Origin of the sequence: Herbaspirillum aquaticum (assembly GCF_002213425.1) — a bacterium.
Taxonomy (GTDB): domain Bacteria; phylum Pseudomonadota; class Gammaproteobacteria; order Burkholderiales; family Burkholderiaceae_D; genus Herbaspirillum; species Herbaspirillum aquaticum.
The window spans coordinates 1-54,913 of sequence record NZ_NJGV01000023.1; the positions used below are offsets into that span (position 1 = coordinate 1).

Below are 54,913 nucleotides of genomic sequence, written 5' to 3' on the forward strand. Positions count from 1 at the left end.
GCCGACGGTAGCTGCATCCGAATGCGGCCGGAATATGCCAATCATGTCTGGAGCTGGGACTTCGTCATGGAGAGAACGCATGATGGACGTGTTCTGAAAATCCTGGTGCTCATCGATGAGTTCACCCGTCGCTGCCTCGCGCTGCACGTGGCCAGGCAAATTCGCAGTAATGACGTTATCGATATCCTGGCTGAGGCCATGGTGGCCTACGGTGTCCCAGCATATCTACGCTCTGACAATGGGCCGGAAATGGTCGCCAAGAACCTTCGGCGCTGGCTTGCTTCGGTCGGTTCAAAAACGCTGTACATTGAACCAGGAAGCCCCTGGGAGAACGGATACTGCGAATCCTTCAACGGCAAATTCCGGGATGAACTGCTCAATGGAGAAATCTTCTACACCCTCCGAGAAGCTCAGGTCATCATTGAGCGATGGCGTCATCAGTACAATACCGTTCGGCCGCACAGCTCACTGAAATACCGGCCGCCGGCACCGCAGGCTACACTGCCGGCAACAACCCCAGCACCAATGCGGCTTGCCGCTTAGACTAACTTTAAGTCTGGACCAGTTGTTTCAGGCCGGTCAATCAACCCTGTGGCAAGTAAAATCGGGAAGAACACAGTCCACATGTGTGAGCGGTGTAATTCCCTTCTCTCACGGTGTCGGGAAATATCGAGCCTACTTTCCAAAACCGAAAATCGACCGTAGGAACTTTTCTACCTCAGAAATGAAAAACGCCAACCCGAAGGTTGGCGTTTCTAATCTTGGTGGCCCGGGGCGGAATCGAACCACCGACACAAGGATTTTCAATCCTCTGCTCTACCAACTGAGCTACCAGGCCAAGACGGACAAGTATAGACACTTTAAAAAATTATGCAAGTCCTTTTTGAAAAATAGTTTTCGCCACCCCGTTTATAATCGCCAGCATGACTACCCAAGCACACACCCATACTTCTTCGCCGGCCGCGGCTGGCACTGACATCTGCATCGTCGGCGACGGCGCGGTCGGCAAGACGGCGGCGCTGGGGCTGGCCCAGGCGGGCTTCAAGGTGACCCTGCTGGCCCCTCCGCCTGCCTCCGCCACGCCCGATCCCGCCAGCTGGGACGTGCGCGTCTATGCCCTCAACCACACCGCGCATCGCCTGCTGTCGTCGGTGCGCGTCTGGGATGCCATGGATGCCGGCCGCATCGCGCCGGTGGACAACATGACCGTACAAGGCGATGGCCTGCCCGAGAAAGCCCGCCCCGGCCTGCTTTCCTTCGACGCCTACGCCGCCCGCACCGATGCCCTGGCCTGGATCGTCGAGGACCGCAACCTCGACCAGGCGCTCGACGCCGCCCTGCGCTTCGCCCCCAACGTGCGCGTGCTGCACGGCCGCGCCACCGCGCTGGCGGTGGCCGGTGAAACTGCCACCTTGACGCTGGAATCCGGCCAGTCGCTGTCGGCCGCGCTGGTGGTCGGTGCCGACGGGGCCAATTCCTGGGTGCGCGGCCAGTGCGATATCGGCCTCGATTACCGCGCCTACGGCCAGAACGCCATCGTCACCAATTTCTCCTGCGAGCTGCCCCATCGTGGGGTGGCCTACCAGTGGTTCAGCCCGACCGAAGGGGTGATCGCCCTGCTGCCGCTGCCGGCCAACCGCGTCTCGCTGGTCTGGTCCGCGCCCCAGGCGCTGGCCGATCAATTGCTGCAACTGCCGTTGTCGGCCCTGGCCGAGCGCCTGGCCCAGTGGGCCAAGCCCGTGCTGGGTACGCTCACGCCGCTGCAGCCCGAAGTGGCCAAGGTTTTCCCGCTGCGCCTGATCAAGCCGCACGCCATGATCGCCCCGCGCGTGGCCCTGATCGGCGACGCCGCCCACGTGGTGCACCCCATGGCCGGCCACGGCATGAACCTGGGCTTCGGCGATGTGGCCGCGTTGATCGACATCCTGGTCAAGCGTGAGCCGCAGTACGACTGCGGCGACGAGCGCGTGCTGCGCCGCTATGCCCGCGCCCGCAAGGAAGAAGTGCTGCTGATGCAGATCGCAACAGACGGCCTGCATCGCCTCTTCTCCACCGAGGCCGAGCCGGTGCGCCTGGTGCGCAACCTCGGCATGAGCCTGGTCAACCACCTGCCCATCCTGAAACGCCGCCTCATTGCCCATGCGCTGGGGCAGTAAGGGACGGTGATTTCAGGTAAGGTAGGGCCTCTGGCGAAGCGCGGCCGCTTTCAGGGGCGTCTTCGCCAGCACGACACCTTTCCCCGACATTGTTGAAAGACATGTGCGAACCCAGTCCCGGCGCGGCTTTGCGGCCGACGTTCCGAAGATTGGGCGCGCGTTTGATTTGAATCAGGACGAGTATGAAAAAATTTTTGACCGCAGGTGCGAGCTCCTTGCGCCATCTGAGCATGGCAGCCGTGCTGCTGGCTTCCACCGTCGTGGGCGTGAGCGCCCATGCGCAAGCCGAGGCCGCCGACAGCACCGAGGCCACCATCAAGAAGCTCATCGAGCCGCGCCTGGGCAAGGATGCCAAGGTCGATTCCGTCACCAAGACGCCGTATGCCGGCCTCTATGAAATCCAGATCGATGGCGACGTCATCTACACCGATGCCAAGGCCCAGTATCTCTTCATCGGCCGCGTGGTCGATTCGCAGACCTATCGCGACTACACCAAGGAAAAGATCGATTCGCTGAACCAGACGCCGTTCTCGGCCCTGCCGCTGGACAAGGCCATCAAGACCGTCAAGGGCAACGGCAAGCGCGTGATCGCCATCTTCGAGGATCCCAACTGCATCTACTGCAAGCGCCTGCACAAGTCCCTGCAGGACGTGGACAACATCACCTACTACACCTTCCAGTACAACATCCTCTCGCCGGATTCCATCGTGAAGTCGCGCAACATCTGGTGCGCGCCCAATCCGAGCAAGGCATGGAACGAGTGGATGGTGAGCGGCAAGGAAGCACCGGCTGCTGCCGCCTCCTGCAACGCCCCGCATGAAGAGGTGCTGGCACTGGGCAAGAAGCTCAAGGTCACCGGCACCCCGACCATCTTCTTTGCCGATGGCTCGCGCATTCCTGGCGCGGTCGACGCCAAGGGACTGGAACAGAAGCTGTCTTCGCTGAAGTAAGCGGATCAAGAAAAAGGGCGCTCGCATGTCGAGCGCCCTTCGTTCATCTGCCTCCGTTTTTCCCCTGCAGGGGATTACTTCCCGGTATGCAATTCCATCATGGCCTGTTCGAACTTGCCCTGCACCAGCAGGGGGATGACGTTCAGGCTCTTGTCCAGCGCCTCGTTGATCAGCGCCTGTTCTTCCTTGCGCGGCCGATGCAGCACGAAGTCGGCCACCGGCTGTTGCAGCCCCAGCGTGCGCGGATGGCCGATGCCCAGGCGCAGGCGCCAGTAATCCTGGGTGCCCAGGGCAGCGGTGATGTCCTTCAAGCCGTTGTGCCCGCCCGAGGAACCGCCTTTCTTGATCTTGGCTGCGCCCGGCGGCAGGTCCAGTTCGTCATGCACCACCAGCACTTCATCCGGATTGATCTTGTAGAAGCGCGCCAGTGCGCCGACCGACTGGCCGGAGCGGTTCATGTAGGTCTGCGGTTCCAGCAGCCAGACTTCGTTGCCGGTGATGCTGGTCTTGCCCGCCAGGGCGTTGAAACGCTGCTCGCGCGCCAGGCGCACCGGACCGGCGAGATTGTCGACCAGCCAGAAGCCGGCGTTGTGGCGGGTTTGTTCGTATTCCGGGCCGGGATTGCCGAGACCGACGATGAGACGGATGGACATGATGCTAAAGGACGAGAACGCGCTATGCGAAAGCGTCGATTATCCCGGCTTTGCGGCTGCGCGTCCAATCCGCGCGCAGCCATGCAGGGGCCGATGAGGCCCGTGCCAAGGCACTTTGGCCTGTCATCGCACAATGTCAAGATTGGCTTGGCTGCCTGAATTGCGTATCATCCAACGCTTGTTTTTCTTCACTGCATAAACGCTTAACCGCTTATTTGCTCAACTGTTGACTGGGTTTCACCATGCTGCCTTCTATCGAACAACGACTCGCCCTCGAACTCGCCGCCAAGCCGGTTCAGGTCGCTGCCGCCATCGCCTTGCTGGACGAAGGTGCCACCGTTCCCTTCATCGCCCGCTACCGCAAGGAAGTCACCGGCGGCCTGGACGATGTCCAACTGCGTCTGCTGGAAGAACGCCTGCGTTACCTGCGCGAGCTGGAAAGCCGCCGCGCCGCGATCATCGCCTCCATCGAAGAGCAGGGCAAGATGACGCCCGTGCTGCTGGACGCCATCACCCACGCGGAAGACAAGACCCGCCTGGAAGACCTCTACCTGCCCTACAAGCCCAAGCGCCGCACCAAGGCCCAGATCGCCGCCGAAGCCGGCCTGACCGAGCTGGCCGATGCGCTCCTGAATGACCCGACCCTGAACCCGGAAGAAGAAGCGGCCAAGTTCATCAAGCCCGCCTTCACCACCGACAATGGCGACAACCCCGGTGTGCCCGATACCAAGGCCGCCCTGGATGGCGCGCGCCAGATCCTCATGGAACGTTTCTCGGAAGATGCCGAGCTGCTGCAAAGCCTGCGCGAATACCTCACCGAGCACGGCGTGGTCGAATCCAAGGTGATCGAGGGCAAGCAGGATGCCGGTGAAAAATTCGCCGACTATTTCGATTACTCCGAGACCTATTCCACCATCCCCTCGCACCGCGCCCTGGCGCTGTTCCGTGGCCGCCGCGAAGAGATGCTGAACGTCATCCTGCGCCTGGATACCGAGGAAGAGAAGCCGAAGTGGGATGCCCCGCACAATCCCTGCGAAGGTCGCATTGCTTCACGTTTCGGTGTGTCCAACAAGGGCCGTCCGGCCGACAAGTGGCTCTCCGACACGGTGCGCTGGGCCTGGCGCGTAAAAGTCTTCATGCACCTCGAAACCGAGCTGATGACCAACCTGCGCGAGAAGGCCGAGGCCGAAGCCATCAACGTCTTCGCCCGCAACCTGAAGGACCTGCTGCTGGCCGCACCGGCCGGCCCGCGTGCCACCATGGGCCTGGACCCGGGCCTGCGTACCGGCGTGAAGGTCGCCATCGTCGACGCCACCGGCAAGGTCGTGGCCACCGACACCATCTATCCGCACCAGCCGCGCAACGACTGGAATGGTTCGCTGCATACCCTGTCGCAACTGGCCGAGAAGCACAATGTCTCGCTGATCTCGATCGGCAACGGTACCGCCTCGCGTGAAACCGACAAGCTGGCCCAGGACCTCATCAAACTGCGTCCGGAACTCAAGCTCACCAAGATCGTGGTGTCCGAAGCGGGCGCATCGGTGTATTCGGCCTCCGAATTCGCCTCCAAGGAATTGCCCGACCTGGACGTGTCGCTGCGTGGCGCGGTCTCGATTGCGCGCCGCTTGCAGGATCCGCTGGCCGAGCTGGTCAAGATCGATCCCAAGTCCATCGGCGTGGGCCAGTACCAGCACGACGTGAGCCAGTCGCAACTGGCGCGCTCGCTGGATGCCGTGGTTGAGGACTGCGTCAACGCGGTGGGCGTCGATGTGAACACCGCTTCCGCACCGCTGCTGGCGCGCGTCTCCGGGCTCAACGCCAGCGTGGCGCAGAGCATCGTGTCCTATCGGGATATGAAGGGTATGTTCAATTCCCGCGCCGCGCTGCGCGAGGTGCCGCGCCTGGGTGACAAGACCTTCGAACAGGCGGCGGGTTTCCTGCGCGTGATGAATGGCGAGAACCCGCTGGATGCCTCGGCAGTGCACCCGGAATCCTATCCGCTGGTGGAAAAGATCCTGGCCGACATCAAGAAGGATGTGAAGAGCGTATTGGGCCAGACCTCGCTGCTGAAGGGCCTGTCGCCGGCCAAGTATGCCGATGAGAAGTTCGGTGTGCCCACCGTCACCGACATCCTGAAGGAACTCGACAAGCCGGGCCGCGACCCGCGTCCGGAATTCACCACGGCGACCTTCAAGGAAGGCGTGGAAGAGATCAAGGACCTGCGCGTGGACATGATCCTGGAAGGCGTGGTCACCAACGTGGCGGCCTTCGGTGCCTTCGTCGACATCGGCGTACACCAGGATGGCCTGGTCCACATCTCGGCGCTGTCCAACAGCTACGTGAAGGATCCGCACACCGTGGTCAAGGCGGGCCAGGTGGTCAAGGTCAAGGTGCTGGAAGTGGACGAGAAGCGCAAGCGCATCGCCCTGACCATGCGCCTGAACGACACCGCGCCAGCCCCCGGTGCGCGCAACGAACAGCGTGGTGACCGCACCGATTCGCGCCGCCTGTCGCAACACCAGAACCAGCGCGGCCGTGAGCAGGCACCGGCCAACAATGCGATGGCGGCGGCGTTTGCGAAGTTGCGTGGGTGATGTGATCGATTGATGAGCATGTGATCGGCACCCGCATTGAGGATGCCCATACCCATACCCCAGTACGTACTGATAGTTGCGGAAGATGGCTGCTCCTGACGGGAGCAGCCATTTTTTTTGCGGCTGTTCACCCTGTGCACTTCAGCGTGATCATCTTCTCCAATTATTTTTAGTTTTAGAAGGTAAAGCGTCGCGTTTGCAAGGGCTCATTCCCTCTCTCATTACTATGGCTGCCCGCCTGTGCGCAGTCTGTCGATGAGATGACACAGCATTGCATCCTCTCATCCAGACCCTGCTTTTCAATATTTCAAGGAGCGTGATTTGGAATCAAGGTTTGTATATCAACTCGATCATCCCCGTCTGCTGAAGGCCTTGCTTGCCTTCACCGCCTTCGGTAGTTTCAATACCATCTTGCGACTGATCATGAGGCCGTTCGGTCCGCCGATCGGTTTCGATGTTCTGGTGCTCCTTGTGATCGCCGCCATACCGTGGATTCATTACCTCAATCCCAGTCGCATCGGCGCCATGGTGATGAAGATACTGTGCGTGATCCAAGCCGTGGCTAGCGCGATCCAGCTCTTCCTCATCTTCGAGTCGGAATTCCAATTTTCCAGTGGCCCTGGAAAATGGCTGTTCTTTTTCGGGGCCCAGATTTTTTCCCTGGTCTTTCACTGTCTGTTGTTCAGGGCCGTCAACGTCCACGCGGAGAACAGCGACTTTGACGAAACTGCTGAAAGGCTCGACAGCCTCTCCAAAGACAGATGAAAAAACGGCCGCCCGTTGGCGGCCGTCAGCAGTGATGAGATCCAGCTTGGTGCCGGATCTCATCACGCGCTGGTACTGATCCGCGTCTGGCTCACCGACACTGAAATGCTGACAGTCGTCTCGCTGGCCACCAGCGTACCGCCCTGGCCATCCGCATTGCCTTCGCTGCCCGCTCCATCCTCGCCTTCCTGCTTGCCACCCTTGACCTTGTTGATGAAGTCACCCAGCGCCTTCTGTACCAGGTCATAGGTCTTGTCGATGTTGCTGGCAATATCGCCCTGCAGCACGTTGAGACTTTCCAGGATGCCGCGTGCTTCCTTGAAGCCCTGGTCGACGCCCTTGAAGATGAGGTTCATGTAATCGTCGATGTTGCCGGCGTCGTCCTTGTCCGGATTGTTCTTCTTGTAGAGATCGAACATGTTGGTGATGAAGGAGACAATGCGGCCGGCCGTCGCTTCGGGCGAATTGTCCTGGGTCGATGCGGTCTGGATGGCGTTGTCGCCGAGCTGCGGACGCAGGATGTCATTGATGTTCTCGATGGCGGTCTTGTAGACCAGCGACAGCGGATCATTCTGCGTCTGCAGCGACACTTCCAGCGAGGACTGCACGATGGACAGGTTGAACTGGGCCTTGGCACCGCTCACGGTGAGCAGGTTGGCTTGTTTGGCCTGGGCGATCTTGTCGCCGCTGCTCTCGCCAGTGGTGGCGGGCAGCTTGTCATTGTCTGACGCTGCTGCAGAGGTCGACGAAGTGGAAGAAGGGGTGACAGGCAGCAAGGAATTGTTGTCCACGCCGGTGGTATTGCCGATAGCCATGACGGTCTCCTGAAAAAGAAAGGGGATCCGGGCATCAAGGGGAGACGGATCCAGGGAAGCGGAACTGCGCACCATGCGCACTCACTCCATTGCTGCATAACGGCCCGTTCGACGCGGACTTGATATTGACAGGAATTTACACCTGTCAGTTTCTGGGATGCTTCGTTGACAGGCCTGCATTGCACCCGCGCAATCTTTCGGAAATCCTTGCTGGAAGCGGGTTTGCGGCGATACCGTGCGTACCGCCGAAGGGCCTGCCAGAGGGGCAGGCGATGAAGAAAAAATGTAACGAAATGTGCGCAAGGCGCTGGCAGCTGGATTTCAATTGCAGCGGGGTAATGAAATCGCACTGGCAGCGCGACAATGAGCGTGCAAGGATGAGCTCCTTGAAAACGCAGCGTCTCGACACGCCGCGTTCAGTGCGGGTCTTGCACCCGCACGACCTGCCTCATTACTCCATCACTCCATCACTCCATCACTCCATCACTCCATCACGAACAATCGCCGATGCTCGCGAATGGCATAGCGATCCGTCATGCCGGCGATGTAATCAGCAACCTTGCGCGCCTGCTTGTCGAGGCGCTGTGTTTCGTCGGTGATGCCCTTGACCTGATAGTCCGGCGGCAGCAGGCTGGGTTGGCCGATGAAAGCCTGGAACATCTCGGCGATGATGCGTCGCGCCTTGGCCGTCATGCGGTTGACCTGGTAATGGCGGTAGAGCTTCTCGCGCAGGAATTTCTTCAGCTCGGCCGCTTCGGCCGCCATGGCGTCGGAGAAGGCGATGAGCTGCGGTGCATTGCGCACATCCTCGATGTCGCGAGGGGCGATCTCGGCGATGCGGCTGCGCGAGGTCTGGTTCAGGTCGACGATGAGCGCATTGATCATCCGGCGCACGGTCTCATGGATGACGCGGCGGCCAGTGATGCCGGGATAGGCCTGTTCGACTTCGCGCAGGTGGCGTGCGAAGAAATCGACTTCGCTCATCAGCTCCATGGTCAGTAGTCCGGAGCGCAGGCCATCGTCGATGTCGTGGTTGTTGTAGGCGATCTCATCGGCCAGGTTGGCCAGTTGCGCTTCCAGCGAAGGCTGCTTCTTTTCCAGGAAGCGCACGCCGATCTCGCCCAGCTGGCGGGCATTGTGCAGGGAGCAGTGCTTGAGGATGCCTTCGCGTGTCTCGAAGGTGAGGTTCAGGCCGTCGAAGGCAGCGTAGTGCTGCTCCAGCTCGTCGACCACGCGCAGGCTCTGCAGGTTGTGCTCGAAGCCGCCGTGATGCTTCATGCAGTGGTTCAGCTCATCCTGTCCGGCATGGCCGAAGGGCGTGTGGCCGAGGTCGTGGGCCAGCGAGATGGCTTCCACCAGGTCTTCGTTCAGTTGCAGGTTGCGCGCGCACGAGCGGGCGATCTGTGCGACTTCGATGCTGTGGGTCAGGCGGGTGCGGAACAGGTCGCCTTCATGATTGACGAAAACCTGCGTCTTGTATTCGAGCCGGCGAAAGGCGGTGGAGTGGACGATGCGGTCACGGTCGCGCTGGAATTGGCTGCGCGAGCCGGGTGGCGTTTCACTGAAGCGCCGGCCTCGCGAACTTGCCGAGTGGGCGGCATAGGGGGCGAGATGGTCGGGCGCTTCAGTGTGCATGTCATTCTCCGGTGCAGGCCGCCAGGGTTTGCAAGAGCAGCTCCTGCGGCGCGTTGGTAATCAGGGGGCTGCCCAGCGGCTTGATCAGGATGAACTTGATCGCACCGCCTTCGTTCTTCTTGTCCACTTCCATCAGGTCCAGCCAGCGTTCGGTGCCCAGGTTCGGGGCCACCGTCGGCAGGCCGGCAGCGGCGGTCACGGCGCGGATGCGGTCGCGCGTGGCGGCATCGATGTAGCCCAGGCGCTGCGACAGGTCGGCCGCCATCACCATGCCGCAACCGACCGCCTCGCCATGCAGCCATTGGCCGTAGCCCAGGCCGTTCTCGATGGCATGGCCGAAGGTATGGCCGAAGTTGAGGATGGCGCGCAGGCCGCCTTCGCGTTCGTCCTGGCGCACCACCTCGGCCTTGATCTCGCAGGAGCGCTGGATCGCATAGGCCAGGGCGGCGTCATCCTTGGAGACCAGGCGCGCCATATTGGTTTCGATCCAGTCGAAGAAGGGCGCATCGATGATGGCGCCATGCTTGATGACTTCGGCAATGCCGGCTGCCAGTTCGCGCGGGGGCAGGGTGTGCAGGGTGGCGGTATCGGCGATGACGGCCTGCGGCTGGTAGAAGGCGCCGATCATGTTCTTGCCCAGCGGATGGTTGATGCCGGTCTTGCCGCCGACCGAGGAATCCACCTGCGACAACAAGGTCGTGGGCACTTGCACAAAGGGTACGCCGCGCATGTAGGAGGCCGCCGCGAAGCCGGTCAGGTCGCCGATCACGCCGCCACCCAGGGCGATGAGGGTGGTCTTGCGGTCGCACTTGTCGGCCAGCAGGCGATCGAAGATCTTCATCAGGCTGGCCCAGTTCTTCTCTTCCTCGCCATCGGGCAGCACGATCTCGGTGACCTGCTTGCCGGCCGCGCGCAGCGCTTGGGCCACCTTGTCCAGGTAGAGCGGACCGACCTTGTCGTTGGTGACGATGGCCACCCGCTTGCCCTTGACGTATTGCGGCAGCAGGGTGGCGTCATCCAGCAGGCCGCGGCCGATGTGGATGGGATAGCTGCGTTCGCCCAGGTCGACGTTGAGGGTGAGGGAGGCGATCGTGGTAGCGGCGGGAGCGGTGTTCGGGTTCATGCTGCGAAGTGTCGGTTCGGCGCTGGCGGCGCCATGGAAGATCTGGGTGGAATGACTGCGGGAAAGCGTGGTGCTGCCATCGGCGCCCTGGGTCAGGACGGCGCTGCTGGTCTCGAATACGACGGTTTCGTCAGCTTCCGGCTCGGGCCGCCAGGCCCCTTCCTTGGGTGAGAGTTCCAGGTGGCTGATGATGGTCTGCACCAGGAATTGCACATTGGGCCGGTTGGTCTCGACCACGAAATCGGCGACTTCGCGATACAGCGGATCACGCTGGCGCGAAAGCTCTTCGAGCTTGCGGCGCGGGTCGGCGGTCTGCAGCAGCGGGCGGTTCTTGTCGCGCCCGGTGCGCTGCAGGATCTGGTTGATGCTGGCGCGCAGGTAGACGACAGTGCCGCCCTTTTTGAGATTCTCGCGATTCTCGGCACGCAGGACGGCGCCGCCGCCGGTGGCCAGCACGATGTCGGGCTGGGCCGCCAGCTCGCGGATGACTTCGGCTTCGCGGCGACGGAAGTTCTCCTCGCCCTCGATCTCGAAGATGACCGGGATGGTGGCGCCGGTCCGCGCTTCGATCTCGTGGTCCGAATCGACGAAACGCTTGTTCAGCTTTTTGGCCAGGGCCCGGCCTATGGTGGTCTTGCCGGCTCCCATCAGGCCGACAAGGAAGATGCTTCCCGTCATATCTAAGAATTCTGCGCTTTGCGCTACTGGCCAATGTCATGGCGCCGCACGTCTGCCGGCACGGTCGCCTGCCGCCCGGTGGACGGCTGTGTTGCCCGCTGCTGGCGGGCTTGCGCCCGGCGCCACGGGCCTGGAACAGCGATTTTACCGTTCTTTGCCCCGCCACCGGGGAAAATTCCCGTAGCCAGGGCCCCGCGGCTCAATACGGGCGCGGCGCGGCGGCGATGCGCGGGGTCAGGAAGATCAGCAGTTCGGTCTTGTCCCGCACCTTGCTCTGGCTGCGAAACAGCGCCCCCAGCACCGGGATGTCGCCCAGCAGCGGCACCCGCGTCTCATGGTCATTGTCGGTCTGGGTGTAGATGCCGCCGATGACCACCGTGCCGCCATCCTCGACCTGGACCTTGGTCTTGATGTGCTTGGTATTGATGGCCAGTCCGCCCGGCGTGACGCTGCCCCGGCTGTCCTTGTTGACGTCCACCTCCAGGATCACGTTGCCGTCGGGGGTGATCTGGGGCGTGACTTCCAGCTTCAGGTTGGCTTTCTTGAAGGCGGTGGCGGTGCTGCCGTTGCCGGCGGCTTGCTGGTAGGGAATTTTTTCCCCCTGCTCGATCAGCGCGACCTGCTGGTCGGCCGTGATCAGGCGCGGGCTGGAGACGATTTTGCCGCGCCCGTCGGCTTCCAGTGCCGACAATTCGATGTTGAGGAAGCGCTGGGCCGCCGCGTTGAAGAGGGTGAAGGCGAAGCTGCCGGGCGCGGCGCCGCCGAGGCTCTCGCTACGCAGGTTGAGGGCCGGTTCGCGCAAATAGAGGTCGGGCGTGGCCGGCGTCTGGCCGCTTTGCTCGCCGATGGCGGCATAGCCGTTGCCGATGGCCGCGCCGCGCTTGGTGGCGGCCAGGCCGAGCTTGACGCCGAGATTGCGCGAAAAGCTGTCATCGGCCTCGACGATGCGGGCTTCGATCAAGACCTGGCGCGAGGCCACATCGATGCGTTCGATCAGCTTGCGCACATTGGCCAGCACGGCCAGCGTGTCGGTGACCAGCAACTGGTTGGTGTGGCTGTCGATCATGGCGCTGCCCCGGCGCGAGAGCAGGGCATTGCGGCGGTTGGCCTGGGTGCTGCCGTCCTCGCCGATGCCCAGCGCCTTGCGCAGGGTGTCGGCGCGCTGGTAATTGAGCTGGAAACTCTCGGCATGCAAGGGTTCGAGGTCGGCGATCATGGCCTTCTGCTCCAGTTCCAGGCGCTCGCGCGCCAGCATCTCGTCGCGCGGCGCGATCCACAGGACCTCGCCATGGCGGCGCATTTCCAGGCCCCTGGCTTGCAGGATCAGGTCCAGCACCTGGTCCCAGGGCAGGTCCTTCAGGCGCAGGCTCAACTGGCCGGTGACCGTATCGCTGGCCACGATGTTGACGCCGCTGTGTTCGGCCAGCACTTGCAGGGCGGTGCGCACCTCGATGTTCTGGAAGTTCAGGGAAAGCCGATGGCCTCCGTAAGTCTTGCCCTCCTGCAAGCCCGCCCCGGCGCCGCCGCCGGAGCTGACCGGCAGCACATCGATCACCAGTCGGCGCCGGCTCTGGTAGGCGTGGTAGCGCCACTGGCCCTGCATTTCCAGCACCAGGCGTGCGCCCTCCTGGTGGGGAAGTGCACTGTACTGCGTGACCGGCGTGCCCAGCTGGCCGGTCTGCACCTGCCGCCGCAGGGGCAGCGGTACGGTGGCGCCGGAGATGTCAGCGATAAGGCGGCCGCCCAGCTGGCGTACCTGCACGGTCTGTTCGCTGCTGCCCAGTTCCACGGACAGGCGCGCCTCGCCCAGTGCCCCTCGTTGCAGGCTGATGCCTTGCAAGGCCGCCGGGTCGGGCGCCGGTTGCAGGACCAGTTCCACCAGTAGGCGGTCTTCCTCGGCGCGCAGCGCATGGATGGCGGCCTGCTTGAGTGCCACCTGCAGCCGCAGCCGCTCGTCATCGGACGCAAGCTGGATGCGCTTGACCAGCCCGCTGCCGGCCAGGCTGCGCGAGACCGCCTCCGATGCCGCAGTCATGGGCAGGTCCAGGATCAGCTGGGGGGGATCCACCAGCTGGAAGGTTTGCACCTGGGCCGCATCCATTGGTGCTTCCAGCCGCAGTTCCAGCGTGGCACCGTCGGTGCGGGGATGCAGGTGGATAGCCAACAGGCGGTTTTCGGCCAACGCAGGGTGGCTCACCAGCAGCGTGAGCAGGAGCAGGATCATCTTCATGGCGTTACTCCGGGGCGGATCAGGCGGCGACGGGCGGTCCTGGCGTTCCTGGCGGTCGAGCGCGCCGAGGGCAGGGGCGGGGCAGTGACGGCCAAGGCGCTGGACGCCGGCAGGCTGGCCAGGGAAATGGTCTGGCGCTGCCCGTCTTCCCGGCCGATGTCGATGGCCTCCTCGCGCACCGCCAGAACGCGTCCCAGGCTGCCGGGCAGCGCATCCCCGCTCTGCAGCTGCCGGATGCTGCCCTCCACGTCGATGATGGCGATCCAGTGCTCGTCGCGGCGCAGGGTGCCCAGCAAGCGCAGGCCGGGCGCGGGCGACAAGACTGCCACGGCGGGGGTGGCAGCCTGCGCAGGAGGGCCTTCGTCCTCATCGCCCTCGCGCTCGTGCTCACGTTCACGTTCACGAGCGCGGGAGCCTGCCTGTCGTGAAGGCTCTGCCGTGGCGGCCTCCCTGAGCTGGAAGGGATCGGGCAAGTCGGCGTTGTCGCCGTCTGGCGTTTCATCGGCGGCGGCATCGGCAGGGCCGGGCGCTGCACCCGTTCGAGCGGCTGCCGAGGATCGCCCCGCCTGCTCCATCCAGGCGCGGGTGGCCGTCACTTCATCGGGATGGTCGACGGCGCGCAGGGTGCCGTAGCCCGCGAGCGCCAGCAGCAGCGGCAGCAAGGCCAGCCAGGACAGATTCATGGGACGAACTCCTTTTTCTCCCCTGCAGCGAGGGAGGCGGCCACTGGAGCGCTCACGGTGGCATTCATCTGCAGCACGGCCTGTCCTCCTGCTTCGGCCACGCTGATATCGAGCCGCTCGAAGAGCACCGGCAGCGGCAGGCTGCTGACCAGTTCCACGAAACGCATCAGGCCGGCATGGCTGCCACGCAGCACGATGGCCGCAGTCAGCTTGCCGCTGCCGGGCTTGAAGGATTCCAATGTCAATCCACACTCGCTGGCGCGCCGGGCCAGCTTGGCTTGCAGCAGATCAGGCTGCGACTGCTCGGCCGGCCACAGTTGCGCCTGCTGGGCCGCCAGTTGCATCGCCAGCGCTGTTTCACGGGATTGCAGGGCGGGCTGTTGCGAGCGTTGCGTCAATGCCGCCTGGTATTGCACACGCAGGTCCTGCTGGCGCTGGCGTGCGGCCTGCCGTTGATCCTCCAGTTCGCTCACGGCCAGCAGCAGGCCGCTGCCGGCGCACAGGAGCGTGACCAGCAGCGCCAGTGACAGGCGCGCCAACAGGGGCCAGTGGGCAGGATGCGTGCGCCATTGGCGGGCCGGGCTCACGGTGCAGCTTCCTGCGAGGCGGGCAGGGGGGCGGCCAAGGGAATCGCGAGGATGAAGGCATAGCCTCCCTCTTCGGCGTGCAGGTCATGCAGGGCTGTGCCTTCCAGGCCGCTCGCGACGAGGGCGGCGGCGAAGTCGCGGACCTCCTGTGCGCTGGGTGCTTGTCCCCGCAATTCGCCGCGATCGCCTTGCAGCAGGATGCGTTGCAAGCGGACCTGGCTGCGGCTGGCCTGCGCCGCCTGGGCTGCGGCCCGCAGCAACCGCGCCGCCTGCTGGCGTCGCAGGCCCAGTTGCCGGTGGTCCTTGAGCTGCTTTTCCAGTGCGGTGATCCGGGTGCGCAGGGTGGCAGTTTGTTTGGCCTGGGGTGACAGCGTCTGCAGTTCTGCCGTCAGCAGCGCATTGGCCTGCTGCAAGGACGCCGTGTGCAAGGAAATGCGCAAGCCGGGCAGGGCTGCCAGCGTGCCGCCCAATAGCAGGGCCGCTGCGAGCATGCGATAGAAGTTTTGTTCATGTGCACGCCGCCGCTGGGCTGGCGAGCGCGAGAAGTCGATGCCGCATCTCATGCCAGTCCCTCCCAGGCCAGCGCCAGCGCGAGATGGTAGTCCGGCGGCATCTGCGCCGCGAAATGCGGCGAGAGCATCAAGGAAGCCGGCGGCATGGCCACGCGGGCCTCCAGTGCGGCGTATTTGGTAAAGGCGCGTGCAATGGCCAACAGCGCAGGATGGTCGCCGCTCAGCAGCAGCCTGCGCGGTAGCGGCTTGAGGACCGGCGCGGCCTGGGAGAGCAAGGCCAGGTGCGCACTGCGCAGGGCGACCGGCGGCATGGCATGGCTGGGACCGTCGCCATGCAGCAGCCACTGGCCACTGCGGTCCAGCCGCAGCACGGCGCTCTGGTCGCTGCGCTGGCCGTCGCGCAGCCAGGCCGCGAGGCACAAGTCTTCCGGCGCCAGCGTGGCCAGCGGGCGGCCCAGTGCTGCCGCCAGCGACAGGCGGTCCTCAATGGCCAGCCGCGAGGCCGCCACGGCCAGCACTTGCCGGTCCGGCGGCGAGCCCGGCTGCGGGCCCAGTTCAAGGTAGTCCAGCGCATGGTCGTCGGTGCTGATGCCATGCGCAGCCATTTCGGCGTGCACCTGGCGCTGCCGCTGCACCGGATGGGCTGCGGCCGGCAGCACCAGGCGCCGGCCGGTCAGGCAAGGGACCGGCACGGCCAGTGCCAGCGCTGCCCCCTGGCAGCCGGGCTCGTCCAGCAGCGAGCGGCAGATCAGCGTGAGCGCATCGATATCGGTGATCTGACCGTCCTGGCAGATGATCCCGCCCGTGAGACGCTGGGTCAGCCGCAGCAGCTGGGTGCGCCGGCCGATACGGCGCAACAGCGCCAGGCGCACGCGGTCGGGCGCGATGTCGAGGCCGGCGCACAGGTGCGGGTTCGTGCGGCCAAAAAAAGGGAGGAAGCCTGCCATATGCCGTTCTCATGCAAAGGGAAGCTTCGGATTCTCCAGTGGGCGTGGCGGGGCGGGAATAGCGGAAACTTGAGGAATGCCTGTCAATTTGCAGCAATTGGCGCGAAATGCCGCACTTCGCTGCACGCTCCCCGGAACCGGCCTCCTGCCCTTTGGTCTATTTGCAACACCCGGCCGCGCGGCGGCTCAGGGCGAGCCGCTATAATGCGGGCTTGTTTCTTCCACTCCGGCTCTGGCCTGCAGCTTCGGCCTGCTTTAACGCTTAATTCGAATGTCTTCATCTTCCAACGGCGGCGATCAACGCAAACCGGCATCGGCGGATGCCCCCGCAGAAAAGGCGCCCCGCAAGCGCATGCACTGGTCGCTGCGCATCCTCCTGGGTTTGTTCGGTACCGTGCTGGGCCTGGTGGTGATGGTGCTCCTGGGCGTGACCTTCATCGTCGCCCTGACCTATCCCAAGCTGCCCGACCTAGATACGCTGACCGACTATCGTCCCAAGATCCCGCTGCGCATCTTCTCCGCCGATGGCGTGCTGATCGGTGAATTCGGTGAGGAACGCCGCAACCTGGTCCACTTCAAGGACATCCCGGACATCATGAAGAAGGCCGTCCTGGCCATCGAGGATGACCGCTTCTACGAACACGGCGGTGTCGATTACCAGGGGATTGCCCGCGCGACCTTCTCCAACCTCTCCGGCGGCGGCGGCGGTGCCTCCACCATCACGCAGCAGGTGGCGCGCAACTTCTTCCTGACCAGCAACGAGCCGACCTTCCTGCAGAAGGCCACACGCAAGTTCTTCTACGAGATCCCGCTGGCCTGGAAGATCGAGAACAACCTGACCAAGGACCAGATCCTTGAGGTCTACATGAACCAGATCTATCTGGGCCAGCGTGCCTACGGCTTCGCCTCGGCCGCCCAGATCTATTTCGGCAAGCAGCTGAAGGACCTCACCATCGCCGAAGCGGCCATGCTGGCCGGCCTGCCCAAGGCACCCTCGGCCTACAACCCGGTGGTCAATCCCAAGCGCGCGCATGCGCGCCAGCAGTACATCCTCTTGCGCATGCGCCAGCTGGGCTACATCACCGATGCCCAGTACCAGGAAGCCAAGGATGAGGAATTGCGCGTCAAGGGCGACAGCTCGGCCTTCGGCATGCACGCCGAATACGTGGCTGAAATGGCGCGCCAGCTGGTCTATGCGCAGTACAAGGACGAGACCTACACGCGCGGCCTGAACGTCTTCACCACCATCACCAAGGCCGACCAGGACGCCGCCTACATCGCCCTGCGCCGCGGCATCATCGACTATGAGCGCCGCCACGGCTATCGCGGTCCGGAAGGCTACATGGAGCTGCCCGAGAAGGCCACCAAGGACGCCGTCGAAGATGCAGTCGAAGTGGAGCTGGCGGATCACCCCGACAGTGACGACATGGTTGCGGCCGTGGTGCTGGAGGCCAAGCCCAAGGAAATCACCGCCATGCTTTCCACCGGCGAAGAGATCAGCATCTCCGGCGCCGGCCTGGGCTTTGGCGCCAACCTGCTCTCGGACAAGGCACCGCCGCAGAAGAAGATTCGCCGTGGCGCCATCATCCGCGTCTTCCAGGATGGCAACAGCTGGATCATCACCCAGATGCCGGAAGTGGAATCGGCCTTCGTCTCGGTGAACTCGCGCGATGGCGCAATCCGCTCGCTGGTGGGCGGCTTCGACTTCAACCGCAACAAGTTCAACCACGTCACGCAGGCGTGGCGCCAGCCGGGTTCGTCGTTCAAGCCCTTCATCTATTCGTCGTCGCTGGAAAAGGGCTTGTCGCCGGCCACCATCATCAATGATGCGCCGCTGACCTTCACCCAGACCGGTGGCCAGGTGTGGCAGCCGAAGAACTATGGCGGCAAGTTCGAAGGCCCCATCTCGATGCGCCGCGCCTTGCAGAAGTCGATCAACCTGGTCTCCATCCGTATCCTGGAGCGCGTGGGCGTGAAGTATGCGCAGGAATACATCACCCGCTTCGGTTTCGATGCCGACAAGAACCCGCCCTACCTGACCCTGGCACTGGGTGCGGGCAACGTCACGCCGCTGCAGATGGTGGGCGCATATTCGGTATTCGCCAACGGCGGCTACAAGATCAATCCCTACCTGATCACCAAGGTCACCGACAGCAACGGCGAAGTCCTCTCGCAGGCCAAACCGGCCACCGCCGACGATGAATCGAACCGCGTCATCGACGCCCGCAATGCCTTCATCATGGACAGCATGCTGCGCGACGTTGTGCGCCATGGCACCGCGGTCAAGGCCTTGTCGTTGAAGCGTACCGACCTGGCCGGCAAGACCGGTACCACCAACGATTCCATGGATGCCTGGTTCGCCGGCTATCAACCGGGCCTGACTGCAATTGCCTGGATCGGCTACGACCAGCCCAAGAGCCTGGGTGACCGCGAAACCGGTGGCGGCCTGGCCCTGCCGGTGTGGATCAGCTACATGTCCAAGGCCCTCAAGGATGTGCCCAATGTGGACCGCAAGGTGCCGGATGGCGTGATCGAGTCGGGTGGCGAGTATTACTATGCCGAGTTCCCGCCCAGCGCCATGGTGCGTGACCTGGGCATGGGCGATCGCGGTGGACTGACACCGGAAGAAGAAAAGGCCAAGACGCAGATGAAGAACGAGTTGTTCTGATACCCTGGGTTTTTGATTTCCGGTGAACGGATAAAAAATATAAACGATTTATATCATTTAAATTTTTTCCGTTGGTCATTGCTCCAAATGAAAACCGCCTGTCGCAAGACAGGCGGTTTTTTCATGGGCATCGACATTGCGCCGTCAGGATCAATCCTTGCCCGACACCACATGGCTGATGCTGCGCATGGCCAGCAGGGTCAGTACTTCATCCTGCTCGGTGCCATAGTCGCTGAGTTTGACGATCACCGTGCGCGTGGCCGGGTTGACGTAGATGTATTGGCCGAACACGCCGATGGCCGAGAAGTCGCGGTCATTGGCATTGCCCGGCGGGATCCACCAGCCATCGCGATAGTCCAGTGCATTGCCGGTGTTGACCGGCTGGCGCGGCTCGGCGGCCCAGGTGGGGCTGACGATCTGTTGCCCGCCCATGCGTCCACCCTGCAGGTAAAGCAAGCCGAGGCGGGCGAAGTCACGGGCCGTGGTATTGAGGCAGCAGAAAGCCTTTTCCACACCATGCTGCCGGCTATCCACGCTCCAGCTGGCCTCCTGCTCCATGCCCAGCGGCTCCCACAGCACCTGCTGGGCGAAGTCGGACAGGCGCATGCCGGTCGCGCGCGCCAGCACCCGCGACAGGATCAGCGTATCGACGCTGCGATATTCGAAGCGCGACCCCGGCGTGAAGCGCAGGCCGCTGCGGCGGGCGATGAAGCGCTGCAGGTCGGTGCTGACGAACATGCGCACCACCGGCGAAGCGAGCGAGCCGCCGTAGTTTTCATCGACATCGATGCCCGAGCGCATGTCCAGCAGCTGGCCGACGGTGATGTTGGCGTAAGCCGGCGAAATTTCATCGGGCTTCAGATAGCGGCCGATGGGATCGTTGAGCGAGTTGATCTTGCCCTGTTTCAGCGCCACACCGGTCAGCGCCGAAACGAAGGATTTGGCCACCGAGAATGACGTGAAGCGCGAATTGGCATCGTAGCCATCGATGTAGCGCTCATAGACCACGTTGCCATCCTGGATCACCACGAAGGCGTGCGTCGCCGTACCCTTGATGAAATCGAGCAGCGGCAGCGGCTTGCCGTCCTTCCAGGGCACATCGATGTTGAGCGGGCGCAGTACCGTGGGCAGCGGCTGGGGATGCGAGGATGGCGCAATCGGATGGTCCTCGAACACCTTGTAGCTCTGGCTGCGCGGGGTCAGGTCGAATTGCAGGTCGACCAGCGCAGGCAGGCTGGGCAGGTCGGCGATGCGGCGGCCGATCTCGGCGCCGGCCAGCAGCACCAGCAAGGCGGCTGCGCTGCGGGCGAGCAGGGTGGTGGTGCGGGCGTGGGGCATGAGGCTCGTTCTTGGAATGGTGAGCCTATTGTGCCCGATTACCCGGCGCTTTTGCTTGCCGCGTACTGTTCATAGCCACGGGCGCGCAGTTCGCAGGCCGGGCACTTGCCGCAGCCGTGGCCCCAGTCGTGCAGCTGGCCGCGCTCGCCCAGGTAGCAGGTGTGGGTATCGGCGCGGATCAGGTCCACCAGCGCGGTGCCACCCAGCGATTCGGCCAGGGACCAGGTCTGGGCCTTGTCGATCCACATCAGCGGGGTTTCCACCTTCAGCTGCGTGGCCATGCCCAGGTTGAGCGCCACTTGCAGGGCTTTCATGGTGTCGTCACGGCAATCGGGATAGCCAGAAAAATCGGTCTCGCACATGCCACCGACCAGCACGTTCAAGCCGCGGCGATAAGCCAGCGTGGCGGCCACGGTCATGAACAGCAGGTTGCGGCCGGGCACGAAGGTATTGGGCAGGCCGTTGTCCTGCATGGCGATGGCGACATCGCGCGTCAATGCCGTGTCGGAAATTTTGCCGATCAGCGACAGGTCGATCATGTGGTCCTCGCCCAGGCGGGACTGCCATTCGGGCGAGAAGGCCTTGATCTTTTCCAGCAGGGCCGGACGCACTTCCAGTTCGATGGCATGGCGCTGGCCGTAGTCGAAGCCGATGGTCTCCACCCGTTGATAGCGCGACAGCGCCCAGGCCAGGCAGGTGGTGGAATCCTGGCCGCCGGAGAAGAGCACCAGGGCGCTCTGGGTGTTCAGGGTGGGGGCGATGGCGGGGATAGCGGACATGGTCGGGCTCAACAAGTAATCGGAATCGGGGAATCAGGCGGGGGAACGGTGCAGAAACGGGCGCGGGGCCAGGCGGCATCGCTGCCGGCCTGGCCCCGCGCCTGCAATAGCGGCAAGCTTAGTTGGTTTTCTTGACCGAATCCAGCACCTGCTCGATATAGTCGCCATTGGGATCGGTGAACTTCAGGCGCACCGGATACCACTCCATCTTGGGCGCCAGCCAGATGTCGAGTTTCTGGGCCTGGTCGTCCGGGGGCGGATTGCGGAACAGGTGCAGGGCTTCAGTCTCGCCCTGGGCGGTCTTGATCTTTTCGCGGCCAACCACCTTGAAGGTCCATTGCTCGGCATCACGCGGACCGGCCACGAAGAAATTCCACTCCGAACCCGGCTTCATCTTGGCGGCATTGGCGCGGGCAATCGCCACGAACTGCCAGGTGATGCCGGTACGGTCCTGCTCGCCGCCCTGCAGCGGGAAGCTTTCGGCCGATTCGGTGAAGGTGATCTTGTTCTGTTCGCGATTGAAGGTGGTGGTGGTCGGCTCGCGGCGCAGGCGCTTTTCGACGAAACGCGATGGTGCCAGGCCGTAGGCGTCGATGCTGCCTTCACTGCTGGTTTCCAGGATCTTGCCCAGCAGCATGGCGCGGGTTTCGGTGTTGACGCTGTAGGCGGTCTTGCTCTGCGTCCATTTCACCAGGCCTTCACCCTTCAAGTCGAGACCGCTTTGCTTGGCGCTGATGGCGTAATGCAGCTCGGCCGAAGGCGGCAGGTTGAAGGGGCGCTTGTCCACCGGGTGCGGACCGTCGGCGGCCCATGCCGGGGCGGCGGCCAGCAGGGCGGCCAGGGGCAGTGCGGCAAGGGTGGTTTTGAGGCGATATGAAAGTAAGGTCATGGCGAGCTCTTCGTGTTGGTCTCTGTGGGGCTTGGCGATGAGGCAAGGCCGAGCCATATGAAGCAATACGACCAGAATGCCGGCGCACGGTTCTGCCGTCTTGGCGCGTAATTGTGCGCAATTGTTTCCGATTTTGACAGGGCTTGCAGGATCTGGTCTCACTGAGCGGCCGGTTTGAGGCCCGACAAGTCCAGCTGGGTGTAGTCACCGTTGGGCCGCAGGTCGGTATAGCGCACTCGCACCGGATACCACTCATGCTGCGGGGCCAGCCAGATATCGACGCGGTCGTCATAGGAGCCGGGCTTGGGCTGGCGCACCACGTGCCAGGTCTGTACGGTGCCGATGGGCAGCGTCAGGCTTTCCTGGCCCAGCACCTGCACGCGCCAGATTTCGCCATCGCGCACGCCGGCCACGAACAGGTCGATCACCGCGCCTGGCTGGAGCTGCCCGGGATCGCCACGGCCGATGGCGGCCAGTTGCCAGATCAGGCTGGCGCGGTCCTGCTCGCCGCCCCGGCGCGGGTAGCTGGTGGTGGAGGCGGAAAAGCTGACGACATTGCGTTCACGGTTGAAATGGGTATTGGTGGCCGACTTGAAACCCTTTTGCTCCGTGTAGAGCTCGGGCGACACGCCCCAGGCATCGAGCTCGCCCACGCTGGTGAAATTGAGGAGCGTGAAGAACAGCGCCTTGGCCTTGCCTTCCACCTTGTAGCGCTGGCCTTCGTTGGTCCAGGCGATGCTGCCACGGCCGTAGGCCGGCTGCTGGTCCTTGGTACCGGTGACGTCGTATTCCAGCAGCACGCTGGGCGGGGCACTGGTCTGGTATTGCTTGCCGGTGGCGTCCCCTGGCGCATCGCCGCTGCCGGTCGCGGTGCTTGCCGTGCCGCTGCCCTGTCCGTTACCGGGCGAGGCCGGGCCTGCAGCTTCAGCAGCGGCGGGCGCAGCGACCGCTTGCGGCGCTTCCGGGACGGGCGTGGTGATGCGTTCGACGGTCTCGCGGATAGGCTCGTCAGGTGGTTCGACGGACGGTTCAGGGCTACGCCGGGGCTGCGGGGCGGCACGAGGTCTGGCGGTTGCCGGTGTGGCCGCCTTGGGTTGCACCGGCAGCGCTACCGGCTGCTCCGGTGGCGGCACCGGGCGCAGTTCCACCGTGATGGCCTGGTCCTGCGTCTGGGCCGGCACCACGATCTGGCGTCGGCCCCAGTCCACCAGCGCGGCGTGCAGGGCCAGGCTCGATGCAATCAGGATCAGCAGGCGCGGCCAGCGCCGGGTGGGACGGGAAACTTCGCTCATGCCCGCCAGTGTATCGGATCAAGCAAGGAGCGTCGTGGGGGCGCAGCGCAAAGGAGGGCCATTTCAAACAACGTACAATGCGGGTTTTGCCGTTGTCCCTTGCAGAATCGATGAACCTGTCCCTGTCTTCCCGCCTGCCCCTGCGCGTGTTCCCGGCCGTCCTGCTGGCACTGGCCGCCGCTTCCGCCGCTGTTTCCAGTGTTGCTGCGCCCTTGCCGCCGGTACGCATCGGCATGATCGATGGCCTCTCCGGTCCCTTCGCCAATGCCGGTGAAGCGGTGGTGCGCAACATCAGTTACGCCATCGAGCGCGTCAATGCGCGCGGCGGCGTGAGCCTGCCCGATGGCAAGCACCTGCTGCAGCTCTCCACCTTCGACAACAAGCTGGGGGTGGAGGACTCGCTGGTGCAGTTCCGCCAGCTGACGGACGAGCGCATCCCCTTCCTGATCGAGGGCAACAGTTCGGCCGTGGCCGCCGCGCTCATCGATGCGGTCAACAAGCACAACCAGCGCGAGCCGGACCGGCGCGTGCTGTTCCTGAATTATTCGGCGGTCGATCCCACGCTGACCAACGAGAAATGCAGCTTCTGGCATTTCCGTTTCGATGCCAGCGCCGACATGCGCATGCAGGCCCTGACCGAAGCCATCAAGGCCGATCCGGCCACCAAGAAGGTCTACCTGATCGGCCAGGACTACAGCTTCGGCCGCCAGGTCGCCAAGGCCGCGCGCGAGCAGATCACGGCCAAGCGTCCCGATATCGCCATCGTCGGCGACGAGCTGCATCCCATCGGCAAGATCAAGGACTTCGCCCCCTACATCGCCAAGATGCGCAGTGCCGGGGCCGACGCCGTCATCACCGGCAACTGGGGCAATGACCTCACGCTGCTGGTGAAGGCAGCCCGCGATGCCGGCTTCAAGGCCAAGTTCTACACCTTCTATGCCAACAGCCTGGGTGCGCCGGCGGCCATTGGGGACGCGGGCGTGGGCGTGGTGCGTGCGGTGGCTGAATGGCATCCCAATGCGGGTGGCAATCCGGGTTCGCCCAGCGACGCCTACTACCAGGATTTCCGCAAGCGCTACCCGCAGCCCAAGGATGATTACCTCTACCTGCGCATGCAGGTGATGATCGACATGCTGGTCAAGGCCATCGAGAAAGCCAGGAGCACCGATCCCAAGGCGGTTGCATATGCATTGGAAGGCGCGCATTATCAGAACGCCTTCCACGAGGCGACCTTGCGGGCCGAGGATCACCAGCTGATCCAGCCGCTCTACCTGATGCAGATGCAGCGCGCCGACAGCGGCGGCATCCGCTTCGACAATGAGGGCAGCGGCTTCGGATTCCGTACCGAGCGCTTCATCCCGGCCGAGCAGACCGCACTGCCGAGCACGTGCCGGATGCAGCGCCCGCCACGCTGAGCACGACACCACAACAAGAGGAGCGATCAATGTTGAACCATGAGCAGATGCCGGGCGCAGGCTCGGTAGCCGATACCATCGAATTCATGAAGAAGATGTGGAGCAGCATGGGCGCCCCCGCCATGGCCACGCCTTCGCTGTCGGTGGAGGACATCAACAAGAAGATCAGCGACCTGAAGACCGTGGCCTCCTGGCTGGAGCTGAACCTGAACATGCTCAAGGCCACCATCCAGACCCTGGAAGTGCAGAGCGCAACCCTCTCCACCCTGCAGGCCATGAGTGAGATCATGGCTTCGCGCGGCACGCCGCAGGCTGAGGCCCCGGCCGATGATGAGGGCAGTGCGGCGCCGGCTTTCCCCTTCGGTTTCCCGATGTGGCCGGGGGCAGGGGGCAAGCCTGAGGAAGCCGCTGAAGAAAAAGCCGAAGCCGTGGACGAAGGGGCGGACGCTCCTGATGTTGCAGAGGAGCAATCCGGCGCACCTCACGCAGATGCCGAACCGGCTGCAGGCGCCGAGGGCGGCACGCCCCCGGCGCCGGATTTCCAGTCTGCCATCGCCAATCCCAATGCCTGGTGGAATGTGTTGCAGGAGCAATTCAAGCACGCCGTCGGCAACGCCCTGGCTGGCGGCCTGGCCGAGCAGGAGCCGCTGTTGAAGCCCGCCAAGCCGCCCAAGCCCGCACCGGCCCCCAAGCGTAGCGAAAATAAGACAGTTGCCCCCAAGCCCAAGGCAGGCGCCAAAGCCAAGCCCGCTGGCGTTTCCAAGCCGGCCAAGGGAGCCAAGGCGGCCCCGAAGAAGCCACCGGTCAAGAAAGCGCCCAAGCGTGCGGAAAATACGAGCGCGCCGGCCCGCACCGCTGTTGTACAATCCCGGCAAAACAAGAAGCCAGCCTCCCGCAAGCCAAATTCCCCCTGATCCTCGCCATGGCAGAGCCTGGCCCCGGGCGCAGCTGCGCCGGGCCTCTGTCATATTGCTGAAACCTGACCGTTTTAGTATGGATCGGGAAAATCTTGTTAAAATCAAACACTTAACGCATATAGGCACATACTGAGATGCTGTACCCAGAATTGTTCAAATCGCTAGAGCAGGTCCGTTGGAATATGGATAAGGATATTCCCTGGGACAAGTTCGACGCTTCCTTGCTCACCGACGAACAGGCGCAGACCATCCGCATGAACGCCATCACGGAATGGTCCGCGCTGCCGGCCACCGAGATGTTCCTGCGCGACAATCGCGGGGACAGCGATTTCTCGGCATTCATGTCGGTATGGTTCTTCGAGGAACAGAAGCACTCGCTGGTGCTGATGGAATACCTGCGCCGCTTCCGCCCGGACCTGTGCCCGACCGAAGAAGAACTGCACAACGTGCGCTTCGAGTTCGATCCCGCCCCGCCGCTGGAAACCCTGATGCTGCACTTCTGCGGCGAGATCCGCCTGAACCACTGGTACCGCTGTGCCGCCGACTGGCACACCGAGCCGGTCATCAAGCAGATCTACAAGATCATCAGCCAGGACGAAGCCCGCCACGGCGGCGCCTACCTGCGCTACATGAAGAAGGCCCTGAACGAAGTGGGCGACAAGGCCCGTGCCGCCTTCGCCAAGATTGGCGTGTTGATGGCCTCGGCGCGCCGCACCGAAAAGCCGCTGCATCCGACCAACCTGCACGTGAACCAGGCGCTGTTCCCCAATGACACCGTCCAGAGCCGCCTGCCGGATCCGGAATGGCTGGAACGCTGGCTGGACAACCAGATCAAGTTCGACGGCGAGTGGGAGAAGAAGGTCGTGGACCGCATCCTGCACAACATGTCGCTGCTGTTCGAACGTACCTTCAGCAACGTCCAGGAGCTGAACCGCTACCGCAAGGAAGTGACCCAGCGGATCATGCCGGCCGGCGCGGCCGCAGCCTGATCGGGAAAAATCCTTCACGGGCAGTACAATGGCAAAGCCGCAACCTCGGGTTGCGGCTTTTTTCATCCTGCAACGATTCTCCTCAAGATGGCCGACTTCGAATCCAAACTCTGCACCCGCGACGAACTCCAGCAGCGCGTAGCGCAATTGCCCAAGCCGGTGGTGATGACCAATGGCGTCTTCGACATCCTGCATCGCGGCCACGTGACCTACCTGGCGCAGGCCCGCGCCCAGGGCGCTTCGCTGGTGGTGGCGGCCAATACCGATGCGTCGGTCAAGCGCCTGGGCAAGGGCGATGACCGTCCCATCAACACCTGCGAAGACCGCATGGCGGTGCTGGCGGCGCTGGAATCGGTGTCGCTGGTGGTCCCCTTCGATGAAGACACGGCGCTGGAAGCCGTGCAGCAGGCGCGACCGGAGATTTACGTCAAGGGCGGCGACTACGACATGCACGCCATCCCCGAAGGGCAGGCCGTGGCGGCCTATGGCGGCCAGGTGCTGGCCATCGCCTTCGAGCATGACCGCTCCACCACCAAGCTGCTGGCCAAGGTGCGCAAGCTGGCCGGCTGATCGCGGTACGCTGCAAACGACAAGGCCGGCAGGAGCATCGCTCGCTGCCGGCCTTGCCGTTTCAGGCTACGCGGTGGGTCAGTGGTGCATGTGACCCTTCATGTCCTTCATGTCATCCTTGCCCGCCGCTGCCGCATTGCGGTCTTCGACGTTGAAGGTCACCTCGACCTTGCCGGCCTTCTCGAAGGTCAGCGTGGCCGGGACCTTTTCGCCCGCCTGCAGCGGCTTGGACAGGCCCATCAACATGAGGTGGTAGCCATTGCCCGGCTGCATGGTGATCTTCTGGCCGGGTTTGACTTCCAGGCCGCCATCGAGCTCGCGCATCTTCATGACGTTGCCTTCCATGGCCATGGTGTGGATTTCACCCGACTTGGCCACCGGCGAGGACACGCTCACCAGGCGATCCGGCGCGCTGCCCTTGTTCTCGATGCTCAGGTAGGCGCCGGCGGCCGGTTGGCCCGGGACCGTCGCGCGGGCGTAGGGATGGCCGATCTCGAGCTGGCCCAGCTTGTATTCATGGGCCTGCGACAGCGGGGCGGCAGCCAGCAGGGCGGAGGTGATGGCCAGGGTGGCCAGCTTTTGGACGAAATGCTTCATATCAGTGATTCCTGGTTGTCTTGTTCATGTCTGGAATGCGGGCGCGCGGCCTGCAGGGGTGGGCGCAAAGGCCCGGGGGACGGCGGGTTCAGGCCGGCGGGGCGCGGGCCCGGGGCGAACCCGGTGCCAGGCTGAGCGAACGCAGGCGTGGTGCAGTGCCGGCCAGCGGATAGCTGATGCCGGGCAGGACCGTGGTATCGAAGGAGGAATCCGCTGCCGGCGAGGCCGCCTGGCTGCCGCAACAGAGCGGGCAATGGCTGGCCGCCAGGTGCGCCGGTGCATTGCCGGAAGCGCCACCGCCGACGCTGCAGATGGCCATGGCCGGGCTGTCCCGCAGGGTGCGCGCGGCGGCCTGCTGCCACCAGGGCGCCGCCACCATCGCCAGCAGCAGCGCCAGGCTGGTCCACACCTGCAGGCGCAGCCAGGGGCGGCGCAAGGCAAGTCGTGGGGGGAAGGGGCGCAGGCGGGAAGACATGGGGCCTGATTATAGCGCCCGTCCCCCTTTTTGCCCGGCCCGCTGCTTGATCCCGATCCGGGGATCCCCGGCAATGCGAGCCGCCCGCCCCGCCTGCCAGTGCGGGCGGCGGCGGGCCTTCATGCAAATTGATTGTTGACAGGCGCTAGGCTAGACTTAGCGTCTTTTCGGGTTTTTGGGTTTTCGTTCACATTTTTCCAAGGGAGACTGCATGTCCTACACCAACAAGCTGACACTGCGCGCGATGGTCGCCGCCCTGTCCCTGGCTGCCGTCTGCGCAGCCCCGGCCATGGCTGCCGACAAGTCGGTTGCCGTGACCGCCATCGTCGAACACCCGGCCCTGGACGCCGTGCGTGACGGCGTGAAGGACGAGCTCAAGGAAGAAGGCTTCGAAGCCGGCAAGAACCTGAAGTGGGAATACCAGAGCGCCCAGGGCAACACCGGCACCGCCGCCCAGATCGCCCGCAAGTTCGTCGGTGACAAGCCCGACGTCATCGTGGCCATCGCCACCCCCTCGGCACAAGCCCTGGTGTCGGCGACCAAGAGCATCCCGGTGGTCTATTCCGGCGTGACCGATCCGGTGGCCGCGCAACTGGTGAAGGACTGGAAAGCCTCCGGCACCAACGTCACGGGCGTGTCGGACCTGCTGGAACTGGACAAGCAAATCGACCTGATCAAGCGTGTGGTCCCCAACGCCAAGCGCGTGGGCATGGTCTACAACCCGGGTGAAGCCAACTCCGCCGTGGTGGTCAAGGCCCTGAAGGAACTGCTGGCCAAGTCCAACATGACCCTGGTGGAAGCCGCTGCGCCCCGTTCGGTAGACGTCGGTTCGGCCGCCAAGAGCCTGATCGGCAAGGTCGACGTGATCTACACCAACACCGACAACAACGTGGTGTCGGCCTATGAAGCCCTGGTCAAGGTCGGCAACGACGCCAAGATCCCGCTGGTGGCCTCCGACACCGACAGCGTCAAGCGCGGCGCCATCGCTGCCCTGGGCGTGAACTACTACGACCTGGGCCGCCAGACCGGCAAGGTGGTCGGCCGCATCCTCAAGGGTGAAAAGCCGGGCGACATCGCCTCGGCCACCAGCAGCAAGCTGGAATTGTTCGTCAACACCGCCGCCGCCCAGAAGCAGGGCGTGACCCTGTCGCCGGAACTGGTGAGCTCGGCCAAGACCGTCATCAAGCAATAAGCAAGGTATCGCCTGAAGATCCCGCTGCCATGCGGGATCTTCCGTATCTGGCCGCAACACCGCAGCAAGATGTGCCCATATGCATAACGGGCCCGGTCGAGAGGAACGCCGAGGCCTGACCACCATGAACGAGGAGAGGACCATGTTTGCAGTATCGAAGTCACTGCGCGCCATCGCCGGCGCGCTCGCCCTGAGCGCCATTTGCGCTTCCGCCCTGGCAGCCGAGAAAGTGGTGGCCATCACCTCCTTCGTCGAACACCCGGCGCTGGACGCCGTGCGTGACGGCACCAAGGATGAACTGATCGCCGAAGGCTTCGAGCCCGGCAAGAACCTGAAGTGGGATTTCCAGAGCGCCCAGGCCAATGCCGGTACCGCCGGCCAGATCGCCAAGAAGTTCGTGGGTGACAACCCCGACGTGATCGTGGCCATCGGCACTCCCTCGGCGCAGCCGATGGTGGCCGCGACCAAGAGCATCCCCATCGTCTACTCGGCCATCGCCGATCCCATGGCCGCGCAGCTGGTCAAGGACTGGAAGCCGTCCGGCACCAACGTGACGGGCCTGTCGCACATGCTGGACCCGGTCAAGCAGGTCGAGGTCATCAAGCGCGTCGTGCCCGAGGCCAAGCGTGTGGGCGTGGTTTACAATCCGGGCGAAGCCAATTCCGTGTCGGCCCTGAACAACCTCAAGGGCGAGCTGCAGAAAGCCGGCCTGACCCTGGTGGAAGCCGCCGCGCCCCGTTCGGTGGACGTGGCCCCGGCCGCCAAGAGCCTGATCGGCAAGATCGACGTGATGTACACCACCACCGACAACAACGTGGTCTCGGTCTTCGAGTCGCTGGCCAAGGTCTGCAACGATGCCAAGATCCCGCTGATCGCCTCCGACACCGGCAGCGTCAAGCGCGGTGCCGTGGCCGCCCTGGGTGTGAACTTCTATGACATGGGCCGCCAGACCGGCAAGGTCGTGGCCCGTATCCTGAAGGGCGAGAAGGCCGGCGAGATTGCCTCGTCGCCGGTCAAGAACCTGGAGCTGTACGTCAATACCTCGGCGGCGCAGAAGCAGGGCGTGACCCTGTCGCCGGAGTTTTTGAAGTCGGCCACCAAGGTCCTCAACTGAAACTGAGCATGACCGCAGTCTGATTCGTCGGCCATGCACCGCCGGCGCCGCACCACCCGTGCAGCGCCGGCGCCACGCAGAAGACATTCGGCATTGGCGTACCGCGCCGTGCCGAATGTGTTTTTTTTAGAAAGTCCTTTTTATGTCGCTGTATACCCTCCTGGGCGCCTTGGAGATCGGCTTGATCTTCAGTCTGGTGGCCCTCGGCGTGCTGATTTCCTTCCGCATCCTGGTGTTCCCTGACCTGACCGTCGACGGCAGCTTCCCGCTGGGCGGCGCCGTGGCAGCCACCATGATCGCAGCCGGTTTCAACCCTTTCCTCGCCACCTTCGTCGCGCTGCTGGCCGGTGCGCTGGCCGGTTTCATCACCGCCTGGCTGAACGTGCGCCTGAAGATCATGGACCTGCTGGCCAGTATCCTGATGATGATCGCGCTGTACTCGATCAACCTGCGCGTCATGGGTAAACCCAACGTGCCCCTCATTTCGGAGCCGACCATCTTCACCATCCTGCAGCCGGGCTCGATCCCCGACTACGTGGCCCGACCGCTGATCCTGCTGGTGGTGGTGACTGGTGCCAAGCTGCTGCTGGACTGGTTCTTCTCTTCCGAGATCGGCCTGGCCATGCGTGCCACCGGCGCCAATGCCCGCATGGCGCGTGCCCAGGGCATCGCCACCGGCCGCGCCACGCTGGCCGGCATGGCCCTGGCCAATGCCCTGGTGGCACTGGCCGGTGCCCTGTTTGCCCAGACCCAGGGTGGATCCGACATCTCCATGGGCATTGGTACCATCGTCATCGGCCTGGCCGCCGTGATCATCGGCGAGAACATCCTGCCGGCGCGCCGCCTGGTGTGGACCACGCTGGCGGTGATCCTGGGCGCGATCCTGTATCGCTTCTTCATTGCCCTGGCGCTCAACAGCGACTTCATCGGCCTGCAGGCGCAGGACCTGAACCTGGTCACGGCCGTGCTGGTGATGCTGGCCCTGGTGCTGCCCATGGGCAAGCGCAAGCTCAAACTGTTGCGCAAGGGAGCCTGAGATGTTGAAAGCCACCGATCTCAAGATCACCTTCAATCCCGGCACGCCCATCGAGAACCCGGCCCTGCGTGGCCTCTCGCTGGAGATCCCGACCGGCCAGTTCGTGGCCGTGATCGGCTCCAACGGCGCCGGCAAATCGACCTTCCTCAACGCCATCTCCGGTGACCTGCTGGTCGATACCGGCAAGATCGAAATCGACGGTACCGACGTCACCCGCAAGCAGGCATGGGACCGCGCCGGCATGGTGGCGCGCGTGTTCCAGGACCCGATGGCCGGCACCTGCGAGGCGCTGACCATCGAGGAAAACATGGCGCTGGCGATGGCCCGTGGACGCCGTCGCGGCTTCAACTTCGCCATTCGCGGCAAGATGCGCGAGCTGTTCCGCGAGAAGCTGGCCATCCTCAACCTGGGCCTGGAGAATCGCCTCACCGACCGCATCGGCCTGCTCTCGGGCGGCCAGCGCCAGGCGGTGAGCCTGTTGATGGCCTCGCTGCAGCCCTCGCGCATCCTGCTGCTGGATGAGCATACGGCCGCGCTGGACCCGAAGACGGCCGCCTTCGTGCTGGAACTGACGGCCAAGATCGTCTCCGAGGCCAAGCTGACCACCATGATGGTGACCCACAGCATGCGCCAGGCGCTGGACTACGGCGACCGCACCGTGATGCTGCACCAGGGCCGCGTGGTGCTGGATGTCTCCGGCCCCGAACGCGCCGGGCTGGACGTGCCGGACCTGCTCAAGATGTTCGAGCAGACGCGCGGCGAGAAGCTCTCGGACGACGCCCTGCTGCTGGGCTGATCGGCCCCGCCAACGAAAACGGCTCCCGCGGGAGCCGTTTTTTCATGGGCGCAGCGGATCCTCAGCTGCCACCGTCATAGCCATTCTGGCGCCAGGCTTCATATACCACCACCGCCACCGTATTGGACAGGTTGATGCTGCGATTGCCCGGCCGCATCGGCAGGCGGATGCGCTGTGCAGTGGGGAAGGATTCACGCCGCTCCGGTGCCAGCCCGCGCGTTTCCGAGCCGAACACGAAGGTATCGCCTGGACGGAAGGCCAGGCCGGCAAAGGGCGTGGAGCCATGCGTGGTCATGGCGAACATGCGTGTCTCATCGAACTGCGGATCCTGGCGGCGATGGGCCAGGAACTGGTCCCAGTCCTTGTGCACCTGCATGTTGGCGTATTCGTGGTAATCCAGCCCGGCACGCCGCATCTTGGCGTCATCGAGCGGGAAGCCGAGCGGCTCCACCAGGTGCAGTTGCGCGCCGGTATTGGCGCACAGGCGGATGATGTTGCCGGTATTGGGAGGGATCTCCGGCTCGACCAGGACGACGTGGAACAAAAAACTCTCCTGCAATGAAAAGAATGGCCGACCCGTTTCAGGTCGGCAGGGTGCGCGCAAAGACCAGGTTGGTCACGCGCCGGGCGCCGTGCCGCTTGAGCACGATCGCCACTTCATTCAAGGTGGCCCCGGTGGTCATGACATCGTCGACGATGCCCACATGCAGCCCACGCACCTGGTCCATGGCCGCGAAGGGCAGGGCGAAGGCCGAACGCACGTTGCGCGCGCGGGCCCCCACCGGCAGGGCCGACTGGGCCTCGGTTTCCTTTTTGCGTTCCAGCAGGCGCGGCTGCACCGGGATGTCCATGAGCTTGCCCAGCGGCCGGGCGATTTCCAGCGCCTGGTTGAAACCGCGTTCCTGCAAGCGCGCCAATCCCAGCGGCACCGGCGCCAGCAAGATCGGCATCGGCAATTGGACGTCGCTGCCCGGCACCGGATTGCGCCGCGTGGCATCGAAGATCAATCGCGCCAGCAACGGTGCCAGGCGCAGGTCGCCGCCGAACTTCAAGGCCAGGGCCAGCTGGTCGGAGGGGGCGAAATAATCGGTGGCCACGATGGTGGCGTCGAAAGCCGGGCGGTCCTTCAGGCAGGCGCCGCAGCGCAGCTCCTTGCCGGTGACCGGCATGGGCAGGGCGCACTGGATGCAGCGGCGGTGCTGGCGCGTGTAGAAACGTTTGTGGCAGGGCGCGCACAGGGTCTCGCGTCCGGCCGCGCCGCACAGCGCGCAGGAAGACGGCAGCAGTTGCGGCATGTGCGCCAGCAGGCGCTGCAGCCAGCCGGGGCCGCTGGGCTTGCCCGGTCGTGGCGGCTTGCCGGCCACGGCGCGATAGGCGGTACCAGGCTTGGCCTGGGGCGATGCAGCAGCGGGTTTGGAGGATTTGAGATCCATGCGAGGTGCGCCCGGGAAAAATGGATTTCGACTAAACTACGCGCATTATCGCATCAGCCCCGTAGATAGTCGGTCCTTCGCTGGCCGCCCGAGCTTGCCACGCTGCTGCGCAGTCCATCTTCCTGTTCCGTTGCCCATGTCCCTGCCGCCGCCTTCTGCCAGCGCCAAGCTGAGCGCTCCCATCGACCTGCCCCTGGTGCGCCGCCGCTTCGGCCAGCCCCAGCGCGTGGCCGAATCCGATTTCCTGCGGCGCGAAGTGTCGGCCCGCATGCAGGAGCGCCTGGCCCTGGTAAAAATCGCCCCGTGTGAAGTCCTGGACGCCGGATGCGGCGAAGGCGCCGACCTGCCGGTGCTGCAGAAGCGCTATCCCGAGGCCCAGGTGATCGGCCTGGACGGCGCCTACGGCATGCTGGCCAAGGCTGCCGACCACCAGCGCGGCGCGCAGACGGCCATGAACCGCCTGTTCGGTTCCATCAACAAGTGGCTCGGCTCCGGCCCGGGTGTCGGCGGGCCGGAACTGGCCTGCGCCGACTTCGCCCGCCTGCCGCTGGCGGCCAATGCGCTGGACCTGGTCTGGTCCAACCTGGCCCTGCACTGGCATCCCCAGCCCGACCGCGTGTTTGCCGAGTGGCGGCGCGTGCTGCGGGTGGAGGGCCTGCTGATGTTTTCCTGCTTCGGCCCCGATACCCTGCGCGAAGTGCGCAGCGCCTTCGAACAAATCGATCTTGCGCCGCACACCTTGCCCTTCGTCGACATGCACGACTTCGGCGACATGCTGGTCAATGCCGGTTTTTCCACCCCGGTGATGGACATGGAAACCATCACCGTGACCTACGAGACCCCCCAGCGCCTGCTGGAAGACGTGCGCGCCTGGGGCGGCAATCCGCTGGAATCGCGGCGCCGCAGCATGATGAGCCGCAGCCAGTATCAGCGCCTGCTGGCGGCCTTCGAGGCCATGCGCAAGCCCGACGGCAAGATCCCGCTGACCTTCGAGGTCGTCTATGGCCATGCCTTCCGCCCGGTACCCAAGACCACTGCGGCCGGCGAGAGCATCATTCGCTTCGAACGTCCGCCGCGATAGTCGAAACTTCATATAAGGCTTAGTCGCCCAGCCCTATCTGGCCTGCCTGATAGTTGCTGTATCGTTACGCCCTGCCTGTTCCTGCCGAAACCTTCATGTCGCCGCAAAGCCGCGCCCCTGGCGGCTTTGCGCCCGCTATCGGGGTCCGCCGCAGGGGCCGGAAACGCCAGCGTTGTCAATGCGGCGGTGCGTGCTTGATCCATGGCGACGTTAGCCCTTATACTCAAATGGGTAAAAAAATTCACACAAAGAAATTCCAGTACGAACGAATAGCAAGAATAAATAAAGACCGCAAAACGGATAGCCACGGACTGCGCCCCACGCAAGACGGCCCCCGCCAAGAACGGGCAGGCCCGCATCCAGTGAGCATCCTCTGCGGTGAGAGACAGAGACACGCTCGACCGACAATCATGCTGGCGAGGTGCCATGGAGACGCGGGAATGGATATTGAAGCGCAATTGTTCGATTGCGCCACGCCAGCTGGCGTGGGTCTTCGCAGTCCTTTGTACGGTTTCACTCACGGTCGCGCTGGGCTTCACGCTGCGCGGCGCTTGGATCATCCTGGTTTTTTCATGCATTGAACTGGTAGCGGTGGGCGCGGCCATGCTGGTCTACGCCCGTCACGCCACCGATCGCGAAGTGCTGGTGCTGGCCGATCATGGCCTGGAGGTGGAAGTCATCCAGGGCAGCCGTTCGCGTCGCAGCAGCTTGCAGTTGCATGGCATGCGCATCGCTTTTCCTGTGGGCCGGCAGTCGCTGGTGGCCCTGGAAAGCCGGGGGCAGCGCGTGGAAATTGGCCGGTTCATGAGCTTGTGGCAACGGCGCGCGTTGGTGCAGGAGCTGCAACAGGAACTGGCCGCCAGGGGTGGCGGGATGGCAGCACTCTCATTCTTATAATTTTGGGCTTTTGAGGAAATCCATGAAACTTGCGAAGCGCCTTCAATCCTTGACCCTCGGTGCCTCGCTGCTGGCGGCCGGCTTGCCGGCCTGGGCAGTGGTGGATAGTCCGGGCGGACCGGCCGTGCTGCAGATGAATTTCCAGCCACCGGTGACCAAGATCGCCGAGCAGATCTACGACCTGCACATCCTGATGCTCATCATCTGCCTGGTCATCTTCGTGGCCGTGTTCGGGGTGATGTTCTATTCCATCATCAAGCACCGCAAGTCGGTCGGCCACAAGCCCGCCAGCTTCCACGAAAGCACGACCGTGGAAATCGCCTGGACCGTGGTGCCCTTCCTGATCGTGATCGGCATGGCCCTGCCGGCCACCAAAACGGTGGTGGCGATGAAGGACACCTCCAACGCCGACCTCACCATCAAGGTCACCGGCATGCAGTGGAAGTGGGGGTATGACTACCTCAAGGGCGATGGTGAAGGAATCTCCTTCCTCTCCAGCCTGGCCACGCCGCGCGAGCAGGTCACCGATCCCACCCTGAAGAAAAACGACAACTACCTCATCGAGGTCGACAATCCGGTGGTGGTGCCCGTCAACAAGAAGGTGCGCATCGTCACCACGGCCAATGACGTGATCCACTCCTGGACCATCCCCGCCTTCGGCGTGAAGCAGGATGCGATTCCCGGCTTCGTGCGCGACACCTGGTTCCGTGCCGAGAAGATCGGCACCTATCGCGGCCAGTGCGTGGAACTGTGCGGCAAGGATCACGCCTTCATGCCCATTGTGGTCAACGTGGTCAGCGATGACGACTACAAGAAATGGGTCGAGGGCAAGAAGAAGGAAATGGCCGCCAAGGCCGACGACCCCAGCAAGGTCTGGACGGTGGACGAGTTGAAGCAGCGCGGCGAGAAGGTCTATGCGGCCAACTGCGTGGCCTGCCACCAGGCCAATGGCAAGGGCGTGCCGGGTGCCTTCCCGGCGCTCGATGGAAGCGCGATGGTCAACGGCCCCAAGGATGGCCAGATCCACATCCTGCTCAACGGCAAGAACGCCATGCCGGCCTGGAAGGGTGTCTTGAACGACACCGAAATCGCCGCCGTGATCACTTATACGCGCAACAGCTGGTCCAACAAGGCCCAGGAAAACATCGTGCAGCCGGCCGAAGTCCTGGCCGCCCGCAAGTAATCGTTTGGAGAACCGGACATGACTACCACCGTCGATCACGCCCCCGATCATTCCCACGATCACGGGCATGGGCACGCTCACGATGACCACGCGCACGACCATCCGCACGGCTGGCGGCGCTGGCTCTTCGCCACCAACCACAAGGACATCGGTACGCTCTACCTGTGGTTCTCGTTCACCATGCTGCTCTCGGGCGGCGTGCTGGCGCTGTTGATCCGGGCCGAGCTGTTCCAGCCGGGCCTGCAGTTCTTCCGTCCTGAATTCTTCAACCAGCTCACCACCATGCACGGCCTGGTGATGGTGTTCGGTGCGATCATGCCGGCCTTCGTGGGCTTCGCCAACTGGATGATCCCGCTGCAGATCGGGGCCTCCGACATGGCCTTTGCGCGCATGAACAACTTCTCGTTCTGGCTGCTGCCACCGGCCGCGCTGCTGCTGGCCGGTTCCTTCCTGGTGCCGGGCGGCGCCACCGCGGCCGGCTGGACGCTGTATGCCCCGCTGTCGACCCAGATGGGCCCCGGCATGGACATGGGCATCTTCGCCATGCACATCATGGGTGCGTCTTCCATCATGGGTTCGATCAACATCATCGTCACCATCCTGAACATGCGCGCCCCCGGCATGACGCTGATGAAGATGCCCATGTTCTGCTGGACCTGGCTCATCACCGCCTACCTGCTCATCGCCGTGATGCCCGTGCTGGCCGGTGCCATCACCATGACGCTGACCGACCGCCACTTCGGCACCTCCTTCTTCAACGCCGCCGGCGGCGGTGACCCGGTGATGTACCAGCACATCTTCTGGTTCTTCGGCCACCCCGAGGTCTACATCATGATTCTGCCGGCCTTCGGCATCGTCTCGCAGATCATCCCGGCCTTCGCACGCAAGCCGCTGTTCGGCTATGCCTCGATGGTGTATGCGACCGCTTCGATTGCGATCCTCTCCTTCATCGTCTGGGCGCACCACATGTTCACCACCGGCATGCCGGTGACCGCGCAGCTGTTCTTCATGTACGCCACCATGTTGATTGCGGTGCCGACCGGCGTGAAGATCTTCAACTGGATCGCCACCATGTGGCGCGGCTCCATGACCTTCGAGACGCCGATGCTGTTCTCGGTGGGCTTCATCTTCGTCTTCACCATGGGTGGCTTCACTGGCCTGATCCTGGCCGTCACGCCCATCGACATCCAGATGCAGGATACCTATTACGTGGTGGCGCACTTCCACTACGTGCTGGTGGCCGGTTCGCTCTTCGCGCTCTTCGCCGGCTACTACTACTGGGGCCCGAAGTGGACCGGCTTCATGTACAACGAATGGCGCGGCAAGTTCCACTTCTGGGCTTCGCTGATCACCTTCAACATCACCTTCTTCCCGATGCACTTCCTGGGACTGGCAGGCATGCCGCGCCGTTATGCGGATTACCCGGCGCAGTTCACCGACTTCAACATGATTGCCTCCATCGGCGCCTTCGGTTTCGGGCTGTCGCAGGTGTACTTCCTTTTCTTCGTGGTGATCCCCTCGATCAAGGGTGGCAAGAAGGCGGAAGCCAAGCCCTGGGAAGGTGCCGAGGGCCTGGAATGGACCGTGCCCAGCCCGGCGCCTTTCCACACCTTCGAAGAACCGCCGGTGGTGAAGTGATCGCCTGTGGGCAAGACAAATCATCACACCTGATGCAAAGGCAACCCTCATGACCGAACGCAAGAAACCCGACAACCTGCGCACCGGACTGCTGCTGGGACTGGTGGCGCTGGCCTTCTTCGTCGGCATCTTCATCAACCGCATCTGGTTCGCCAAATGAGCAGACAGGACGATCAGGCAGGCCAGTCAGAAGAGGCAACATCACGCGGCCTGAACCGCGTGATGTTCAGGAAGCTGGTGGTGGTGGCGGTGCTGATGTTCGGCTTTGGCTATGCGCTCATCCCGGTCTATCGCAAGATCTGCGAGGTGACCGGCGTGAACTTCCTCACGCCCAAGGATGTGACGGTGGAAGCGCCGGCCAATACGCAGATCGACAAGACGCGCACCATCACCGTGGAGTTCGATGGCAATGCCCAGGGACCGTGGCGCTTCCGCCCGACGGTGGCCAGCATGCAGGTGCACCCGGGCGAGATGACGCAGGTCACCTACGAAGTGGTCAACACCCAGCCGCGCAATGTGGATGCCCAGGCCATCCCGAGCTATGCACCGCTGCAGTCGGCGGCCTTCTTCAAGAAGGTGGAGTGCTTCTGCTTCACGCAGCAGACACTGGGACCGAACCAGGCCAAGCAGATGCCGGTGGTTTTTTATATCGATCCCAAGCTGCCCAAGGAAGTGACCACGATCACGCTGTCCTATACCTTCTTCGAGATCAACGGCAAGGCCAAGACGGCGGGCTGACCAGCCCCGAGGAGCGGGTATGAACGATGAGCTGAAACAGGCGGCGCAGCGCAAGGCCTCCTTCGGCGCGACGATGAAGGCGGTGTTCTGGTCCTTCTTCGGCGTGCGCAAGCGCAAGGATTACGAGTCGGATGCGGCGCGCCTGAATCCGGTGCACGTCGTCATCGCCGGCATTCTCGGTGCGGCGATCTTCGTGACCGTGCTGGTGAGCATCGTCAAGCTGGTGGTGCGCAGTGCGGCAGGCGCATGAGGCAGATGATGCAGATGATGCGGATGATGCGGATGAGGCTCACCGAAAAAGAGCATTAAGGAAAAGTAAACCCTGTATCGCAAGAGCATTCAACGCAGCTTAATGCCTATCTTTGCTGCTCTTGCCCAGGCCAGGACAATCAGATTTCGTACCGGGAGAAGAACATGAGTTCTCAACAAGCCAAGGCACCCCATTATTTCGTTCCAGGCCCGTCGCGCTGGCCGATGCTGGCGGGCATTTCCATGCTCATCACCATGATCGGGGCCTCGGCCTGGGTCAATGGCGTCTCATGGGCCCCCTACGTCAACCTCCTCGGCATCCTGATGGTGCTGGTGGTGCTGTACTACTGGTTCGGGGATGCGATCCGCGAATCGGAGTCCGGCCTCTACAGCGAGCGCATCGACCTGTCCTATCGCTGGAGCATGAGCTGGTTCATCTTCTCGGAGGTGATGTTCTTCGCGGCCTTCTTCGGTGCGCTGTTCTACGCGCGCAGCATCACCATGCCGTGGCTGGCCGACCTGGACCACAAGGTGATCTGGCCCGACTTCACCGGGCAGTGGGGCAATGTCGGCCCGGCCGGTACGGTGGAAAATTTCACCACCATGGGTCCGTTCCCGATCCCGACCATCAACACCCTGCTGCTGCTGACCTCGGGCGTGACGCTGACCATCTCGCACCACGCCATGCGCGCCGGCCATCGCGCGCAGACGGCTATATGGCTGTTCCTGACCATCCTGCTGGGCGCGGTCTTCATGGGCTTCCAGGCGTATGAATACATCCACGCCTACAGCGAGCTCAACCTCAAGCTCACCTCCGGCATCTACGGTTCGACCTTCTTCATGCTGACCGGCTTCCACGGCTTCCACGTGACCATGGGCGCGATCATGCTGTCGGTGGTGCTCTATCGCGTGCTGCGCGGACACTTCACGCCCACGCATCACTTCGCCTTCGAAGGCGCGGCCTGGTACTGGCACTTCGTGGACGTGGTGTGGCTGGGCCTGTATGTGGTGGTGTACTGGCTGTGAAGTGTGTAAGGTGGTCCCGCTCCACGCAATGACAAAGCCGCACTTCGGTGCGGCTTTTTTGTGGGGTGCGGGTGGAGGAGGGCGGAGGAGATCAGCGGATGCCGGTCGGCTGTATCCAGCCCAGTTTGTAGCTCAGCAGGATGAAGAGGAACAGCGCCACCGAGAAGCCGACCCGCAGCGTCAGCGCCTGGACCGTGCGATTGCTCTTGCCCTTGTCGCGCATCAGGAAGACCAATGCCGAGGCCAGGCTGGCCAGGATCAGGAGGAAGGCGATGGCGACGACGATTTTCATGAGGATGGAACCCTGTCTCCGAAGGCGTGCATGCGGTATGCTGCGACGCTGATGTGCAAGATTTTTTCTTGTCCTGTGTGCGCTTCATTGTAAGGCCAAACTTCATCGATGCCGACCCGATTCGTTTTTCGCCTCATCCCGTTTTGCGCCACGCTGCTCGTGGCCGCCGCCGGCATTGCGCTGGGACAGTGGCAGACGCATCGCGCTGAGGAGAAGCTGGCCTTGCAGCAGCGCATGCAGGCGCGCGGTGCCGACGCTCCTCTCAGTGCGCTGCCGGAAGATGCGAACGACGCGGAGTTCCGGCATATCCGCCTGCGCGGCCACTATCTTGCCCAGTGGACGCTTTACCTGGAGAACCGCCCCTACAATGGCGCGGTCGGTTTCCATGTCCTCACGCTGTTCCAGCCCGAGGGCAGCGGACCGGCCGTAGTCGTGGCACGTGGCTGGGCACCGCGCGATGCCGCCGATCGCACGCGTGTGCCGCAGGTGCCGCCGCCCTCGGGTGTCACCGAGGTCGAGGGTGTCCTGCGTCACGATGCCGGGCACGTGCTGCAACTGGGGACGGCCGATGCGCCGCGTCCGCAGGCCATCCTGCAGAATCTCGATGTGGCGGCGCTGTCCAAGGCCAGCGGCTTGCCGCTAGCACCGCTGGTGATCGAGCAGGGCGGGGCGGCGGGCGATACCCTGGTGCGCGACTGGCCGGCGCCCTCATTGGGCATCGATCGTCATCGTGGCTATGCCGTGCAGTGGTACGCACTGGCGGGCATGGCCCTTCTTTTTTTCATCGTGACAGGATTCAAACGTGGTCGTCATGACAAAACCTGAAGCTGCGCAAGCCGCACAAGCCAACCCCGAGGAGGAGGCGCGCCGCCGCCGCATCGGCCGCTGGAAGATGCTGGCGGTGGTGGCCGTGTGCGCCGCCCCGATGATCGCTTCCTACCTCACCTATTACGTGATCAAGCCGCAGAGCCGCAACAACTATGGCGCGCTGATCGATCCGCGCCAGTATCCGATTCCCGATCTCGGCAGCAGTGCCATCGATGGTTCCCCGGCCAAGCTGCAGGATTACAAGGGCAAGTGGGTCATGCTGCAGGTCGATCGCGGCGACTGTGGTGAGCCCTGCCAGAAGAAACTGTTGACCATGCGCCAGCTGCGGCTGATGCAAGGCAAGGAAATGGAGCGCATCGAGCGTGTATGGCTGGTCATCGATCGCGCTCCGGTTGCGACCTTGCTCCTGCGCGAATTCGACGGAACCGATATCCTTCGGGTTGACGCCGGCAAATTGCAGTCCTGGTTGCCGGCCGATGCCGGCACCTCGGCCGAAGACCACATCTACCTGATCGACCCGCTGGGCAACCTGATGATGCGCTTCCCCAAGGACCCCGATCCCGGCAAGATGAAGAAGGACATTTCCAAATTGCTGCGAGCTTCTTCCATCGGCTGATGCGGGTGGATCACAGTCGCGCAGTGACGCACGTTTGACTCAAGATGAATGCAACGACGCTGATACAACTGGGCCTGACCGGGCTCGTGGTGGCCCTGATTCCATTGGCGCTGGTATGGCGCGCACAGGGCGTGGCCAACAAATACCGCAAGCTGGTGTGGGTGACGCTGTTCTTTACTTTCGACCTGATCATGTTCGGGGCCTTCACGCGCCTGACCGATTCGGGCCTGGGCTGTCCGGACTGGCCGGGCTGCTACAGCCATGCCAATCCGCTGCTGGCGCATGAGCACATCAATGCCGCGCAGGAGGCCATGCCATTCGGGCCCGTGACCTGGGCCAAGGCCTGGATCGAAATGATCCACCGCTATTTCGCCATGGCCGTGGGTTTCCTCATCATCGTGCTGATGGTGGCCGCCTGGCGGCGCTGGATCAAGTCGGGCAAGACCGAACTGCAGTTCCGGCCGTGGTTCCCGACGGCGCTGCTGGGCTTCGTCTGCCTGCAGGGCGCCTTCGGTGCCTGGACCGTAACCATGAAGCTGCAGCCCATCATCGTCACCATCCACCTGCTGCTGGGGCTGACGCTCTTGGCCATGCTGGCCTGGCTGGGCGCGCGGCAGGAGCAGCATGTGCCGGTCTCGTCCGCAGGCCGCGCGCTGGTCGTGCCGGCCACCATCGGCGCGGCCTTGCTGGGCTTGCAGATCGCGCTGGGCGGCTGGGTCAGCACCAATTACGCGGCGCTGGCCTGTTCCGACTTCCCGCTGTGCAATGGCAAGCTGGTGCCGGAGATGGACTTCGAACATGGCTTCACGCTCTGGCGCCATCTCGGCATGACCTCCTCAGGCGACTACCTGCCGGTGGAAGCGCTGACCGCGATCCACTGGGTGCATCGCAGTTTTGCCTTTGTCGTCATCTTGTATGTTGTATGGCTGGCACACCGCGCGCTGCGTGATGAAGGCTTGCGCAAGACCGCCCGCTGGATGCTGACGGTGCTGGGTTTGCAGCTCTGTACTGGTCTTGCGACCATCTATCTGAACTGGCCGCTGGCCATTGCGGTGATCCACAACGGTGGTGCGGCGCTGCTGGTCATCCTGATGGTCATGTTAAACTACAAGGTCCGTTACGCACCCTCCGGCCTGGCCGCCGCTGCTCCACCAGCATCCGCCCGGCCCGTCACGCCATGACCACATTGACCGCCCAACCCAACCGCATCGCCCAGTACTGGGCACTGACCAAGCCGCGCGTGACGCAGCTGGCGGTGTTCTGTGCCGTGATCGGCATGTTCCTCTCCACGCCTGACCTGCCGGACTGGCACAAGGTTGTCTTCGGCACGCTGGGCATCTGGCTCCTGGCCGGTGCCGCCTTCGCCATCAACTGCCTGGTCGAGCGCGAGATCGATTCGCGCATGGCCCGCACCGCCCGCCGTCCGATGGCGCGCGGCGAAATCACGGTGGGACAGACGCTGGTTTTCTCGGGCGTGCTGGGTGGCCTGGGCATGTGGGTGCTGTACAACCTGGTCAATCCGCTGACCATGTGGCTGACCTTCGCCACCTTTGTCGGCTACGCCATCATCTACACCATCATCCTGAAACCGGCGACTTCGCAGAACATCGTCATCGGCGGCCTGGCCGGTGCCATGCCCCCCGCGCTGGGCTGGGCGGCCATGGCCAATGACGTGCCGATGCAGGCCTGGGTGCTGGTGATGATCATCTTCATCTGGACCCCGCCGCACTTCTGGGCGCTGGCCATGTACCGCCGCGACGACTACGCCAAGTCCGGCCTGCCGATGCTGCCCATCACGCACGGCATGGAAGTGACCAAGCTGCACATCCTGATGTACACCATCGCACTGCTGGCGGTGAGCATGCTGCCCTTCGCCATCGGCATGAGCGGGCTGATCTACCTGGGCACGGCCATCGTGCTGGGGGCGATCTTCTTCTGGTATTCGTGGCAGATCTATCGCCACTACACCGACCTGATCGCGCGCAAGGCCTTTGCCTATTCGATCGTCTACCTGTCCATCCTGTTTGCGGTGCTGCTGGTGGACCACTACTTCCTGTTCCGCAGTTTCTGATTCCCTGAACGCATGAAACGATTCCTTTCGGCGCTGCTGCTGGCTGGCTGCGCGACGCTGCTGGTGGCCTGCGGGCCCTCCAAGCCTGAACTCAAGTTCAACAATACCGATGTCACCGGGCTGGATTACGCCAAGGACTTCGCACTGACCGACCACACCGGCAAGCCGCGCACCCTGGCCGATTTCAAGGGCAAGGTAGTGGTGATGTTCTTCGGCTATACCCAATGCCCGGACGTGTGCCCGACCACCATGGTCGAGATGTCCAACGTCATGAAGGAACTGGGTCCGGATGCCGACCGCGTGCAGGTGCTCTTCGTCACCGTCGATCCTGAGCGCGACACCCAGGAAGTGCTGGCGCAATACGTGCCGGCCTTCGACAAGCGTTTCCTGGGCTTGCGCGGCGACCTGCCGCAGACCGAGAAGGTGGCCAAGGAATTCAAGGTGTTCTACCAGAAGGTGCCGGGCAAGCAGCCGGGCAGCTACACGATGGATCACACCGCAGGCAGCTATGTATTCGACCCGCAGGGACACATCCGACTCTTCGTCAAGCACGGCCAGGGGCCGCAGACGCTGGCGCATGACATCAAGTTGCTGCTGTCGTGATGGCTTGAAACGATATAAATCGTTTGGATAAAAAGAAAGGCGCCCGAGGGCGCCTTTTTCATTGCTGCTGATCTGAACGAGATCTGGATCAGGAATAAGCCTGCAGCGAGGTCTTCATCTTCTTCAGCGCGACTGCTTCGATCTGGCGGATACGCTCGGCCGACACGCCGAACTCGTCAGCCAGCTCATGCAGGGTCGCACCCGAGCCATCGTCATTGGCCAGCCAGCGGGCTTCGACGATGCGGCGCGAGCGGTCATCCAGCTTGGACAGGGCAGCTTCCAGGCCTTCGGACTGCAGGCGGTCGTATTGCTTGGCTTCGATCACGCGGGTCGGTTCCGAATTGTCGGAGGACAGGTAGGCGATGGGCGCGAACTTGTCATCTTCATCATCGGTGGGCGACTCCAGGGCGATATCGCGACCGGACAGACGGGTTTCCATCTCGATCACTTCTTCGCGCTTGACGTCCAGGGTCTTGGCCAGGGCCTCGACCTGGGCCGGCGTCATCGCGTCCAGGCCTTCCTTGTGGCTGCGCAGGTTGAAGAACAGCTTGCGCTGGGCCTTGGTGGTCGCGACCTTCACGAGACGCCAGTTTTTCAGGATGTACTCGTGGATCTCGGCCTTGATCCAGTGCATGGCATAAGACACCAGACGCACGTTCTGGCCCGGGTCGAAGCGCTTGACAGCCTTCATCAGGCCGATGTTGCCTTCCTGGATCAGGTCGGCATGCGGCAGGCCGTAGCCGAGATAGCCACGGGCAATCGACACCACCAGGCGCAGGTGCGACAACACCATCTTCTGGGCGGCACCCAAGTCGTTCTTTTCACGCAGGTCGCGGGCCAGCTTGACCTCTTCTTCGTGGGTCAGCATGGGCAGGCGGTTCACTGCCGAGATATACGCGTCAATATTGCCCAGGCTGCCGGAAAAATCCAGCGCGAGTGCATTGGACTCGGCAGGCATGAGTGCAGTTTGTGCAGACGCAGTTTTCATGGATTCTCCTTGGTTCCTTTGCGGAAACAGTATGAAACGGTAGGAAGCAAATGCTTCGGATGCCAGGGGCAATGTTTCCAACTTCCCTGGCGCGGCCTTGGGGCCGCTGCTGTTTGATGCAGTGCTCCGGAAAACTGGAGCAATTCGATAAGGTATTCTAGCACTCGTCACCCAGGAGTGCTAATAGCATGATAGTGAGGGGGTAATAGCGTCAACCTATTGCTATTCGCCCAATCATTGCATCCCTTTCCCTTCATATTAGTCGCCTTTGGGCGACAAAAGTTGCGACCAGGGTCAAAAGGGGGCCAGAAACTTGTAACACTTTTTTGCAGCGCACCGGGAGCAGGAGAGCGCGCGCCAGCAGACTGGCCAGGACCGCTCAGGAGAGGGATCCGCAGTGCTGCAACTCGTCAATCGACGAGCTTGGTCTGATAAGAAGACGGGATGAAGGGCAATTTATTGTTGCGGGCAAACAGGCTCGATAAAATTTCCCGCCAGAAAGTCCAAAGCCCGCAGTGAGCGGGCTTTGTCCTCAATTTACAGGGGCACGACCAGTTACCCGGAAAACCCCTGTCTCTATGCATTTGAGTATAGCACCCGAACTTCCTCACGTTCAACAGGCTCACGGCATGCTGAAACACCTCACTGCACCCCGGTTGTCCACGTTGCAGCGCTTCTTCCTCACCACGTCGCAGACGGACACGCTCGGGTGTTATGCCTGGAATCAGGCGGTCGCGGCAGGGATGCTGCCGTTGCTTGCCGATGTCGAGGTGTCGCTGCGCAATGCATTGCACGGAGCACTATCACGCTACTACGGTGCGGTGGACTCCTTCGGCTGGATGATGCCCAGAGCCAACCCGGCACATGCCATCAATCCGGCTGCGCCCATGTTGCTGCCACCGATTCACAAATTGAGTTCCAGGTCCCGTGATGACGTTGTCTGCGCGATGGACAAAGTCAGTGGCAGGAAGCCCGCTGCTCATGTTGTCACCCCTGATGATGTGGTGGCGGCGTTGCCGTTGGGATTCTGGGAGGTGCTCATCGGCGCGCTCGCACACCACGCGCAGCCGAGGGGATTGCAGGCTCATATTCTGGCGGCAGTCTTTCCTCATGCGCCGGACACAGCGCTTTTCCCTTATGACAGTCCCGCCTTCAGGAAACGTGTCGTCGCTCTGCTCAAAAGACTGCGCGATGTGCGCAACCGTATCGGACACCACGACGCCATCTGGACGATTCCGGAATTCGACCGATTCGGTACCCTTGGGCTCATCCCGCGCCGTCCGCGTCACGCCGTCAACAGCCTGCGCCGCCTTGTGGATCATTTGGTCTGGTTTGCGGGGTGGATTGATCCGGCGATCTCCGTGCATCTGCGCAACAGCGACCACTGTTGGTCATTGCAGGCCTTGCTGGACCGGCATGCGCTGGCCACGTACCGGCGTTGGGGCGGCCGTGCCGGCACATTGCATCTGGTGCTGGACAGGGCGGCGACCCAGAATCATCGCATGGAGATGCGCAACCGGATGCTGGCCCCGCCCAGCGCCGCGCGTAGTATCGCGCGCTATTTCTACTGATGAAGCCGGCAAGCAGGCTTGCGGCTCAAGCCTTCCTGGCCAGCTGCCTGCGCACGGACAGCATCGCCCCGAACAAGCCCAACAAGCCGCTGATGGCCAGCAGCAGGCCGATGGCCATGGGGCTGGGCAGGGCCAGCTGGAATTCCGAGGCATACAGGTGGGCAAAGTCCAGGATGGCTTCATTGAGCGGTTGCTGTGCCGCCACCACCAGCCCCAGCGCCACCGCGCCCGCACACAGGCCCAGCAGTGCGCCGGTGTAGTAGAACGGACGATAAATGAAGGAATTGGTCGCCCCGAACAGGCGCGAAACCTCGATCTCGTCGCGCTGCGTCATCACCTGCAGGCGAATCGTGTTGAAAACGACCGCCACCACCACCGCCCCCAGCGTGATCCCCAGGAACAGCAGCACCAGCCGCAGGATGCGCAGCAGCGCCGCCAGGCGCTTGACCCACTCGGAATCGATCTGCACCGTATCCACGCCCGGCTGCTTCTTGATCTGCTGGGCGATGTCGTCCACCCGGCTGGCATTCATGGCGTTCTCGAAGCCGGGCAGGCGCACCACATAGCTGTCCGGCAGCGGATTGCTGCCCAGCGTGGCCAGCACGTCGGCCAGGCCAGTCTTGCTCTTCATCGCGTCGAAGGCTTTCTCGCGCGGGATGAACTCGACCTTGCCGTTGGTATTGCTCTCCTTTAACACCTGGCTGATGGTCTTGCCCACCGCTTGCGCGGCCTCGCGGCTGGCATCGGGCTTCATGAAGATGCTGATCTCCGGCTCCACCGACATCTGCTCCGAGATCGGGCGCACGTTTTCCAGCGCCGAGAGGCCGGCAAAGGGCAGGGCCAGGGCAATCGAGACCACCAGCACGTTCAACAGGAAATTGCCCGGAGAGCGCAGCAGGTGGCGCAGGGCGTCCGCGATGGCGGCGAAATGCTGTCGGAGCCAGTTCATGGCGACACCTCCACGGGATTGGCCACGCCGTTGTGCCAGCCATCGACGATGCGGCCACGGTCCAGGTAGATGATGCGGTCGGCGCCGGTGAGGAAACTTTCGTCGTGGGTCGAGATCAGGCAGGTCACGCCCACGCCGTGGAAGGATTTCAGGGCCGCCAGCACCTTGTTGGCATTGGCCCGGTCCAGATTGGCCGTCGGTTCGTCGGCCAGGATGATCTGCGGACGGTTGACGATGGCGCGCGCAATGGCCACGCGCTGCTGTTCGCCCCCGGACAGTTCCAGCGGCTCGCACATGGCCTTCTCCAGCAGGTCGACCTTGTCCAGGGCGGCACGGGCGCGCTTTTCCGCATCCGGGCGGGAAGAGCCGGTCACGATCAGCGGCAGCATCACGTTGGCCAGCAAATTGCGGTCCAGCAACAGCTTCTGCTGCTGGAAGATCAGCCCCAGGTTGCGCCGCAGGTAGGGCAGGCCCGAGGGTTTCAAGCCCGCGATGTCGGTGCCGCTGACGGTGAGCTTGCCCGAGGTGGGCCGCTCGATGGCCGCGATCATCTTCAGCAGCGTGGACTTGCCGGCACCGGAAGGGCCGGCCAGGAAAATCAATTCGCCCTTCTTCACCGACAACGTGATGTCGCGCAGGGCATAGACCTCGCGCGCGTATTGCTTGGAAACCCGGGTAAATTCAATCATCGGTTCAACTCAGGAGGGCGTCGACGAATTCTGTAGCGTTGAAGGGTTGCAGGTCTTCGATCTTCTCGCCCACGCCGATGAAATACAGCGGCACCGGGCGGGTCTTGGCGATGGCGGCCAGGATGCCGCCCTTGGCCGTGCCATCCAGCTTGGTCACCACCAGGCCGGTCAGCCCCAGCGCATCATCGAAGGCCTTGACCTGGGCCAGCGCATTCTGGCCGGTGTTGCCGTCGATGACCAGCAGCACTTCATGCGGTGCCGAGTTCATCGCCTTGGCAATGACCCGCTTGATCTTCTTGAGTTCATCCATGAGGTGCAATTGCGTCGGCAGGCGGCCGGCGGTATCGACCATCACCACATGGGTGCCGCGCGCCTGTGCCGAGTGCACCGAGTCGTAGGCCACGGCGGCCGGATCGCCGGATTCCTGGGCAATCACCTGGACGTTGTTGCGCTCGCCCCAGACCGCCAGCTGCTCGCGGGCGGCAGCGCGGAAGGTGTCGCCGGCGGCCAGCAGCACCGACTGGCCGTGCGCCTGCAGGTGCAAGGCCAGCTTGCCGATGGTGGTGGTCTTGCCGGCACCGTTGACGCCGGCAATCATCATCACCAGCGGCTTGTCGCGGCCCAGCACCAGCGGACGCTGCAGCGGCTGCAGCAGGTCGATCAGCAGCGTGCGCAGGGCAGTACGCACCTGGGCGGCTTCGGTCAGGCGCTCGTTCTTGACCTTTTTCTTCAGCTCGGCCAGCAGCCACTGGGTGGCTTCCACGCCGGCGTCCGATACCAGCAGGGCCGATTCCAGTTCCTCGTACAAATCTTCATCGATGCGCGCACCGACGAAGAGCGTGGTCAGGTTGCTGGAGGTCTTGGACAGCCCGGCCTTCAGGCGCGAGAGCCAGGAACGCTTGACCTCGGGCGCCGGTTCCGGCGCGGCGACGATCTCGATTTCTTCGGCGGCCTCCTGCACGGCGGCCACCGGCTCAGGGATGGCGGCAGGGACGGGCGGCGATTGGGGCGCAGGCGTCGGGGCCGCGACCGGCGCCGGGACTGCGGGCGCTACCGGGGCAGGCACGGCAGCAGGCGGCTGAACGACAGGCGCAGCAGCGGGTGCGGCGGATTCGGCAGGGGGGGGAACCACCGGGGCCGGCTGGGGCGCCGGTTCGGCCTGGGGCGGCAGCGCGGGTTGCGCTTCCGGTTTGGGTTTTCTCTTGAAGAAACTGAACATCGGATGGCGGATAGGCTGGATGGTAGCTGCGGCCGGGGCGGGGGAGGGCGGGACGGCAGGCGCGTGGCTGCCCTGACAACCGCAGTGGACAGGTTACAATTGCCCTTCCACAAGACCCGCGCCTGGCCGCCAGGGTCAATGAATCCTGCATTTTATCAGAGCACAGCCCATGAAATCGAAGATCAGAGCCCTCCTGGCCACCGCCCTGCTGAGCCTGCTGGCCACCACGGCGGCGCAGGTGCGGGCCGAGCCGGCGCGCGAATTCGTGCTGGCCAACGGCATGAAGGTGGTCGTCAAGGAAGACCGGCGCGCGCCCACGGCGGTGCAGATGGTCTGGTACAAGGTCGGCAGCATTGACGAACTCAACGGCACCACGGGGGTGTCGCATGCGCTGGAACACATGATGTTCAAGGGCACGAAGAACCACAAGGTCGGCGATTTCAGCCGCCTCGTGGCCGAGCTGGGCGGGCAGGAAAACGCCTTCACCGCCAATGACTTCACCGCCTACTTCCAGCAGATCGAAAAGAGCCACCTGGAAAAGGTGATGGCGCTCGAAGCCGACCGCATGGCCAACCTGCAATTCGACGCCAAGGAATTCGCCAAGGAAATCCGCGTCATCATGGAAGAGCGCCGCTGGCGCACCGATGACCAGCCCATGGGCCTCTTGAACGAAGCCCTGAACGCCGCCGCCTGGACCGCCCATCCCTATCACCACCCCGTGGTCGGCTGGATGGACGACCTGCAGCACATGAGCGTGCAGGACATCGCCAACTGGTACCGCCAGTGGTACGCCCCCAACAACGCCACGCTGGTGGTGGCCGGGGATGTCGATGCCCAGCGCGTGCTGGCCCTGGCCAAAAAATATTTCGGCAAGATCCCGTCCCACCCCGTGCCCGTGGGCAAGCCGCAGAACGAGCCCGAGCAACTGGGCTTGCGCCGCGTCACCGTGAAGGCACCGGCCGAAAATCCCTATGTGGTGATGGCCTGGAAGGTCCCGGCCCTGCGCAATGTGGAAGCCGACCAGGAAGCCTACGCCCTCGATGTGCTCTCCGCCGTGCTGGACGGCTATGACAATGCCCGCCTGACCGCCAACCTGGTGCGCACCGCCAGCCAGGCCACCGCAGTGGGCGCCAGCTACAGCGGCGTGGCGCGCGGTCCGGTGCTGTTCACGCTGGAAGGCAGCCCGGCCAACGGCGTCACCACCGAACAGCTCGAAGGCCTGCTGCGCGCCGAGGTCCAGCGCATCGCCAGTGAAGGCGTCTCCGAGCAGGAACTGCAGCGGGTGAAGACGCAGCTGATCGCCTCCCAGGTCTACAAGCGCGATTCCGTCTTCGGCCAGGCCATGGAGATCGGCATGATGGAAACCACCGGCCTGGGCCAGAAGAACATTGACCGCATCATCGACCGCCTGAAAAGCGTGACCGCTGCCCAGGTGCAGGCGGTCGCCCAGAAATATTTCAAGGACGATACGCTCACGGTCGCCACGCTGGTGCCCCTGCCGCTGGACGGCAAGAAGCCCGCCGCGCCGCCGCCGGGCCTGTTGCATTGAGGATTGACGTTTTTTGCACCATTAAGCCGGGCTCAATGCTGTATTGAATGGCATTAACGTCAGCTTAATGGTGTATCCAAGTCGCTGAGTTCTTCCTTTCCTGATCGATCGGCTTCTGTTCTTTACGGAGAAAACCATGCCCGTCATCGTCGTCGCCAATCCCAAGGGAGGCGTAGGCAAGACCACCCTGGCCACCAACCTGGCCGGTTATTTCGCAAGCCAGGGCCATGCCGTGATGCTGGGCGACATCGACCGCCAGCAATCCTCGCGCGCCTGGCTGTCGATCCGTCCGGAACAGGCGCGCCCCATCAGCACCTGGGACATCAGCGAGGACTACGTCGCCAAGCCGCCCAAGGGCAGCACCCACGTGGTGCTGGACACGCCCGCCGGGCTGCATGGCTGGCGCCTCAACGATACCCTCAAGCTGGCCGACAAGATCCTGGTACCGTTGCAGCCCTCGATCTTCGACATCCTGGCCACGCAGGATTTCCTGCGCCGCCTGGCCAATGAAAAGGCGGTGCGCGACGGCGAGATCGATGTCGGCATCGTCGGCATGCGGGTCGATGCCCGCACCCGCTCGGCCGAGCAGCTGCAGCGCTTCATCGAGGGTTTGAAGCTGCCGGTGCTGGGCCATCTGCGCGATACCCAGAACTACGTGCAACTGGCCGCCCACGGCCTGACCCTGTGGGATATCGCGCCCTCGCGCGTGCAGCGCGATCTCGACCAGTGGCAGCCCATCCTGCAGTGGATAGGTGGGCAGCCAGTCCCTGCCCCTGCACAGAACGCATGACATCACGCTTGCCCCGTCGCTTTCGATTTCCGTTTCCATGAAAAACATCTTCTCGCTCCTGCTGTTCCCGCTGGCCTTGCTCTCCAGCGCACCCGCCTCGGCGGCCCTGGCCATCCAATCCTGGACCCAGCCCGATGGCGCGCGCGTGCTGTTCGTGGCCAATCATTCCATCCCGATGCTGGATGTGAGCGTGCAGTTCGATGCCGGCCAGCGCCGTGATCCCGCCGCCAAGGCCGGCCTGGCCGAGCTGACCGTGGCCAGCCTCACGCGCGGCGTGGAGGCCGCCAACGGCGTCCCGGCACTGACCGAAGCCCAGATCCTCGACGGCTTTGCCGATGTGGCCGCCCAGCAGACCGGCGGAGCCGGGCAGGACCGTGCCGGCGTGAGCCTGCGCAGCCTGTCCTCACCCGCCGAACGCGATGCCGCGCTGGGTTTGCTGGCCCGCATGCTGGCCCATCCGGCCTTCCCGCAGGCGGGCCTGGAGCGTGACCGCGCGCTGGCCATCGCCAACCTGAAGGAAGAACTGACCAAGCCTGAAACCATCGCCGAGAAGGCCTTCATGGAAGCCGCCTACGGCAGCCATCCCTATGCCGTCGATGCCAGCGAAACCAGCCTGCAGGCCATCACCCGCGACGACCTGCTGGCCTTCCATCGCGCCCACTACGTGGCCAACCGCGCCGTCATCGCCCTGATCGGCGACATCACCGAAGCGCAGGCCCGCAGCATCGCCAGCGCCCTCACGCGCGACCTGCCGCAGGGCAGCGCCTTGCCGGCCCTGCCCCAGGTGGCCGCACCCAAGGGTGTGGAGCGCCGCATCGCCCACCCGGCCTCGCAATCGCACATCCTCATCGGTGCCCCGGCCATCCAGCGCGGCGACAATGATTTCTTTGCGCTCACGGTCGGCAACTATGTGCTGGGCGGTGGCGGTTTCGTCTCGCGCCTGACCGATGAAGTGCGCGAAAAGCGTGGCCTCAGCTACAGCGTCTACAGTTATTTTTCGCCGCTGGCCCAGCCGGGACCCTTCCAGATCGGCCTGCAGACCAAGAAGGAGCAGACTGCCGAAGCCCTGCGCGTGACCCGCGCCACGCTGGAAAAATTCCTGCAGGAAGGCCCGACCGCCGCCGAACTGAAGGCCGCCAAGGACAACCTCGCCGGTGGTTTCGCCCTGCGCATCGACAGCAATGCCAAGCTGCTGGAGAATCTCTCGGTGATCGGTTTCTATGGCCTGCCGCTGGATTACCTCGATCACTGGATCGAGCGCATCCGCGCGGTGAGCGTCCAGGATGTGCGTGCGGCCTTCCGCAAGCATGTGCATCCGGAAGCGTTGTCCACCGTCATCGTCGGCGAAGCCGCCGAGTAAATCATTTAGTCAGTTCATTTCATTCGAGAATCACGGGATCCCCCGGTCCCATCGACGGCCCCGCCGTCAGCAGCAAGGAAAGTCATGCGCAAGAGCAGTTCCCCGCGAACCGGCACCGTCCACGGCGGCAAGCCGGCCAAGCCCGTCAACCGTGGCCCGCACCAGGTGCGCATTATCGGCGGCCAGTGGAAGCGCACGCCGCTGCCGGTGCTGGACGCCGAAGGCCTGCGCCCGACGCCCGACCGCGTACGCGAGACCGTCTTCAACTGGATCACCCATCTCATCGATGGTGCCTGGGAGCAGGTGGCCTGCCTGGATCTCTTCGCCGGCTCCGGCGCCCTCGGTTTCGAAGCGGCCAGCCGCGGTGCGCGCCGCGTGGTGATGGTGGAAAACAGCGGCCCGGCCGTGCGCCAGCTGGAAGCCAACCGCGACAAGCTCAAGGCCGACAAGCTGGCCATCGTCCGCGGCGACGCCCTGGCTGCGGTGCAGAGCGCAGCCCAGCGCGAGCCGGGCGGCTACGGCCTGGTCTTCATCGATCCCCCCTATCACCAGGGCTGGCTGGAAAAAGTGTTGCCGGCGTGCATGCCTTTGCTCACCCCTTCCGGGCTGGTCTACGCGGAAGCTGAATATCCGCTCGATGGCGAGCAGGCCCCCGAATGGATGCAGGACTGGGAAGTGGTCCGCGCCGACAAGGCCGGCATGGTCTTCTATCATTTATTGCAACGCAAAAGCGGCACCCAAATTGAGG

Annotated in this window: 54 protein-coding genes and 1 tRNA gene (1 of these 55 cut by a window edge); 31 read left to right on the forward strand and 24 right to left on the reverse strand. The window is 63.6% G+C overall.

What is annotated here, in order from left to right; translation table 11 throughout:
- A partial coding sequence (locus tag CEJ45_RS19735) for an IS3 family transposase (protein WP_141107030.1) occupies positions 1–543 on the forward strand: 543 nt, incomplete at its 5' end.
- A gap of 219 nt (positions 544–762) precedes the next feature.
- On the opposite strand, the gene CEJ45_RS19740 is transcribed toward CEJ45_RS19735, so the two are convergent.
- Positions 763–838, reverse strand: a tRNA-Phe gene (locus CEJ45_RS19740).
- Positions 839–923: 85 nt separating this feature from the next.
- Here CEJ45_RS19740 and CEJ45_RS19745 point away from each other — a divergent pair.
- A complete protein-coding gene (locus CEJ45_RS19745; RefSeq protein ID WP_088756782.1) occupies positions 924–2,156 on the forward strand; it encodes a UbiH/UbiF family hydroxylase in 1,233 nt (410 codons plus the stop codon).
- 182 nt (positions 2,157–2,338) lie between these two features.
- On the forward strand, positions 2,339–3,106 hold the full coding sequence (locus tag CEJ45_RS19750; protein WP_088756783.1) for a DsbC family protein: 768 nt from the start codon (positions 2,339–2,341) through the stop codon (positions 3,104–3,106).
- Positions 3,107–3,180: 74 nt separating this feature from the next.
- Here CEJ45_RS19750 and pth read toward each other — a convergent pair whose 3' ends face one another.
- Positions 3,181–3,759, reverse strand: a complete 579-nt coding sequence (gene pth / locus CEJ45_RS19755) for an aminoacyl-tRNA hydrolase (RefSeq protein WP_088756784.1) — start codon at positions 3,757–3,759, stop codon at positions 3,181–3,183.
- A gap of 242 nt (positions 3,760–4,001) precedes the next feature.
- Here pth and CEJ45_RS19760 point away from each other — a divergent pair, with 242 nt between their 5' ends.
- Positions 4,002–6,353: a Tex family protein gene (locus CEJ45_RS19760; RefSeq protein WP_088756786.1), complete on the forward strand. Its 2,352-nt coding sequence runs from the start codon at positions 4,002–4,004 to the stop codon at positions 6,351–6,353.
- Positions 6,354–6,680: 327 nt separating this feature from the next.
- Here CEJ45_RS19760 and CEJ45_RS24640 read toward each other — a convergent pair whose 3' ends face one another.
- The 9 genes from CEJ45_RS24640 to pilM form a co-directional block, all read right to left on the reverse strand.
- Complete coding sequence (locus CEJ45_RS24640) at positions 6,681–7,181, reverse strand: hypothetical protein (protein WP_141107031.1); 501 nt, start codon at positions 7,179–7,181, stop codon at positions 6,681–6,683.
- Complete coding sequence (locus CEJ45_RS19770; protein ID WP_088756790.1) at positions 7,181–7,933, reverse strand: DUF5610 domain-containing protein; 753 nt, start codon at positions 7,931–7,933, stop codon at positions 7,181–7,183. Before CEJ45_RS19770 ends, CEJ45_RS24640 begins: the two co-directional genes overlap by 1 nt.
- 483 nt (positions 7,934–8,416) lie before the next feature.
- Positions 8,417–9,568, reverse strand: coding sequence for a deoxyguanosinetriphosphate triphosphohydrolase (locus tag CEJ45_RS19775; RefSeq protein WP_088756792.1), 1,152 nt, complete (start codon positions 9,566–9,568; stop codon positions 8,417–8,419).
- Position 9,569: 1 nt separating this feature from the next.
- On the reverse strand, positions 9,570–11,369 hold the full coding sequence (aroKB, locus tag CEJ45_RS19780; RefSeq protein WP_088756793.1) for a bifunctional shikimate kinase/3-dehydroquinate synthase AroKB: 1,800 nt from the start codon (positions 11,367–11,369) through the stop codon (positions 9,570–9,572).
- A gap of 199 nt (positions 11,370–11,568) precedes the next feature.
- A complete protein-coding gene (locus CEJ45_RS19785) occupies positions 11,569–13,599 on the reverse strand; it encodes a type IV pilus secretin PilQ (protein ID WP_088756795.1) in 2,031 nt (676 codons plus the stop codon).
- Positions 13,596–14,282, reverse strand: a complete 687-nt coding sequence (locus CEJ45_RS19790; protein ID WP_088756796.1) for a hypothetical protein — start codon at positions 14,280–14,282, stop codon at positions 13,596–13,598. Before CEJ45_RS19790 ends, CEJ45_RS19785 begins: the two co-directional genes overlap by 4 nt.
- Positions 14,279–14,869: a type 4a pilus biogenesis protein PilO gene (gene pilO / locus CEJ45_RS19795; protein WP_088756798.1), complete on the reverse strand. Its 591-nt coding sequence runs from the start codon at positions 14,867–14,869 to the stop codon at positions 14,279–14,281. The genes CEJ45_RS19790 and pilO overlap by 4 nt, the downstream gene beginning before the upstream one ends.
- On the reverse strand, positions 14,866–15,432 hold the full coding sequence (locus CEJ45_RS19800; RefSeq protein ID WP_088756800.1) for a pilus assembly protein: 567 nt from the start codon (positions 15,430–15,432) through the stop codon (positions 14,866–14,868). The genes pilO and CEJ45_RS19800 overlap by 4 nt, the downstream gene beginning before the upstream one ends.
- The gene (gene pilM, locus CEJ45_RS19805; RefSeq protein ID WP_088756802.1) at positions 15,429–16,328 is read right to left on the reverse strand and encodes a pilus assembly protein PilM; all 900 of its coding nucleotides are present in this window, start codon (positions 16,326–16,328) and stop codon (positions 15,429–15,431) included. The genes CEJ45_RS19800 and pilM overlap by 4 nt, the downstream gene beginning before the upstream one ends.
- A 352-nt stretch (positions 16,329–16,680) precedes the next feature.
- Here pilM and CEJ45_RS19810 point away from each other — a divergent pair, with 352 nt between their 5' ends.
- A complete protein-coding gene (locus CEJ45_RS19810) occupies positions 16,681–18,996 on the forward strand; it encodes a penicillin-binding protein 1A (RefSeq protein WP_088756897.1) in 2,316 nt (771 codons plus the stop codon).
- Between the two features lie 150 nt (positions 18,997–19,146).
- Here CEJ45_RS19810 and CEJ45_RS19815 read toward each other — a convergent pair whose 3' ends face one another.
- The 4 genes from CEJ45_RS19815 to CEJ45_RS19830 form a co-directional block, all read right to left on the reverse strand.
- Positions 19,147–20,334: a serine hydrolase domain-containing protein gene (locus CEJ45_RS19815; protein ID WP_088756803.1), complete on the reverse strand. Its 1,188-nt coding sequence runs from the start codon at positions 20,332–20,334 to the stop codon at positions 19,147–19,149.
- A gap of 38 nt (positions 20,335–20,372) precedes the next feature.
- Entirely contained in the window at positions 20,373–21,113 is a 741-nt protein-coding gene (gene queC / locus CEJ45_RS19820) for a 7-cyano-7-deazaguanine synthase QueC (RefSeq protein WP_088756805.1), read from the reverse strand.
- Positions 21,114–21,231: 118 nt separating this feature from the next.
- Positions 21,232–22,002 carry a DUF3108 domain-containing protein gene (locus tag CEJ45_RS19825; protein WP_088756806.1) on the reverse strand — a complete coding sequence of 257 codons (771 nt, stop codon included), beginning with the start codon at positions 22,000–22,002 and terminating at the stop codon, positions 21,232–21,234.
- A gap of 158 nt (positions 22,003–22,160) precedes the next feature.
- Complete coding sequence (locus tag CEJ45_RS19830) at positions 22,161–23,294, reverse strand: DUF3108 domain-containing protein (RefSeq protein ID WP_088756808.1); 1,134 nt, start codon at positions 23,292–23,294, stop codon at positions 22,161–22,163.
- A gap of 110 nt (positions 23,295–23,404) precedes the next feature.
- Here CEJ45_RS19830 and CEJ45_RS19835 point away from each other — a divergent pair, with 110 nt between their 5' ends.
- From CEJ45_RS19835 to rfaE2, 4 genes are all read left to right on the forward strand, one after another.
- Positions 23,405–24,709 carry a branched-chain amino acid ABC transporter substrate-binding protein gene (locus tag CEJ45_RS19835; RefSeq protein WP_187697719.1) on the forward strand — a complete coding sequence of 435 codons (1,305 nt, stop codon included), beginning with the start codon at positions 23,405–23,407 and terminating at the stop codon, positions 24,707–24,709.
- Between the two features lie 29 nt (positions 24,710–24,738).
- Positions 24,739–25,623, forward strand: coding sequence for a PhaM family polyhydroxyalkanoate granule multifunctional regulatory protein (locus tag CEJ45_RS19840; protein WP_088756809.1), 885 nt, complete (start codon positions 24,739–24,741; stop codon positions 25,621–25,623).
- Positions 25,624–25,760: 137 nt separating this feature from the next.
- The gene (locus tag CEJ45_RS19845; protein ID WP_088756811.1) at positions 25,761–26,615 is read left to right on the forward strand and encodes a ferritin family protein; all 855 of its coding nucleotides are present in this window, start codon (positions 25,761–25,763) and stop codon (positions 26,613–26,615) included.
- 87 nt (positions 26,616–26,702) lie between these two features.
- Complete coding sequence (gene rfaE2 / locus CEJ45_RS19850) at positions 26,703–27,185, forward strand: D-glycero-beta-D-manno-heptose 1-phosphate adenylyltransferase (protein ID WP_088756812.1); 483 nt, start codon at positions 26,703–26,705, stop codon at positions 27,183–27,185.
- Positions 27,186–27,263: 78 nt separating this feature from the next.
- Here rfaE2 and CEJ45_RS19855 read toward each other — a convergent pair whose 3' ends face one another.
- Together CEJ45_RS19855 and CEJ45_RS19860 are read right to left on the reverse strand one after the other, a co-directional pair.
- The gene (locus CEJ45_RS19855) at positions 27,264–27,782 is read right to left on the reverse strand and encodes a copper chaperone PCu(A)C (protein WP_088756814.1); all 519 of its coding nucleotides are present in this window, start codon (positions 27,780–27,782) and stop codon (positions 27,264–27,266) included.
- 88 nt (positions 27,783–27,870) lie between these two features.
- The gene (locus CEJ45_RS19860) at positions 27,871–28,257 is read right to left on the reverse strand and encodes a DUF2946 family protein (RefSeq protein ID WP_088756816.1); all 387 of its coding nucleotides are present in this window, start codon (positions 28,255–28,257) and stop codon (positions 27,871–27,873) included.
- A gap of 211 nt (positions 28,258–28,468) precedes the next feature.
- Between CEJ45_RS19860 and CEJ45_RS19865 the strand changes: the two genes are divergently transcribed.
- The 4 genes from CEJ45_RS19865 to CEJ45_RS19880 all read left to right on the forward strand — a co-directional run bounded on the left by CEJ45_RS19865 (position 28,469) and on the right by CEJ45_RS19880 (position 32,395).
- Positions 28,469–29,449, forward strand: a complete 981-nt coding sequence (locus CEJ45_RS19865; protein ID WP_034331297.1) for an ABC transporter substrate-binding protein — start codon at positions 28,469–28,471, stop codon at positions 29,447–29,449.
- A gap of 142 nt (positions 29,450–29,591) precedes the next feature.
- Positions 29,592–30,563: an ABC transporter substrate-binding protein gene (locus CEJ45_RS19870; RefSeq protein ID WP_187697720.1), complete on the forward strand. Its 972-nt coding sequence runs from the start codon at positions 29,592–29,594 to the stop codon at positions 30,561–30,563.
- 142 nt (positions 30,564–30,705) lie between these two features.
- Positions 30,706–31,599 carry an ABC transporter permease gene (locus CEJ45_RS19875; RefSeq protein ID WP_034331299.1) on the forward strand — a complete coding sequence of 298 codons (894 nt, stop codon included), beginning with the start codon at positions 30,706–30,708 and terminating at the stop codon, positions 31,597–31,599.
- Position 31,600: 1 nt separating this feature from the next.
- A complete protein-coding gene (locus CEJ45_RS19880; RefSeq protein WP_034331301.1) occupies positions 31,601–32,395 on the forward strand; it encodes an ABC transporter ATP-binding protein in 795 nt (264 codons plus the stop codon).
- Positions 32,396–32,456: 61 nt separating this feature from the next.
- On the opposite strand, the gene CEJ45_RS19885 is transcribed toward CEJ45_RS19880, so the two are convergent.
- Both CEJ45_RS19885 and CEJ45_RS19890 read right to left on the reverse strand, forming a co-directional pair.
- A complete protein-coding gene (locus CEJ45_RS19885; RefSeq protein ID WP_088756819.1) occupies positions 32,457–32,939 on the reverse strand; it encodes a tRNA (cytidine(34)-2'-O)-methyltransferase in 483 nt (160 codons plus the stop codon).
- 37 nt (positions 32,940–32,976) lie between these two features.
- Entirely contained in the window at positions 32,977–33,828 is an 852-nt protein-coding gene (locus CEJ45_RS19890) for a ComF family protein (protein ID WP_088756821.1), read from the reverse strand.
- Positions 33,829–33,964: 136 nt separating this feature from the next.
- Here CEJ45_RS19890 and CEJ45_RS19895 point away from each other — a divergent pair, with 136 nt between their 5' ends.
- The 8 genes from CEJ45_RS19895 (at position 33,965) to CEJ45_RS19925 (ending at position 40,640) form a co-directional block, all read left to right on the forward strand.
- Positions 33,965–34,909 (forward strand): methyltransferase domain-containing protein, encoded by a 945-nt coding sequence (locus CEJ45_RS19895; RefSeq protein ID WP_088756822.1) that lies wholly within the window; start codon positions 33,965–33,967, stop codon positions 34,907–34,909.
- 426 nt (positions 34,910–35,335) lie between these two features.
- On the forward strand, positions 35,336–35,806 hold the full coding sequence (locus tag CEJ45_RS19900; RefSeq protein ID WP_088756824.1) for a DUF2244 domain-containing protein: 471 nt from the start codon (positions 35,336–35,338) through the stop codon (positions 35,804–35,806).
- A 22-nt stretch (positions 35,807–35,828) separates the two neighbouring features.
- Positions 35,829–36,989: a cytochrome c oxidase subunit II gene (gene coxB, locus CEJ45_RS19905; protein WP_088756825.1), complete on the forward strand. Its 1,161-nt coding sequence runs from the start codon at positions 35,829–35,831 to the stop codon at positions 36,987–36,989.
- A gap of 18 nt (positions 36,990–37,007) precedes the next feature.
- Positions 37,008–38,627 (forward strand): cytochrome c oxidase subunit I, encoded by a 1,620-nt coding sequence (ctaD, locus tag CEJ45_RS19910; RefSeq protein ID WP_088756827.1) that lies wholly within the window; start codon positions 37,008–37,010, stop codon positions 38,625–38,627.
- A 49-nt stretch (positions 38,628–38,676) separates the two neighbouring features.
- Positions 38,677–38,787 (forward strand): cytochrome oxidase small assembly protein, encoded by a 111-nt coding sequence (locus tag CEJ45_RS25190; protein ID WP_220405682.1) that lies wholly within the window; start codon positions 38,677–38,679, stop codon positions 38,785–38,787.
- Positions 38,784–39,365 (forward strand): cytochrome c oxidase assembly protein, encoded by a 582-nt coding sequence (locus tag CEJ45_RS19915; RefSeq protein WP_088756829.1) that lies wholly within the window; start codon positions 38,784–38,786, stop codon positions 39,363–39,365. The genes CEJ45_RS25190 and CEJ45_RS19915 overlap by 4 nt, the downstream gene beginning before the upstream one ends.
- Positions 39,366–39,384: 19 nt before the next feature.
- Entirely contained in the window at positions 39,385–39,615 is a 231-nt protein-coding gene (locus tag CEJ45_RS19920) for a DUF2970 domain-containing protein (RefSeq protein WP_088756831.1), read from the forward strand.
- 164 nt (positions 39,616–39,779) lie between these two features.
- Positions 39,780–40,640: a cytochrome c oxidase subunit 3 gene (locus CEJ45_RS19925; protein WP_088756833.1), complete on the forward strand. Its 861-nt coding sequence runs from the start codon at positions 39,780–39,782 to the stop codon at positions 40,638–40,640.
- A 91-nt stretch (positions 40,641–40,731) separates the two neighbouring features.
- Here the strand turns inward: CEJ45_RS19925 and CEJ45_RS19930 are convergent, their stop codons facing one another.
- Entirely contained in the window at positions 40,732–40,932 is a 201-nt protein-coding gene (locus CEJ45_RS19930; protein ID WP_088756835.1) for a twin transmembrane helix small protein, read from the reverse strand.
- A 108-nt stretch (positions 40,933–41,040) separates the two neighbouring features.
- On the opposite strand from CEJ45_RS19930, the gene CEJ45_RS19935 reads away from it, so the two are divergent.
- Genes CEJ45_RS19935 through CEJ45_RS19955 form a run of 5 tightly spaced genes read left to right on the forward strand, consistent with a single transcriptional unit; the run spans position 41,041 to position 45,050 of the window.
- A complete protein-coding gene (locus tag CEJ45_RS19935; RefSeq protein ID WP_088756836.1) occupies positions 41,041–41,757 on the forward strand; it encodes an SURF1 family protein in 717 nt (238 codons plus the stop codon).
- The gene (locus tag CEJ45_RS19940; protein WP_088756838.1) at positions 41,744–42,376 is read left to right on the forward strand and encodes an SCO family protein; all 633 of its coding nucleotides are present in this window, start codon (positions 41,744–41,746) and stop codon (positions 42,374–42,376) included. Before CEJ45_RS19935 ends, CEJ45_RS19940 begins: the two co-directional genes overlap by 14 nt.
- Positions 42,377–42,420: 44 nt before the next feature.
- Positions 42,421–43,557 (forward strand): COX15/CtaA family protein, encoded by a 1,137-nt coding sequence (locus CEJ45_RS19945; RefSeq protein ID WP_088756839.1) that lies wholly within the window; start codon positions 42,421–42,423, stop codon positions 43,555–43,557.
- Complete coding sequence (cyoE, locus tag CEJ45_RS19950) at positions 43,554–44,447, forward strand: heme o synthase (RefSeq protein ID WP_088756840.1); 894 nt, start codon at positions 43,554–43,556, stop codon at positions 44,445–44,447. The genes CEJ45_RS19945 and cyoE overlap by 4 nt, the downstream gene beginning before the upstream one ends.
- A 12-nt stretch (positions 44,448–44,459) precedes the next feature.
- Positions 44,460–45,050 (forward strand): SCO family protein, encoded by a 591-nt coding sequence (locus tag CEJ45_RS19955; protein ID WP_088756841.1) that lies wholly within the window; start codon positions 44,460–44,462, stop codon positions 45,048–45,050.
- Positions 45,051–45,138: 88 nt separating this feature from the next.
- Here the strand turns inward: CEJ45_RS19955 and rpoH are convergent, their stop codons facing one another.
- Entirely contained in the window at positions 45,139–46,038 is a 900-nt protein-coding gene (rpoH, locus tag CEJ45_RS19960; protein WP_088756842.1) for an RNA polymerase sigma factor RpoH, read from the reverse strand.
- A gap of 629 nt (positions 46,039–46,667) precedes the next feature.
- Between rpoH and CEJ45_RS19965 the strand changes: the two genes are divergently transcribed.
- Positions 46,668–47,609 carry a hypothetical protein gene (locus tag CEJ45_RS19965; protein ID WP_241517389.1) on the forward strand — a complete coding sequence of 314 codons (942 nt, stop codon included), beginning with the start codon at positions 46,668–46,670 and terminating at the stop codon, positions 47,607–47,609.
- A 25-nt stretch (positions 47,610–47,634) separates the two neighbouring features.
- Here the strand turns inward: CEJ45_RS19965 and ftsX are convergent, their stop codons facing one another.
- The 3 genes from ftsX to ftsY are packed head-to-tail and all read right to left on the reverse strand — an operon-like array spanning position 47,635 to position 50,466.
- A complete protein-coding gene (gene ftsX, locus CEJ45_RS19970) occupies positions 47,635–48,558 on the reverse strand; it encodes a permease-like cell division protein FtsX (RefSeq protein ID WP_088756843.1) in 924 nt (307 codons plus the stop codon).
- Positions 48,555–49,247, reverse strand: a complete 693-nt coding sequence (locus CEJ45_RS19975) for a cell division ATP-binding protein FtsE (protein ID WP_039783818.1) — start codon at positions 49,245–49,247, stop codon at positions 48,555–48,557. Before CEJ45_RS19975 ends, ftsX begins: the two co-directional genes overlap by 4 nt.
- Positions 49,248–49,251: 4 nt before the next feature.
- Positions 49,252–50,466, reverse strand: coding sequence for a signal recognition particle-docking protein FtsY (gene ftsY, locus CEJ45_RS19980; protein WP_088756844.1), 1,215 nt, complete (start codon positions 50,464–50,466; stop codon positions 49,252–49,254).
- Between the two features lie 169 nt (positions 50,467–50,635).
- On the opposite strand from ftsY, the gene CEJ45_RS19985 reads away from it, so the two are divergent.
- From CEJ45_RS19985 to rsmD, 4 genes are all read left to right on the forward strand, one after another.
- Positions 50,636–52,015, forward strand: a complete 1,380-nt coding sequence (locus CEJ45_RS19985; protein WP_088756845.1) for a M16 family metallopeptidase — start codon at positions 50,636–50,638, stop codon at positions 52,013–52,015.
- A 136-nt stretch (positions 52,016–52,151) separates the two neighbouring features.
- A complete protein-coding gene (locus CEJ45_RS19990; protein ID WP_088756846.1) occupies positions 52,152–52,805 on the forward strand; it encodes a ParA family protein in 654 nt (217 codons plus the stop codon).
- A 37-nt stretch (positions 52,806–52,842) separates the two neighbouring features.
- Positions 52,843–54,165: a M16 family metallopeptidase gene (locus CEJ45_RS19995; RefSeq protein ID WP_088756847.1), complete on the forward strand. Its 1,323-nt coding sequence runs from the start codon at positions 52,843–52,845 to the stop codon at positions 54,163–54,165.
- An 84-nt stretch (positions 54,166–54,249) separates the two neighbouring features.
- Positions 54,250–54,913 carry the 5' portion of a 16S rRNA (guanine(966)-N(2))-methyltransferase RsmD gene (gene rsmD / locus CEJ45_RS20000; RefSeq protein ID WP_088756848.1) on the forward strand. Its footprint extends 5 nt past the window's final position, so 664 of the gene's 669 nt are visible here — the first part of the coding sequence; it begins with the start codon at positions 54,250–54,252; its stop codon lies beyond the right edge, outside the window.

Bases quoted from the DNA above. Each gene is read 5' to 3' on its own strand.
- CEJ45_RS19890 (WP_088756821.1), bottom strand. From the start codon at position 33,828: ATGGATCTCAAATCCTCCAAACCCGCTGCTGCATCGCCCCAGGCCAAG.
- CEJ45_RS19750 (WP_088756783.1), top strand. From the start codon at position 2,339: ATGAAAAAATTTTTGACCGCAGGTGCGAGCTCCTTGCGCCATCTGAGC.
- CEJ45_RS19880 (WP_034331301.1), top strand. From the start codon at position 31,601: ATGTTGAAAGCCACCGATCTCAAGATCACCTTCAATCCCGGCACGCCC.
- CEJ45_RS19985 (WP_088756845.1), top strand. From the start codon at position 50,636: ATGAAATCGAAGATCAGAGCCCTCCTGGCCACCGCCCTGCTGAGCCTG.
- cyoE (WP_088756840.1), top strand. From the start codon at position 43,554: ATGACCACATTGACCGCCCAACCCAACCGCATCGCCCAGTACTGGGCA.
- ftsX (WP_088756843.1), bottom strand. From the start codon at position 48,558: ATGAACTGGCTCCGACAGCATTTCGCCGCCATCGCGGACGCCCTGCGC.
- CEJ45_RS19835 (WP_187697719.1), top strand. From the start codon at position 23,405: ATGAACCTGTCCCTGTCTTCCCGCCTGCCCCTGCGCGTGTTCCCGGCC.
- coxB (WP_088756825.1), top strand. From the start codon at position 35,829: ATGAAACTTGCGAAGCGCCTTCAATCCTTGACCCTCGGTGCCTCGCTG.
- CEJ45_RS19895 (WP_088756822.1), top strand. From the start codon at position 33,965: ATGTCCCTGCCGCCGCCTTCTGCCAGCGCCAAGCTGAGCGCTCCCATC.
- rfaE2 (WP_088756812.1), top strand. From the start codon at position 26,703: ATGGCCGACTTCGAATCCAAACTCTGCACCCGCGACGAACTCCAGCAG.
- CEJ45_RS19860 (WP_088756816.1), bottom strand. From the start codon at position 28,257: ATGTCTTCCCGCCTGCGCCCCTTCCCCCCACGACTTGCCTTGCGCCGC.
- CEJ45_RS19830 (WP_088756808.1), bottom strand. From the start codon at position 23,294: ATGAGCGAAGTTTCCCGTCCCACCCGGCGCTGGCCGCGCCTGCTGATC.
- CEJ45_RS19940 (WP_088756838.1), top strand. From the start codon at position 41,744: ATGACAAAACCTGAAGCTGCGCAAGCCGCACAAGCCAACCCCGAGGAG.
- CEJ45_RS19935 (WP_088756836.1), top strand. From the start codon at position 41,041: ATGCCGACCCGATTCGTTTTTCGCCTCATCCCGTTTTGCGCCACGCTG.
- CEJ45_RS19965 (WP_241517389.1), top strand. From the start codon at position 46,668: ATGCTGAAACACCTCACTGCACCCCGGTTGTCCACGTTGCAGCGCTTC.
- CEJ45_RS19845 (WP_088756811.1), top strand. From the start codon at position 25,761: ATGCTGTACCCAGAATTGTTCAAATCGCTAGAGCAGGTCCGTTGGAAT.
- CEJ45_RS19810 (WP_088756897.1), top strand. From the start codon at position 16,681: ATGCACTGGTCGCTGCGCATCCTCCTGGGTTTGTTCGGTACCGTGCTG.
- CEJ45_RS19870 (WP_187697720.1), top strand. From the start codon at position 29,592: ATGTTTGCAGTATCGAAGTCACTGCGCGCCATCGCCGGCGCGCTCGCC.
- CEJ45_RS19930 (WP_088756835.1), bottom strand. From the start codon at position 40,932: ATGAAAATCGTCGTCGCCATCGCCTTCCTCCTGATCCTGGCCAGCCTG.
- CEJ45_RS19840 (WP_088756809.1), top strand. From the start codon at position 24,739: ATGTTGAACCATGAGCAGATGCCGGGCGCAGGCTCGGTAGCCGATACC.
- CEJ45_RS19770 (WP_088756790.1), bottom strand. From the start codon at position 7,933: ATGGCTATCGGCAATACCACCGGCGTGGACAACAATTCCTTGCTGCCT.
- CEJ45_RS19920 (WP_088756831.1), top strand. From the start codon at position 39,385: ATGAACGATGAGCTGAAACAGGCGGCGCAGCGCAAGGCCTCCTTCGGC.
- ctaD (WP_088756827.1), top strand. From the start codon at position 37,008: ATGACTACCACCGTCGATCACGCCCCCGATCATTCCCACGATCACGGG.
- pth (WP_088756784.1), bottom strand. From the start codon at position 3,759: ATGTCCATCCGTCTCATCGTCGGTCTCGGCAATCCCGGCCCGGAATAC.
- CEJ45_RS19990 (WP_088756846.1), top strand. From the start codon at position 52,152: ATGCCCGTCATCGTCGTCGCCAATCCCAAGGGAGGCGTAGGCAAGACC.
- CEJ45_RS25190 (WP_220405682.1), top strand. From the start codon at position 38,677: ATGACCGAACGCAAGAAACCCGACAACCTGCGCACCGGACTGCTGCTG.
- CEJ45_RS19975 (WP_039783818.1), bottom strand. From the start codon at position 49,247: ATGATTGAATTTACCCGGGTTTCCAAGCAATACGCGCGCGAGGTCTAT.
- CEJ45_RS19790 (WP_088756796.1), bottom strand. From the start codon at position 14,282: ATGAATCTGTCCTGGCTGGCCTTGCTGCCGCTGCTGCTGGCGCTCGCG.
- CEJ45_RS19775 (WP_088756792.1), bottom strand. From the start codon at position 9,568: ATGCACACTGAAGCGCCCGACCATCTCGCCCCCTATGCCGCCCACTCG.
- ftsY (WP_088756844.1), bottom strand. From the start codon at position 50,466: ATGTTCAGTTTCTTCAAGAGAAAACCCAAACCGGAAGCGCAACCCGCG.
- rpoH (WP_088756842.1), bottom strand. From the start codon at position 46,038: ATGAAAACTGCGTCTGCACAAACTGCACTCATGCCTGCCGAGTCCAAT.
- CEJ45_RS19875 (WP_034331299.1), top strand. From the start codon at position 30,706: ATGTCGCTGTATACCCTCCTGGGCGCCTTGGAGATCGGCTTGATCTTC.
- CEJ45_RS19945 (WP_088756839.1), top strand. From the start codon at position 42,421: ATGAATGCAACGACGCTGATACAACTGGGCCTGACCGGGCTCGTGGTG.
- CEJ45_RS19995 (WP_088756847.1), top strand. From the start codon at position 52,843: ATGAAAAACATCTTCTCGCTCCTGCTGTTCCCGCTGGCCTTGCTCTCC.
- CEJ45_RS24640 (WP_141107031.1), bottom strand. From the start codon at position 7,181: ATGAGATCCGGCACCAAGCTGGATCTCATCACTGCTGACGGCCGCCAA.
- pilM (WP_088756802.1), bottom strand. From the start codon at position 16,328: ATGGCAGGCTTCCTCCCTTTTTTTGGCCGCACGAACCCGCACCTGTGC.
- CEJ45_RS19760 (WP_088756786.1), top strand. From the start codon at position 4,002: ATGCTGCCTTCTATCGAACAACGACTCGCCCTCGAACTCGCCGCCAAG.
- CEJ45_RS19785 (WP_088756795.1), bottom strand. From the start codon at position 13,599: ATGAAGATGATCCTGCTCCTGCTCACGCTGCTGGTGAGCCACCCTGCG.
- CEJ45_RS19815 (WP_088756803.1), bottom strand. From the start codon at position 20,334: ATGCCCCACGCCCGCACCACCACCCTGCTCGCCCGCAGCGCAGCCGCC.
- CEJ45_RS19745 (WP_088756782.1), top strand. From the start codon at position 924: ATGACTACCCAAGCACACACCCATACTTCTTCGCCGGCCGCGGCTGGC.
- CEJ45_RS19925 (WP_088756833.1), top strand. From the start codon at position 39,780: ATGAGTTCTCAACAAGCCAAGGCACCCCATTATTTCGTTCCAGGCCCG.
- CEJ45_RS19915 (WP_088756829.1), top strand. From the start codon at position 38,784: ATGAGCAGACAGGACGATCAGGCAGGCCAGTCAGAAGAGGCAACATCA.
- CEJ45_RS19855 (WP_088756814.1), bottom strand. From the start codon at position 27,782: ATGAAGCATTTCGTCCAAAAGCTGGCCACCCTGGCCATCACCTCCGCC.
- CEJ45_RS19800 (WP_088756800.1), bottom strand. From the start codon at position 15,432: ATGAGATGCGGCATCGACTTCTCGCGCTCGCCAGCCCAGCGGCGGCGT.
- queC (WP_088756805.1), bottom strand. From the start codon at position 21,113: ATGTCCGCTATCCCCGCCATCGCCCCCACCCTGAACACCCAGAGCGCC.
- CEJ45_RS19900 (WP_088756824.1), top strand. From the start codon at position 35,336: ATGGAGACGCGGGAATGGATATTGAAGCGCAATTGTTCGATTGCGCCA.
- CEJ45_RS19825 (WP_088756806.1), bottom strand. From the start codon at position 22,002: ATGACCTTACTTTCATATCGCCTCAAAACCACCCTTGCCGCACTGCCC.
- CEJ45_RS19955 (WP_088756841.1), top strand. From the start codon at position 44,460: ATGAAACGATTCCTTTCGGCGCTGCTGCTGGCTGGCTGCGCGACGCTG.
- CEJ45_RS19865 (WP_034331297.1), top strand. From the start codon at position 28,469: ATGTCCTACACCAACAAGCTGACACTGCGCGCGATGGTCGCCGCCCTG.
- aroKB (WP_088756793.1), bottom strand. From the start codon at position 11,369: ATGACGGGAAGCATCTTCCTTGTCGGCCTGATGGGAGCCGGCAAGACC.